The sequence below is a fragment of the Rhodopseudomonas sp. WA056 genome (assembly GCF_010906995.1).
GTDB classification, from domain to species: domain Bacteria; phylum Pseudomonadota; class Alphaproteobacteria; order Rhizobiales; family Xanthobacteraceae; genus Rhodopseudomonas; species Rhodopseudomonas palustris_G.
Genome location: NZ_QPFS01000019.1, coordinates 1 through 52,548, shown reverse-complemented (window position 1 = coordinate 52,548; position 52,548 = coordinate 1). Strand labels below are relative to the sequence as shown.

Annotated in this window: 46 protein-coding genes and 1 tRNA gene; 28 read left to right on the top strand and 19 right to left on the bottom strand. The window is 64.6% G+C overall.

Translation table 11 applies throughout. The features are described from left to right. From DU475_RS06425 to DU475_RS06405, 5 genes are all read left to right on the top strand, one after another. Positions 1–1,486: ATP-dependent DNA ligase (locus DU475_RS06425; protein WP_246700258.1), on the top strand; the 1,486-nt coding region annotated here is incomplete at its 5' end. A 73-nt stretch (positions 1,487–1,559) separates the two neighbouring features. After that, positions 1,560–1,862, top strand: coding sequence for a DUF6460 domain-containing protein (locus tag DU475_RS06420; protein ID WP_013500748.1), 303 nt, complete (start codon positions 1,560–1,562; stop codon positions 1,860–1,862). Positions 1,863–1,941: 79 nt separating this feature from the next. Then, positions 1,942–3,201, top strand: coding sequence for an MATE family efflux transporter (locus DU475_RS06415; RefSeq protein WP_205524250.1), 1,260 nt, complete (start codon positions 1,942–1,944; stop codon positions 3,199–3,201). A 136-nt stretch (positions 3,202–3,337) separates the two neighbouring features. Then, positions 3,338–4,045 carry a carbonic anhydrase gene (locus DU475_RS06410; protein WP_164631350.1) on the top strand — a complete coding sequence of 236 codons (708 nt, stop codon included), beginning with the start codon at positions 3,338–3,340 and terminating at the stop codon, positions 4,043–4,045. Positions 4,046–4,191: 146 nt separating this feature from the next. Beyond that, entirely contained in the window at positions 4,192–4,926 is a 735-nt protein-coding gene (locus tag DU475_RS06405) for an MBL fold metallo-hydrolase (RefSeq protein ID WP_047307698.1), read from the top strand. 326 nt (positions 4,927–5,252) lie between these two features. On the opposite strand, the gene DU475_RS06400 is transcribed toward DU475_RS06405, so the two are convergent. Beyond that, entirely contained in the window at positions 5,253–6,347 is a 1,095-nt protein-coding gene (locus DU475_RS06400) for a quinone-dependent dihydroorotate dehydrogenase (protein WP_164631348.1), read from the bottom strand. After that, entirely contained in the window at positions 6,344–6,688 is a 345-nt protein-coding gene (locus DU475_RS06395; protein ID WP_047309268.1) for a DUF952 domain-containing protein, read from the bottom strand. Before DU475_RS06395 ends, DU475_RS06400 begins: the two co-directional genes overlap by 4 nt. A gap of 326 nt (positions 6,689–7,014) precedes the next feature. Here DU475_RS06395 and DU475_RS06390 point away from each other — a divergent pair, with 326 nt between their 5' ends. Beyond that, positions 7,015–7,647, top strand: a complete 633-nt coding sequence (locus DU475_RS06390; protein WP_234713376.1) for a S24 family peptidase — start codon at positions 7,015–7,017, stop codon at positions 7,645–7,647. 90 nt (positions 7,648–7,737) lie between these two features. Then, the gene (locus tag DU475_RS06385; RefSeq protein WP_142881820.1) at positions 7,738–8,496 is read left to right on the top strand and encodes a carbonic anhydrase; all 759 of its coding nucleotides are present in this window, start codon (positions 7,738–7,740) and stop codon (positions 8,494–8,496) included. Positions 8,497–8,586: 90 nt separating this feature from the next. On the opposite strand, the gene DU475_RS06380 is transcribed toward DU475_RS06385, so the two are convergent. Further along, a complete protein-coding gene (locus DU475_RS06380) occupies positions 8,587–9,453 on the bottom strand; it encodes a caspase family protein (protein WP_164631346.1) in 867 nt (288 codons plus the stop codon). Between the two features lie 442 nt (positions 9,454–9,895). Here DU475_RS06380 and DU475_RS06375 point away from each other — a divergent pair, with 442 nt between their 5' ends. The 4 genes from DU475_RS06375 to DU475_RS06360 all read left to right on the top strand — a co-directional run bounded on the left by DU475_RS06375 (position 9,896) and on the right by DU475_RS06360 (position 14,609). After that, the gene (locus DU475_RS06375; RefSeq protein WP_164631344.1) at positions 9,896–11,635 is read left to right on the top strand and encodes a hypothetical protein; all 1,740 of its coding nucleotides are present in this window, start codon (positions 9,896–9,898) and stop codon (positions 11,633–11,635) included. A 114-nt stretch (positions 11,636–11,749) separates the two neighbouring features. Then, positions 11,750–12,481: a thermonuclease family protein gene (locus tag DU475_RS06370; RefSeq protein ID WP_164631342.1), complete on the top strand. Its 732-nt coding sequence runs from the start codon at positions 11,750–11,752 to the stop codon at positions 12,479–12,481. A gap of 29 nt (positions 12,482–12,510) precedes the next feature. Beyond that, the gene (locus DU475_RS06365; protein ID WP_164631340.1) at positions 12,511–13,365 is read left to right on the top strand and encodes an LssY C-terminal domain-containing protein; all 855 of its coding nucleotides are present in this window, start codon (positions 12,511–12,513) and stop codon (positions 13,363–13,365) included. Between the two features lie 56 nt (positions 13,366–13,421). Then, a complete protein-coding gene (locus tag DU475_RS06360; RefSeq protein WP_164631338.1) occupies positions 13,422–14,609 on the top strand; it encodes a pyridoxal-phosphate-dependent aminotransferase family protein in 1,188 nt (395 codons plus the stop codon). Here the strand turns inward: DU475_RS06360 and DU475_RS06355 are convergent. Beyond that, positions 14,606–16,021, bottom strand: a complete 1,416-nt coding sequence (locus DU475_RS06355) for an MFS transporter (RefSeq protein ID WP_164631336.1) — start codon at positions 16,019–16,021, stop codon at positions 14,606–14,608. The genes DU475_RS06360 and DU475_RS06355 overlap by 4 nt on opposite strands. A gap of 265 nt (positions 16,022–16,286) precedes the next feature. Then, positions 16,287–17,255, bottom strand: a complete 969-nt coding sequence (htpX, locus tag DU475_RS06350; RefSeq protein ID WP_013500734.1) for a zinc metalloprotease HtpX — start codon at positions 17,253–17,255, stop codon at positions 16,287–16,289. A gap of 145 nt (positions 17,256–17,400) precedes the next feature. On the opposite strand from htpX, the gene DU475_RS06345 reads away from it, so the two are divergent. Together DU475_RS06345 and DU475_RS06340 are read left to right on the top strand one after the other, a co-directional pair. Continuing rightward, positions 17,401–18,705 (top strand): adenylate/guanylate cyclase domain-containing protein, encoded by a 1,305-nt coding sequence (locus tag DU475_RS06345; protein ID WP_349644162.1) that lies wholly within the window; start codon positions 17,401–17,403, stop codon positions 18,703–18,705. A 122-nt stretch (positions 18,706–18,827) separates the two neighbouring features. Further along, the gene (locus DU475_RS06340) at positions 18,828–20,207 is read left to right on the top strand and encodes a cytochrome P450 (RefSeq protein ID WP_164631332.1); all 1,380 of its coding nucleotides are present in this window, start codon (positions 18,828–18,830) and stop codon (positions 20,205–20,207) included. A 125-nt stretch (positions 20,208–20,332) separates the two neighbouring features. On the opposite strand, the gene DU475_RS06335 is transcribed toward DU475_RS06340, so the two are convergent. Beyond that, positions 20,333–21,175, bottom strand: a complete 843-nt coding sequence (locus DU475_RS06335) for an SDR family NAD(P)-dependent oxidoreductase (RefSeq protein ID WP_164631330.1) — start codon at positions 21,173–21,175, stop codon at positions 20,333–20,335. A 177-nt stretch (positions 21,176–21,352) separates the two neighbouring features. Here DU475_RS06335 and DU475_RS06330 point away from each other — a divergent pair, with 177 nt between their 5' ends. From DU475_RS06330 to DU475_RS06315, 4 genes are all read left to right on the top strand, one after another. Further along, positions 21,353–23,170 (top strand): putative bifunctional diguanylate cyclase/phosphodiesterase, encoded by a 1,818-nt coding sequence (locus tag DU475_RS06330; RefSeq protein WP_142881810.1) that lies wholly within the window; start codon positions 21,353–21,355, stop codon positions 23,168–23,170. 193 nt (positions 23,171–23,363) lie between these two features. Next, positions 23,364–23,798: a hypothetical protein gene (locus DU475_RS06325; RefSeq protein ID WP_011156349.1), complete on the top strand. Its 435-nt coding sequence runs from the start codon at positions 23,364–23,366 to the stop codon at positions 23,796–23,798. 8 nt (positions 23,799–23,806) lie between these two features. Beyond that, on the top strand, positions 23,807–24,148 hold the full coding sequence (locus tag DU475_RS06320) for a cytochrome c552 (protein WP_013500729.1): 342 nt from the start codon (positions 23,807–23,809) through the stop codon (positions 24,146–24,148). An 81-nt stretch (positions 24,149–24,229) separates the two neighbouring features. Then, positions 24,230–25,495 (top strand): acyl-CoA dehydrogenase family protein, encoded by a 1,266-nt coding sequence (locus DU475_RS06315; RefSeq protein WP_164631328.1) that lies wholly within the window; start codon positions 24,230–24,232, stop codon positions 25,493–25,495. Here DU475_RS06315 and DU475_RS06310 read toward each other — a convergent pair whose 3' ends face one another. Then, entirely contained in the window at positions 25,496–25,690 is a 195-nt protein-coding gene (locus DU475_RS06310; RefSeq protein ID WP_013500727.1) for a hypothetical protein, read from the bottom strand. It abuts the gene before it with no gap. Between the two features lie 432 nt (positions 25,691–26,122). Here DU475_RS06310 and DU475_RS06305 point away from each other — a divergent pair, with 432 nt between their 5' ends. The 3 genes from DU475_RS06305 (at position 26,123) to DU475_RS06295 (ending at position 31,152) form a co-directional block, all read left to right on the top strand. Further along, positions 26,123–26,524, top strand: a complete 402-nt coding sequence (locus tag DU475_RS06305) for a hypothetical protein (protein WP_013500726.1) — start codon at positions 26,123–26,125, stop codon at positions 26,522–26,524. A 218-nt stretch (positions 26,525–26,742) separates the two neighbouring features. Next, positions 26,743–29,454 (top strand): EAL domain-containing protein, encoded by a 2,712-nt coding sequence (locus DU475_RS06300; RefSeq protein ID WP_164631326.1) that lies wholly within the window; start codon positions 26,743–26,745, stop codon positions 29,452–29,454. 105 nt (positions 29,455–29,559) lie between these two features. After that, on the top strand, positions 29,560–31,152 hold the full coding sequence (locus DU475_RS06295) for a gamma-glutamyltransferase (RefSeq protein WP_164631324.1): 1,593 nt from the start codon (positions 29,560–29,562) through the stop codon (positions 31,150–31,152). Positions 31,153–31,184: 32 nt separating this feature from the next. On the opposite strand, the gene DU475_RS06290 is transcribed toward DU475_RS06295, so the two are convergent. After that, the gene (locus DU475_RS06290) at positions 31,185–31,508 is read right to left on the bottom strand and encodes a hypothetical protein (RefSeq protein ID WP_164631322.1); all 324 of its coding nucleotides are present in this window, start codon (positions 31,506–31,508) and stop codon (positions 31,185–31,187) included. Positions 31,509–31,716: 208 nt separating this feature from the next. Here DU475_RS06290 and DU475_RS06285 point away from each other — a divergent pair, with 208 nt between their 5' ends. Beyond that, positions 31,717–32,142, top strand: coding sequence for a YccF domain-containing protein (locus DU475_RS06285; RefSeq protein WP_142881804.1), 426 nt, complete (start codon positions 31,717–31,719; stop codon positions 32,140–32,142). Between the two features lie 480 nt (positions 32,143–32,622). Next, a tRNA-Arg gene (locus tag DU475_RS06280) sits at positions 32,623–32,699 on the top strand. 106 nt (positions 32,700–32,805) lie between these two features. Here the strand turns inward: DU475_RS06280 and DU475_RS06275 are convergent. The 7 genes from DU475_RS06275 to DU475_RS06245 all read right to left on the bottom strand — a co-directional run bounded on the left by DU475_RS06275 (position 32,806) and on the right by DU475_RS06245 (position 42,235). Beyond that, complete coding sequence (locus DU475_RS06275) at positions 32,806–33,969, bottom strand: hypothetical protein (RefSeq protein WP_349644160.1); 1,164 nt, start codon at positions 33,967–33,969, stop codon at positions 32,806–32,808. Positions 33,970–34,188: 219 nt separating this feature from the next. Then, positions 34,189–37,047: an SEC-C metal-binding domain-containing protein gene (locus DU475_RS06270; RefSeq protein WP_164631318.1), complete on the bottom strand. Its 2,859-nt coding sequence runs from the start codon at positions 37,045–37,047 to the stop codon at positions 34,189–34,191. Between the two features lie 11 nt (positions 37,048–37,058). Then, complete coding sequence (locus tag DU475_RS06265; protein ID WP_164631316.1) at positions 37,059–38,369, bottom strand: hypothetical protein; 1,311 nt, start codon at positions 38,367–38,369, stop codon at positions 37,059–37,061. Between the two features lie 50 nt (positions 38,370–38,419). Then, the gene (locus DU475_RS06260; RefSeq protein ID WP_164631314.1) at positions 38,420–39,742 is read right to left on the bottom strand and encodes an AbiJ-related protein; all 1,323 of its coding nucleotides are present in this window, start codon (positions 39,740–39,742) and stop codon (positions 38,420–38,422) included. Continuing rightward, positions 39,732–40,613 carry an AbiJ-NTD4 domain-containing protein gene (locus tag DU475_RS06255; protein ID WP_164631312.1) on the bottom strand — a complete coding sequence of 294 codons (882 nt, stop codon included), beginning with the start codon at positions 40,611–40,613 and terminating at the stop codon, positions 39,732–39,734. Before DU475_RS06255 ends, DU475_RS06260 begins: the two co-directional genes overlap by 11 nt. A gap of 16 nt (positions 40,614–40,629) precedes the next feature. Beyond that, entirely contained in the window at positions 40,630–41,649 is a 1,020-nt protein-coding gene (locus tag DU475_RS06250) for a nucleotidyl transferase AbiEii/AbiGii toxin family protein (RefSeq protein WP_164631310.1), read from the bottom strand. After that, the gene (locus DU475_RS06245) at positions 41,642–42,235 is read right to left on the bottom strand and encodes a DUF6088 family protein (RefSeq protein ID WP_164631308.1); all 594 of its coding nucleotides are present in this window, start codon (positions 42,233–42,235) and stop codon (positions 41,642–41,644) included. Before DU475_RS06245 ends, DU475_RS06250 begins: the two co-directional genes overlap by 8 nt. A gap of 220 nt (positions 42,236–42,455) precedes the next feature. On the opposite strand from DU475_RS06245, the gene DU475_RS06240 reads away from it, so the two are divergent. Genes DU475_RS06240 through DU475_RS06225 form a run of 4 tightly spaced genes read left to right on the top strand, consistent with a single transcriptional unit; the run spans position 42,456 to position 46,207 of the window. Beyond that, positions 42,456–43,028: a hypothetical protein gene (locus DU475_RS06240; protein ID WP_164631305.1), complete on the top strand. Its 573-nt coding sequence runs from the start codon at positions 42,456–42,458 to the stop codon at positions 43,026–43,028. Further along, a complete protein-coding gene (locus DU475_RS06235; protein ID WP_164631303.1) occupies positions 43,025–44,407 on the top strand; it encodes a 7-cyano-7-deazaguanine synthase in 1,383 nt (460 codons plus the stop codon). Before DU475_RS06240 ends, DU475_RS06235 begins: the two co-directional genes overlap by 4 nt. Continuing rightward, entirely contained in the window at positions 44,404–45,579 is a 1,176-nt protein-coding gene (locus tag DU475_RS06230) for a helix-turn-helix domain-containing protein (protein ID WP_164631301.1), read from the top strand. Before DU475_RS06235 ends, DU475_RS06230 begins: the two co-directional genes overlap by 4 nt. After that, complete coding sequence (locus tag DU475_RS06225; RefSeq protein ID WP_164631299.1) at positions 45,554–46,207, top strand: PIN domain-containing protein; 654 nt, start codon at positions 45,554–45,556, stop codon at positions 46,205–46,207. Before DU475_RS06230 ends, DU475_RS06225 begins: the two co-directional genes overlap by 26 nt. A 295-nt stretch (positions 46,208–46,502) precedes the next feature. On the opposite strand, the gene DU475_RS06220 is transcribed toward DU475_RS06225, so the two are convergent. The 4 genes from DU475_RS06220 to DU475_RS06205 all read right to left on the bottom strand — a co-directional run bounded on the left by DU475_RS06220 (position 46,503) and on the right by DU475_RS06205 (position 51,602). Further along, complete coding sequence (locus tag DU475_RS06220; RefSeq protein WP_164631298.1) at positions 46,503–47,861, bottom strand: tyrosine-type recombinase/integrase; 1,359 nt, start codon at positions 47,859–47,861, stop codon at positions 46,503–46,505. A 340-nt stretch (positions 47,862–48,201) separates the two neighbouring features. Continuing rightward, positions 48,202–49,143 carry a sensor domain-containing diguanylate cyclase gene (locus DU475_RS06215; RefSeq protein WP_164631297.1) on the bottom strand — a complete coding sequence of 314 codons (942 nt, stop codon included), beginning with the start codon at positions 49,141–49,143 and terminating at the stop codon, positions 48,202–48,204. A 177-nt stretch (positions 49,144–49,320) separates the two neighbouring features. Then, positions 49,321–50,739 carry a DUF7986 domain-containing protein gene (locus tag DU475_RS06210; RefSeq protein ID WP_142884129.1) on the bottom strand — a complete coding sequence of 473 codons (1,419 nt, stop codon included), beginning with the start codon at positions 50,737–50,739 and terminating at the stop codon, positions 49,321–49,323. A gap of 158 nt (positions 50,740–50,897) precedes the next feature. Continuing rightward, positions 50,898–51,602, bottom strand: a complete 705-nt coding sequence (locus DU475_RS06205) for a Crp/Fnr family transcriptional regulator (RefSeq protein WP_164631295.1) — start codon at positions 51,600–51,602, stop codon at positions 50,898–50,900. Positions 51,603–51,802: 200 nt separating this feature from the next. On the opposite strand from DU475_RS06205, the gene DU475_RS06200 reads away from it, so the two are divergent. Both DU475_RS06200 and DU475_RS06195 read left to right on the top strand, forming a co-directional pair. After that, on the top strand, positions 51,803–52,003 hold the full coding sequence (locus DU475_RS06200; RefSeq protein WP_164631293.1) for a hypothetical protein: 201 nt from the start codon (positions 51,803–51,805) through the stop codon (positions 52,001–52,003). After that, positions 52,000–52,548 (top strand): Plug domain-containing protein (locus DU475_RS06195; protein WP_164631354.1); only part of this gene is annotated, 549 nt, incomplete at its 3' end. The genes DU475_RS06200 and DU475_RS06195, both read left to right, overlap by 4 nt.

The following is a 52,548-nucleotide window of genomic DNA, read 5'->3' as shown; positions in this document are numbered from 1 at the left end:
CCCCAACCCTCTCCCGCAAGCGGGAGAGGGAGCTCGCCGTGCATCGGGAGAGGGTCCTGCTCAATCGTCAAGCGCCACGATGGAGACCGGCCACAACAATCCCCCGCCGCCGACGCTCACCGAGATTGTCACCACGCTGCATAGCCTCGGCAAGGCCGAGCTGCCGGCGCAGTTGGCGCGCTGGCTGGATGAACTCGACGAGACGGGGCGCTGGGCGCTACTGAAGCTGGTGACCGGGAGCTTGCGGATTGGGGTATCGGCGCGGCTCGCCAAGACCGCGGCTGCGGCGCTCGGCAACAAGGATCCGCACGATGTCGAACTGGTGTGGCCCGGCATCGAGCCGCCATACGATGAACTGTTCGCCTGGCTCGAAGGCCGCGGTCCGCAGCCGGAGAGCCGCGATCCGGCGCCGTTCCGCCCGGTGATGCTGGCCCATGCGGTCGACGACACCGACTTCGCCGGAATGGACCCGGCCGACTACATCGCCGAATGGAAATGGGACGGCATCCGCGTCCAGGCCGTCAGCGGCCTCGACGAACATGGCGACTGCGTGGTGCGGCTGTATTCGCGCAGCGGCGAAGACATCACCATGAGTTTCCCAGATCTGTTGCCGTCCTTGCGCCTGCCGGGTGCGATCGATGGCGAACTGCTGGTACTGCGAGACAAGCGCGTGCAGTCGTTCAACGTGCTGCAGCAGCGGCTGAACCGGAAAAGCGTGACGCCGAAGCTGACGAACGACTATCCGATCCATCTGCGCGCCTACGACCTGCTCGGCGACGGCGACGAGGATCTGCGGACGCTGCCGTTCGCCGAACGCCGCATCCGGCTGGAAACCTTCATCGCAAGGCTCGGCGATCCCAAGGTCGATCTGTCGCCGATGGTCGCGTTCGACGACTGGGATGGCCTCCGTGCCGCCCGCCGCGATCCGGCAAGCGCCGGCGCTGGGCTCGATGCCGACGCGGTCGAAGGCGTGATGCTGAAGCGGCGCGATGCGCCGTATCTGCCCGGCCGCCCCAAGGGCCAGTGGTGGAAATGGAAGCACGACCCGCGCATCATCGATGCCGTGCTGATGTATGCGCAACGCGGCCACGGCAAACGCTCGTCGTATTATTCCGACTACACCTTCGGGGTCTGGACCGAGGGCGATGGCGGCGATCAGCTCGTACCGGTCGGCAAGGCGTATTTCGGCTTCACCGACGAGGAGCTGCTGCAAATCGACCGCTTCGTCCGCCGCAACACCACCGAGAAGTTCGGCCCGGTCCGCCACGTCGTGCACGAACCCGACAAGGGGCTGGTGCTGGAAGTGGCGTTCGAAGGGTTGCAGCGCTCGCCGCGCCATAAATCCGGCGTGGCGATGCGGTTTCCACGCATCAGCCGGCTGCGCTGGGACAAGCCGCCGAAGGATGCCGACCGGCTCGAGACACTGGAGCGGATGCTGAAGGCGGAATCCGCGAAACCGCACCCGGCCGGCGCCCGCAGGCATTGACGGCAAACGGCCGGTTCCCCATCTGCCCTGCACCGAATATGATGCGCAAGCCACGCGCGCGAGGACCATGACGATGCGAGACGACATCCGGGATCTGCCGGCCAACGACGACAGGATGACGCGTTTCCTCGGCGGCTCGCCGATGGCGGTGGCATTTCGCCTGATCCTGATGTCGATCCTGGTCGGTGTCGTGCTGGCGGCGATCGGCCTCGATCCGTGGAACATCGTCACCAGCATCCGGCTGCTGTTCGAGCGGATCTGGGAGCTGGGATTCGACGCGATCAGCGGGCTGTGGCGCTACTTCCTGCTCGGCGCCGTGATCGTGATCCCGATCTGGCTGCTCAGCCGCTTGTTCAGCACGCCGCGCGGACGCTGACGGCCGCCTGCGCCTCGCCGTGGAGTCCGCAAATTCGGCCGTGACCACCCGGCAGGTGTTCTCCATCGCCGGGCCGGCGATGGTCGCCAATCTGACCACACCACTGCTCGGCGTCGTCGCCACCACCGCAATCGGCCGGCTCGGCGAGGCCGCGCTGCTCGGCGGCGTGTCGATGGCCTCGGTGCTGTTCGACTGCCTGTTCTGGCTGTTCGGCTTCCTGCGGATGAGCACGCTGGCGTTCACTGCCCAGGCGATCGGCGCCGGCGAGAGCCGCGAAGTGCCGGCGCACCTGCTACGCGGACTGCTGATCGCCGCCGCAATCGGGCTCGGGCTGATTGCCCTGCAGGCGCCGCTCGCGGCGGTGCTGATCGGCGCGATGGGCGGCAGCGACGCGGTGAGCGCAGCAGCCGGCACCTATTTCTCGATCCGGATCTGGTCGGCGCCGCTGGTGCTGGCCAATTTCGCGATCCTCGGCTGGCTGGTCGGACAGGCACGCGCCACGCTGGCGCTGGCGGTGCAGATCGCCGTCAACCTGATCAACATCATTGCCACGGTGCTATTGGTGCTGTGGTTCGATTTCGGCATCGCCGGAGCCGCGATCGCGGCGGTGATCGCCGAAGGCTCCGGTCTGCTGATCGGATTGGCGATCGCGGCGCGACGCCGCGGCCTGTTCCAGGTGCCGCGGGCGATGCTGCTGGACCCGGATCGCCTGAAGCGGATGTTCGCGGTCAATCGCGACATCATGATCCGCACCGCGGCGCTGATCGCGGTGTTCCTGTTCTTCACCGCGAAGGGCGCGCAGGGCGGCGACGTGATACTCGCCACCAACGCGGTGCTCAACAACTTCCTGATGATCAGCGCGTTCTTTCTCGACGGCCTCGCCAATGCGGCCGAGCAGCTTTGCGGCCGTACCCTCGGCGCGCGCGACCGCGCCGGCTTCGTCAAAGCCACACGGCTGGTGATCCTGTGGGGCTTCGGCTTCGCGCTCGTCGTCAGCGCAATCTACGCGCTCGCCGGCCCGATGCTGATCGACTTCATCACCTCGAACGAGGAGCTGCGTCGCACCGCGCGCGATTATCTCTGGCTGGTGACGCTGGCGCCGATGCTCGGCGTGTTCGCGTTCGCCTATGACGGCGTGTTCATCGGCGCCACCTGGGCGCGCGAGATGCGCAATCTGATGCTGCTGTCGCTGGTCCTGTTCCTGGCATCGTGGTTCGCGCTGCGGCCGCTCGGCAACACCGGACTGTGGATCGCGCTGTTGTCGCACTACGTCTGGCGCGGCGGTCTGCAGGCGCTGCGCTATCCGGCGATGGTGCGAAGCTCGTTCACGGCGCACTGAATTTTCATCAAATCCTGCCGCCGCAATTAACACGATATTGATACCCGCATCACGTGCGAAGAAACGTCTCTTCGCATCTCGAAACTCCGCAAATACCATCGCTCCCAGATAACAGATCGAACAAGGGAGAGACGGAATGTGCCAGACGTGTTCGAGCGGCGTGTCGCGACGTAACTTGGTTGCCGGCGGGCTGGGCCTGCTCGCCGCGGCCTCTCTGCCCCTCGCCGCGCAGGCGCAGACCCAAGCGAATGCGCCGAGCGATACGCCGGACGCCGCGCTCGACAAGCTGATGCAGGGCAACGAGCGCTACATCGCCGGCCAGATGCGCGAGCGCGACTTCTCCGCGGGCCGCGCCGCGCGGGCGGAAGGCCAGGCACCGTTCGCCGCGATCCTCGGCTGCGCCGATTCCCGTGTGGCGCCGGAGCTGGCGTTCGACCAGGGTCCGGGCAGCCTGTTCGTCGTCCGCGTCGCCGGCAACTTCGTCACCCAGGACGGCCTCGCCAGCCTCGAATACGGCGCCGCGGTGCTCGGCACCAAGGTGATCATGGTGCTCGGCCACAGCAATTGCGGCGCCGTTAACGCAACCGTCGCGGCGCTGCAGAAGGGCAACGACCTGCCGGGCCATATCGGCGATCTGGTGCGGGCGATGAAGCCCGGCATCGAGCCGGTCCTCCAGAAGAAGGAGGACGATCTGCGGCACCAAGCGGTGATCGCCAATGTGCAGGCCAATGTCCGGCAATTGCAGGAGTCGAAACCGATCCTCGCCGACATGGTGAGCAGCAAGAAACTGCGGGTGGTCGGCGGCGTGTACGATCTGGCCAGCGGCAAGGTCGTATTGATCTGACCGCGCCTGTGAGATGCGCGCCGGGGCGAACAGCATCGTCCCTGCGCGCAACGGTCGCGGCATCCGGCGATGGTACGGGTTACGTTCCGGGCACAGACAGCCTAGGAGTGGGCGATGGCATCTGAGCCAGATCGACGGAACGCGAAATGCAGGTACGATTTGTCGGCTGTGGCGACGCGCTCGGCTCCGGTGGGCGCCTCAACACCTGCTTTCACGTTTCCGGCCAGACCGTCAACTTCCTGATCGACTGCGGCGCCACCTCGATGCCGGCGCTGAAGCGCTACGGCATCCTGCGCGAAGATCTCGACCTGATCCTGATTACGCATTTCCACGGCGATCATTTCGGCGGACTGCCGTTCCTGATGCTCGACGCCAAGTTTCTCAAGCGCAAGCGTCCGCTGGTGATCGCCGGCCCGCAGGGCATCGACATCCGCCTCACGCGGCTGATGGAAGCGATGTTCGAGCATTCCTCCGCCACCAAGCCGAGTTTCGATCTGCAAGTACTGGCACTGGAGCCGGGCGTCGCACGACAATTCGGTGCCGTGACAGTGACGCCGTTCCCGGTCGTCCACGGCGATTCCGGCGGGCCGTTCTTCGCCTATCGGATCGAAGCGGAAGGCCGCATCCTCGCCTATAGCGGCGACACGCAATGGACCGATCAGCTCGTCGCCGCCGCGCACGACGCCGACCTGTTCATCTGCGAGGCCTACACCTACGATCGCACGGTGAAGAACCACATCAGCCTGAAGGCGCTCGAGACGCATCTGCCGGAGATCAACCCGAAGCGCGTCATTCTCACCCACATGGGTGACGAGGTACTGCACAAGCTCGACACCGTCCCCCACATGGCGGCGAGCGACGGACTGATCGTGCCGCTGTAGAACTCTCAACGAGTCATTCCGGGGCGCGCAGCGCGAACCCGGAACCTCTGTGCCAGATAACTACGGGATTCCGGGTTCGCTCACTTCGTGAGCGCCCCGGAATGACACCCGTGACTGGAGCGCTACGCGCGCCCCAGGATGACAGTCGTGTTGTGTGGGGAGTCATTCCGGGACGCTCGCGCCAGCGAGCGGACCCGGAATCTGGAGATTCTGGGCACTACAGCGATTCAGCGGGACAGACTTCTCGGCCAGGTAACTGCGGGATTCCGGGTTCGCTCGCTGCGCGAGCGCTCCGGAATGACGACCTGGTGAGAACAACAAGCCGTTCAGATCGGCCATTCTTCCGCAGTGATCATCGGCGCGTCGGCGCCGACGATTTCGGCCAGCGAATCGCGGCCGGTGCGGAGCAGCGTCGAGGCGAGGTCGGCCTTGATGCTCTCAACCAGGCCGAGGCCCTTATAGACCAGCGCCGAGTACAACTGGACCAGCGTGGCGCCGGCGCGGATCTTGGTCAGCGCGGCGCCGCCGGAATCGATGCCGCCGACGCCGATCAGCGGGAACGCACCCTCGGCGCGCACATAGGTCTCCGCAACCATCCGGGTCGACAATCGGAACAGCGGCCGGCCGGACAACCCGCCCTGCTCGCCGATCCGGGTCCGGTCGCGCAAGGTCGGCGGGCGCGACATTGTGGGGTTGGCGACGATCATGCCGTCGACCCGCCGCGACCTTGCGATGTGCACGACGTCGTCGAGTTCGCCGAGCGACAGATCGGGCGCGATCTTGAGCAGCACCGGGGTATCGCCCGCCGCCGCCCGCACCCGCTCGCGGGCGTCGATCACCCGCGCCAGCAGATCGTCGAGCGCGGCGGCCTGCTGCAGATTGCGCAGGCCCGGCGTGTTCGGCGACGACACGTTGACGGTGAAGTAGCTGGCCAGCGGCGCGAAGGTCTCGATCAGCTTGACGTAGTCCGCCACCCGATCGTCGCTGTCCTTGTTGGCCCCGACATTGACCCCGACGATGCCGCCATATTGGGCGCGCGCCGCGAGCCGGCGCAGCACCACCTCGGCGCCGTCGTTGTTGAAGCCCATGCGGTTGATAACAGCTTCGTCGCGCTCCAGCCGGAACAGCCGCGGCCGCGGATTGCCGGCCTGCGGCTTCGGCGTCACCGTGCCGACCTCGACGAAGCCGAAGCCGAGCCGCAGCAGCGCATCCGGCGCCTCGGCGTTCTTGTCGAAGCCGGCGGCGATTCCGACCGGATTGGGGAAGTTCAGGCCGAAGGCGCGCACCGCGAGCCGGGGATTGTCGGGACGCGGCTTGGCCGGCGGCCACAGTTTAAGGCCCTGGATCGCCAGCCGGTGCGCGTCTTCCGGATCGAGCCAGCGCAGCAGCGGCAGCGAGACGGCATCGAAAGCGCGGATCACGGCGCGAGCTCCGGCACCAGATGGCTGCCATCGGGGCGAGTGGCGAGATCGTGCACGCCGGTCACCGCCGATATCGGCAACTCGCCATAGAGATGCGGAAACAATTCGCCGCCGCGCGACGGCTCCCAGCGCAGCCCGTCTCCGAGCGCCGCGGCGTCGACCGCGATCAATTTCAGATCGGCCTTGCCGGCATAATGCCTGGCGAGCGTCCCGGCGAGCTGCGGCGCAGTCGAAAAATGGATGAAGCCGTCGCGAGCGTCGTCGGCACTGCCCCGGTAGACCGCGGCCCGTTCGGCGTCGCGCCAGGCCGCGGCGTCACAGATCTTGTAAATCGTGCGCAAGGGCGCGAGTTCCCGTCGTTGCGGCTGGTTCCAGGGGCGGCGGCGATCGGTCCCGCAAATTTCTGGGCGACCGAAACATCCGCTGAAACAATAAGTTGCGCACGTCGGAAGCGCAAAATCGAATCCCGCATAGCGGACCCGCGCGCATTCGGTCGCCCGGCCATCGGCCGAACCTCGGCCCGACCGTATCGGCCGCTCCGGGGCTCCGCAAGAGCTTGTGTTTTTGTTGCCGGACAGGATTGCATATCGTCGCCAATTAAGGCAATAATTCCTAGTATAAAGTTCGTTTCGCCTCGCCGAAGCAACGGCGCATTCGGGTGCCTCCGATGCAAATGCTGACGCACGATCAGATCTGGACTGCGCTCGACCGGCTGGCCGAGCGGTCCGGCCTGTCTCCCTCGGGACTCGCCAAGAAGTCCGGCCTCGATCCGACCACCTTCAACAAGTCGAAACGGATCACCAACGACGGCCGCGAACGCTGGCCGTCGACCGAGTCAGTCGCCAAGGCGCTGCAGGCCACCAACACCGCGATCGATACTTTCGTGCAACTGATCCACGACCGTCCCCGGGTGGTGCAGTCGGTGCCGCTGCTCGGCCTCGCCCAGGCCGGCTCCGGCGGTTATTTCGACGACGGCGGCTTTCCGGTCGGCAAGGGCTGGGAGGAGATCGGACTGCCGTCGATCAGCGACGAACACGCCTACGCGCTGCAGATCTCCGGGGATTCGATGAAGCCGGCCTATCGCCACGGTGACATCGTCGTGGTTTCGCCCAGCGCCGCGGTGCACCGCGGCGACCGGGTGGTGGTGAAGACCACCAAGGGCGAAGTGATGGTGAAGGAATTGAAGCGGCGCACCGCCAAGGTCATCGAATTGGCGTCGCTCAATCCCAGCCACCCGGACCGGACGTTTGCGCCGTCGGAGGTCGAATGGATCGGCCGCATCGTCTGGGCCAGTCAGTAAAAAGACACCGTCATCGTTCATTCGTCCCACTTCACTTTTTCTCCCGAGCCGCGCAATGCTGGTTCCGCGCAGCAACCCGGGAGACGTCCGATGGACCGTCGCAATATCCTGAAGGCCTTTGCCGGCCTCGCTTTATGCCCCCTTTGCACCACCGCAGGCGTCGCCGCCGAAGGCGCCCATCATTGGGGCTACGAAGGCGACGGCGCTCCGGCGAAATGGGGCGAGCTAGATCCCGCCAACCAGATCTGCTCGATCGGCGTGCAGCAATCGCCGGTCGACATTCGCTCGACCGTCGGCGCCAACCTGTTTCCGCTGCAGGTGCAGTGGGCCGATACGGCCGACACCATCGTCAACAACGGCCATACCATCCAGCTCAACATGGCAGAGGGCTCGACGCTCAAGCTCGGTGGCGCGACCTTCAAGCTGGTGCAATTCCATTTCCATCGTCCGAGCGAACACCTGATCGACGGCAAGTCGTTCCCGATGGAAGTGCACTTCGTCCACCGTATGGATTCCGGCACGCTCGGCGTGGTCGGTGTGCTGATGCAGGAAGGCGCCAGCAACGCGGCTTTCGCCAAGATCGTCGCGACCATGCCGCACAGCGAGGGACCGGCGGTGAAGGCCGACGCAGCGATCAACCCGAATGCGCTGCTGCCGGCAAAGCTCAGCTACTATCGCTACGAAGGCTCGCTGACCACGCCGCCGTGCTCGGAGATCGTCGACTGGATGGTGCTGACCGATCCGATCACGGTCGCTGCCGAGGACGTCGCGGCGTTCGCCAAGCTGTATCCGATGAACGCCCGTCCGGTGCAGAAGGACAACCGCCGCTTCGTGCTGCAGTCCAACTGAGCCATCACAGCATCTGCTCAAACCAAAGACCTGACGCGGGCGCCGCGTCAGGTCTTTTCGTTTCAGCCAGGATGATGTGCGGAAGGCGGCTCAGCCGCCGGTCTTGGGCGTCGCATCGGCGACCGGCACCAGCGGCACGTCCGCGACCAGCGACGAAGTCATCGACGGCACCTGGGCGCCGTTGGTCGCCTTGATCACCGCCGCCCGCGCCTGGGCGAACGCCGCCTCGGCGCCTGCGGGCGACGCCAGCGAGCTGAGCAATTCCCCGACCAGTACGCTGTGGGCGCCGTCGTTGTCGTCCGCGACCTGACCCGGCGTCGCCGCCGACATCACCAGCGCATTGGCGGGCGTCTCGATCGGCGCCAGTCCGTGCGAATAGGTGCGGAAGCGGCGCTCGAAGGGATTGCGGCGCGAGGCATCGAGCACCGCGAGATTGACGTTTGCGCCGGCGGCCCTGATCTCCGCCAGCACCTGCTCGACGCTGACGCCGCTGCGGCGCACATCCATCTCGGTCCAGATCTTGGCGTCGACCGGGATCATGTAATTGTCGCGGCCGGACTGGATGCCGTAGCCGCCGAAGAACAGCATCACGGTCGCGTCCTTGCGCGCGCGCGTCTTGAGGCGTTGAACCGCGCGCAGAATATCGTCGCGGCGGGCGTCCTCGATCATGTCGACGTCGTAGCCGTCGCCGCGCAGCCTGGCGCTGAGCGCACGGGCATCGTTGATCGGCTGGACTAGCGGCGCTGCGGCATCGGGGTAATGGGCGTTGCCGATCACCAGCGCCAGCCGTGACGAGGTCGCGGTTGCCTGTTCGGTGGCCGGCGCGGCAGCGCCGGCGGATTCGACCGGACGCTTGTTCAACGCCGCATTCGCACCGATCGCCAGCGACACGACGCCCACCAAGGCCGTTGCCGCGGTAAGGGTCCGCCGTGACAAGCGATGCAACCGGATCTTCATCGTCAATCGTCCTTATCGGCGCGCGCAGGCATTCGTCGCATCGCTACCGTTCAGGTTCAGGGGATGAGCGGGTCTTCTGCTTATGAATTGCGCTCAATTTGCGGCGCCGCACAATAACAATTCATTAAACAGTTCAGCTCGCTCCGGCAAGCGATCAGGAACTCCGACCGTCGAACGAGGACAGCCCGCCTGCCCTGCCGTACCGCTGATCTTTGCTATTCAACTGGCGCTCCATCGCGACAACCGCGAGGAACATCACGCAGCGCCGCGAATGCTTCACTGATCTGTACTGCGACAATTTTCATCTTTGGCGGCGGTCTGTTCTGTCCTACGCCTTGACGATCCGGATCAGGGGCGAAGCCGGACGCGGCGGTTTGTATTCCCCGCCGGTCCATGCAATTCCTCAATGACTGGAAGACGTTCAGGCGCGCGGAAGACGATCATGGATGTGCTGAAGATGGCCGGCGCGGCGTACCGCGCGCTGACCGCCCGGAAGGAAGCGCCGACGCTGTACGACCTGTGCGACCCGGTGTTCCGCGGCCACAAGCACGGCGACCCGCACATCTCCAAATTCTACAACACCGCGCTCGGCAACCCGGCGCTCCGACCGCTGCTGCGCAAGGCCGGGCTGCCGGAGCTCAAGGATCCGGTTCGATTCCGCAGCCTTCGCGACGCACTGATCAGCGCCCGCGACGACGCCGAGCCGGATTGGGCTGCGATCGGGGCACCGATCGCAGAGCTGATCGACAGCGTCAGGCTGGAGCACCCGCATCCGCCGGTTTGGGTGGCGCCGCCGCAGACGCCGCGCCTCGCCGATATCGACAGCGCGATCCGCGCCTGCGGCGATCATTTGCTGCAGTCCTGGAGCCGCAACGGCTTCCTGCCGGCCTATGCGGCGTTCAACCTGATCGGCGATCCGGATTTCGACGGCCGCGCGTTCCTGGCGGCGCTGACCGGGCTCAACGCGCGCAGCTACAAGAACTCGACGCTGCTGTTCAATCTGGCGCGGGTATTCATCGCCCGATCGCCCGCAGAAGGCGTGATCAATCCGCGCTGGTGCGGGATCGCCGAGCCGATGTGGTCGCCGGTGCAGATCCGTCATCGTTCGGCCTATTACGACGCGTTCTACATCGAGGCGCTGCTCGGCTTCATCGATACCGGTCTCGGCACGCCCGACGACACCCGGGCGGCGCGGCGGATCATCGCCGACATGGCCGAGTTCTGCCTGAAGACCAGCCGCGAGCGAGTGCGCACGCCGGACGGCGAGCCGTTCGACGTGATCACCGCACTGGCGCCGCCGCCGCATCCGCGGTTCTCGCGGTTCTTCGCCCAGATCAAGCGGAATCTCGGCTTCGGCGTCTACGTGCCGGATTGCGACACCACCGCCTGCTCGATCTCGGCCGCGACCCAGGCGAACTCGTCCGATCCGATCATCGACCAGCCGCTGATCGACTTCTACAGCGCCTATCAGGTGCGCGCGGGCGCCAACGCGCCGATGGTCACGGTGCCGCTCAACCACACGATCGACTACAACGGCGGCATCGTCACCTGGATCGACAGCCTGGCCGGCGAGCGCCCGTTCGGCAACGACCTCGATCCGACGCTCAATCTCGACGTGCTCGAGGTCTGCTTCCGCAATTGCGCGCGCTGGCGGATCGTCGAAACGCCGGCGCGGCTGGAGACGGTGCGCCGCATCGTCGATTTCCAGCGCCGGCTGGTGGCGAGCGGCGCATTCGCCGATCCGAAATCACACGTCTACTATCTGCCCGAACTGTATTGCGCGTATTTCGGCCGCTGCTACGCAGCGTTCCGGGCGCTGGACGAGACCGCCAGGCGAACGATCGATCCGGACGGCGTGTTCGAAGCGATCCGCCAGCGCGTGCTCGGTTACGTGCAGGACGAACTGATCGCCAAGGAGATGAACGTGTTCGACGCCGCGCTGGCGCTGATCGCGCTCGGCCATCTCGGCGGCGACCCTGCGCAATTCGCGCCGGCCCTGCATTGCATCCTGAGCCATCTCGGCGAAGGCGGCGGCCGCGCCCCGTTCAAGGCCTATGAATGGAACAAGATGAAAACGCCGACCCGCATCCTGGTCGGCGGGCCGGAAGTGACTTCTGCATTCGTGCTGATGGGCTTGGCGCTGGCCCGCAAGGCGCTGCTGCAGCCGGTGCAGCAAAGCTGAGCTTCGCGCGAAGTTGAAGCACCGCATGGCCGCGGCGCTGGCCCGGCGGCCCAAGATTCAGCACAATCGGCGAACCTGGTGAGCGGCAAGGATGACTGCCGGGAAGGTCGACGCATGGTCAAGCTGATCAAATGGCTGCTGCCGCTTCTGCTCCTGCATCTGCCGGTGACGGCGCGGGCCGCCGACGTCAGCGGCCTGCCGAAGATCCGAGACGGTGACCATGCGCTGATCGGCAAGACACGCATCCGCCTCGCCGGCATCGACGCACCCGGGCTGGATCAGCTCTGTCTCAATCCGAAGGGCGACCGCTGGACCTGCGGGGTCGCCGCACGCGACGCGCTGGTTCAGCATACCGCCGGAAAGAGCTGGACCTGCCATGTCCAGCGTGTCGACAAGGCCGGCCGCGCGATCGCCAAATGCGACGTCGACGGCGAAGATATCGCCCAATGGATGGTGAAGAGCGGCTGGGCGCTGGCCTATCTGCAGCATTCGCGTGCCTATGAGCCGGATGAGAAGGCGGCGCGCGACGCCAAGGCCGGGCTGTGGCAGGGCTCGTTCATCGCGCCCTGGGCGTGGCGGGTGCGCAGCAGCAAGACTCCGATTCTGGGCGCCACCAAGCCGCCGAAAGATGCCCGGCGGACCTTGCTCGCCTCGGCCTCCGGTCCGGTGGCGCCGTCGCCGGATTGCACAATCAAGGGGAACGTCAACAAATCCGGGTTCTGCATCTACCATAAGCCGACCAGCCGCTGGTACGCAAAGATCCGGATGAAGATCAGCAAGGGCACCCGCTGGTTCTGCTCGGTGGAGGAAGCCGAGGCCGCGGGCTGCCGCGAGACGCGGCGTTAGTCCGCAAGGCCGACCTTCGGGGACGAACGTTGAAGCAGACAGCACACGATCCGTCGCATCCGCAGCGGCCGCGCAGACGCCGGCTGCGGCGGGCTTGGCAGATCTCGGTGGTGCTGATCGGCTGCTACGCGATCCTCGCCTATATGGCGCTGCCGCTGTTCTGGACCCATTACGAACACCAGAGCAAACTCGCCGACCTGCCGATGGTGACGCGCACCGCGCAGGGCATTCCTGGCGATCCGATCAATGTCGGGCTGATCGGCGACCAGCACGAGATCGTCTGCGCGATCCTGGCGGCGAACTGGCATCCGGCCGATCCGATCACGCTGCGCTCATCGATCGCGATCGCCGGCAGCGTGCTGCTGGACCGGCCCTATCCGGACGCGCCGGTGTCCAGCCTGTATTATCTCGATCGCCGCGAGGATCTCGCCTTCGAGAAACCCGACGGACGCAGCGCCGACCGGCGCAATCATGTGCGGTTGTGGAAAGTGCTCGACAGCGGCCAGGAAGGCCGCCCGGTCTGGCTCGGCAGCGCCACCTTCGACCGCGGCGTCGGCGTCAGCCACTATACCGGCGCGGTGACGCATCACATCGCCCCCGATATCGACGCCGAGCGCGACCAATTCGCCGCCGATCTGGAAGCCGCCGCGATGGTCGATGCGAAATATCAGATCACCGGCGTCGGCCCGACCATCGTCGGCCGCAACGGCGAAGGCGATTTGTACTACACCGATGGCGAGGTCTGGATCCTGCGGCTGGCCGAAGGCTGCAAGAAGCGCGGAAGCCCGGCCGAAATTCTGCCGAGCCCGCTGGCGACCGAGATCAAAGATCAGATCTTCCGCACCGTCACGAGCGCAATCGAGCCCGGCACGACCGCGCCTTGAAATCGGCTCCGCGGCCCGGCATGGTCGCAGCACCTCTCACCACAGGGACAAGCATCATGGTCGTCAGCGCCGGACGGGAATTCTTGGCGATTCCCGGCCCCACCACCATGCCCGACGAGGTGCTGCAGGCGATGCACCGCCCGGCGCTCGACATCTATTCGAAAGAAATGGTGACGCTGAGCGAGGGGCTTCTGACGGATCTCAGCCGGCTGTTCGCCACCAAGGGCAGGTCCTACATCTACATCGCCAACGGCCACGGCGCCTGGGAGGCGGTGATCAGTAACGTGCTGTCGCGCGGCGACAAGGTGCTGGTGCTGGAAAGCGGACGATTTGCGGTCGGCTGGGGCAACGCGGCCCGCGCGATGGGCTGCGACGTCGAGTTGCTGCAAGGCGACTGGCGCCGCGCGGTCCGCCCCGATGAGGTGGAAGCGCGGCTGCGCCGCGACACCGAGCACGCCATCAAGGCGATCGTGGTGGTGCAGGTCGACACCGCCTCCAGCGCCCGCAACGATCTCGAAGCGATCGGCCGCGCCATCAAGGCCGCCGGCCACCCGGCGCTGTTCATGGTCGATGCGGTGGCATCGCTCGGCTGCATGCCGTTCGAGATGGATGCCTGGGGCATCGATGTGGCGATGTCGGCGTCGCAGAAGGGGCTGATGTCGCCGCCCGGCCTGTCGTTCGTCGCGGTCGGCGACCGCGCCCGCGCCGCGCACCAGCGCGCCGGCCTGCGCACGCCTTATTGGGATTGGAGCGAGCGCGACGGGCCGGAGCACTACCAGAAATACGCCGGCACCGCGCCGGTGCATCTGTTGTTCGCGCTGCGCAAGGCGCTCGACATTCTGTTCGCCGAAGGCCTCGACAACACCTTCCGGCGTCATCATCTGCTCGCCGGCGCAGTGCGTCGCGCGGTCGACGTCTGGTCCGAAGGCAACGTACTCGGCTTCAACATCGAGCATCCGGACGAACGCGCCGACACCGTCACCACGGTGCGGGCCGCCGGGGGTCACGACATTGCGGCGCTGCATCGCTACTGCAAGGAGAAGTGCGGCGTGGTGCTCGGCGTCGGCATCGGCGAATTGCAGAACAAGGCGTTCCGGATCGCCCATATGGGCCACGTCAACGCCCCGATGGTGCTCGGCACCCTCGGTGTCATCGAGATGGCGCTGACCGCACTCGGCATCCCGCACAGCCGCGGCGGCGTCGATGCTGCAGTGGCGTGCCTCGCCGAGAACGTGCCGGCTTAGGCCGCCACCGCCACGGCGCGGCGCATCCAGCGCAGCAGCCCGATGCAGCCCGCGATCGCGAGCCCGAGCAGCGCCAGCGCGCCAAGCAGCGCCAGACGGCCCGAACCGTTTTGCGCCAGCGTGAAATACACCGAGCCGAGCGCCGCGACACCGGCCGCGCTTGCGATCTGCGTGGTGGTGCCATACAGACCCGAGCCCGAGCCCGCGCTGGTCGCCTGCACGCTCGACAGCACCACGCCCGACAGCGGCGCCATCACCAGCCCCTGGCCGTAGCCGGCGACAAGCAGCGCCAGCGCCAGCTCGAACGGCGTCGGGGTCGCGATCACCGTCACCGTTACGGCGATCAGGCCGAAACCGGCGATCTGCAGCAGGCAGCCCTCGATCAGCACCAGCGTGCCGCGACGGCGGGCCCGCGCGCCGGAATGCCGCGACGCGATTACGAAGGCCAGCGCCAGCGGCAGGAACACCAAGCCGGCCTGCAGCGGCGGCACGTTCAGCTCGAGCTGCATGTACAGCGTCATCACCAGATAGAACGACTGGTTGGCGAAGAAGAAACAGAACACCGCGCCGAGGCCGCGGACGAAGGCGCGGTCGGCGAGCAACGTCAGATCGACCACAGGCATGCCGCCGCGTGCGGCGACGCGGCGCTCGTAGCGGAGGAACAGCGCCAGCATCGCGCCGCCGCCGGCCATCACGGCCCAGACCCAGCCGGCCCAGCCGACATCGCGGCCGAACAGCAATGACCCGATCACGCAGACGAGGCCGGCGAACAGGATCACGGCGCCGCCGAGATCGAGCCGCGTGCCCGGCCGCCGCGGCGTCTGCGGCATCACCCGGGCGGCTGCCGCGATGATGATCAGCCCGACCGGGCCATTGACGTAGAAGATCGACCGCCAGCCGAAGCCGCCGAGATCCAGCGTCACCAACAGGCCGCCGAGCGCGAAGCCGGTGGCGCCGGCGAGCCCGAGCACGGTGCCGTAGATCGCAAACGCCTTGGCGCGCGCAGCATCGGGAAACAGCACATGCAGCGTCGCCAGCACCTGCGGCACCATGAACGCCGCCGTGGTGCCCTGTGCCAGCCGCGCCAGGATCAGTTCGGGACCGGAGCGCGCCAGCCCGCACCACAGCGAGGTGAGCGTGAAGCCGGCAACGCCGAGCAGAAACACCGTCTTGGTGCCGAAGATGTCGCCGAGCCGACCGCCGGTGACGATCAGCGTCGCGTAGCCGATCAGGTAGACCGCGATCACCGCCTCGAGCTGCGACGACGACGCGCCGAGTTCGGTCGAGATCGTCGGCAACGCGACGTTGACGATGAAGGCATCGACCCCGAACATGAACTGCGCGGCGACCACGATCGCCAGCACCCGCCAGCGGCGGGAATTATCGATCGTTGCGGCAACGGTCCGATGCATGGCGGCAGATCCCGGCAAGGCTTGAGCTGCCTCACGGTCGCAGCCCGCCATCATCGGGTCGATTACCAGCCAGGTAAACAGCCGTCGCTCGGCAACAGTCTCTCGGCGTCATTGCGAGCGCAGCGAAGCATTCCAGGAGACCTGCGTGCGGCGTTTATGGTTGCTTCGTCGCCTTCGGCTCCTCACAATGACGGATGAAGGTCACCGATCAGCAAAAAGGCCCCGGCAAACCGGGGCCTTCGAAGCATCGATCACCTGCCGTGGACTAACCCCACGGACCTCGGCCACGCGGCTGGCCGCCCCAGGGGCTGCGACCGGTGCCGCGCGGGGTGCCGCTCCAGGGCGCAGCGCTGCTGCGCGCGAACGCCGGCGCCGAGCGGGCCGAACCGCCGATTTCGGCGGCGAGCCGCTGCAACGCCGCGATCCGGTTGTCGGTGGACGGGTGGGTGGCGAACAGATTGTCCATGCCCTGCCCCGACAGCGGGTTGATGATGAACATGTGAGCTGTCGCCGGCGAGCGTTCGGCGTCGACGTTCGGCACCTGATGCGCGGCGGCTTCGATCCGGCCGAGCGCCGAGGCGAGCCACATCGGCTGACCGCAGATCCGCGCGCCCATCTCGTCGGCGGCATATTCGCGGGTCCGGCTGATCGCCATCTGCACCAGCATGGCGCCGAGCGGGGCGAGGATCATCAGCGCGATCGAGCCTATCAGGCCCGGGCCGCTGTTGTTCTCGCGGTTGCCGCCGAAGAACATGCCGAACTGCGCCACCATCGAGATCGCACCGGCGATCGTCGCGGTGATGGTCATCAGCAGCGTGTCGTGGTTCTTGATGTGCGCGAGCTCGTGCGCCACCACGCCGGCGAGTTCTTCACGGCTAAGCTGGTGCATCAACCCGGTGGTCACGGCGACGGCGGCGTTCTCCGGATTGCGGCCGGTGGCGAACGCGTTCGGCTGCGGGTTGTCCATGATGAATACCCGCGGCATCGGCAGCGAGGCGCGGCCGGCCAGTTCCGCCACCATCCGGTACAGATCCGGCGCGGTGCGCTCGTCGACCTCGTGGGCGCCGTACATCGACAGCACCATCCGGTCGGAATTCCAATATGTGAAGATGTTCATCGCCGCGGCGACGACGAGCGCAATCAGCGCGCCGTTGGCGCCGCCGATCAGATAGCCGACCCCCATGAACAGCGCGGTCAGGCCGGCGAGCAAGAGAGCGGTCTTGAAGTAACTCATGGTCCTCCTCCTGCGTCTCCGCTCCTCTGGGGAGCCCGGATAACGCATCCGTGAGATGGGGAATGCCGCCGGCCGGGGCAAGATCGCCTTGTGCGGCAGGCCGTCGCGGCTCGCTGCCGCCGCAATCCTCAACGAAAGTTCAGGCGTGACCGATCCAACCGCTCCACCCGACGCGATGCGCGTTTATCCGACCGGCGTCAGCATCATCCGGCGCAGCCAGCGCGGCCCTGCTTGCGTGCCCGCCAGCGTCAGCATCCCCGAGCTGGAAGCTTGGCTGCTGCACGAAGCGGCCGCCGAACCCGAAATGCTGCTGACCTTCGAATCGCTGTTGTGGCGGATGTCCGCCGCCGGGCTGCCGGTGCATCGCGCCACGCTGCACATCCGCACGCTGCATCCGCAGTTGCTCGGCTTCGCCTGGAACTGGCGCGCCTCGGACGGGCTGTGCGACGAAGTCCAGGTCAACCAATCGACCGCCGACACCGACGCGTTCCGGCTCAATCCGCTGCACCACCTGTTCGAGGGCGGCAAGGCGACCCGGCGCAATCCGCAGGACGCCGCCGCGCAGGCGGAATTCCCGATCATGCGCGACCTCGCGGCCGGCGGTTACACCGAGTATCTGGCGCTGCCGATGGGCGGCGACCGCTTCCGCCATGCCGTGACCCTGGCGACGACGCAACCCGGCGGGTTCAGCGACGACCATCTGGCGCAGTTCCAGCGTCTGCTGACGCTGTTCGGCCTGCATGTCGGCCGTCACGTCGCGACCCGGATCGCCATCAACGCGCTCGGCGCCTATCTCGGTCCGGTGGCCGGCGCCAAGGTGCTGAGCGGCGATATCAAGCGCGGCGCCGGCGAGCCGATCCGCGCCATCATCTGGATGTCGGACCTGCGCGGCTTCACCGATTTGTCCGACCGGCTGTGCGGCAACGACATGATCGCGCTGCTCAACGCGTACTTCGAGGTGTTCGCCGACGCGGTGCTGCGCAACGGCGGCGACGTCTTGAAGTTCATCGGCGACGGTCTGCTGGCGGTGTTTCCGCTCGGCGACAATCCGCGCGCCGCCGGCAACGCCGCGCTGACGGCGGCGATGGAAGCGCAGGCGGGCCTGTCGCGGCTCAACCTGATCGATCCGGCGGGCGTGAATTGCGACGGCTGGCGGCCGCTGCGCGCCGGCATCGCGCTGCACGAGGGCGAAGTGTTCTTCGGCAATATCGGCGCCGCCGAACGGCTCGACTTCACCGTGATCGGACCGGCCGTGAACGAAGCCAGCCGGGTCGAAGCACTGCAGAAGAGCATCGGCCGCAGCATCCTGGTGACGGCGGCGGCCGCGGCCCATATCGACGCACCGCTGGAGCCGCTCGGCGACTACCCGCTGCGCGGCGTCACCGTCCCGATGACGATCCTGGCGCCGCCCGAACCGCCGCTGCGCCAGCCGCTGGCCGCTGCGTCATAATCCTCGGTGCGTCGGTTTGGCCTTGCCAAGCCGAGCGCACGCCTCCTATTTTCAACTGCAACGCGCCACAGAACGGGGGCACACCTCCGCATGGCCGATACAACATGCCCCAGGGAGGCCCCATGTCGATCCAGGTTGCGGATTCGTCACTCGTCGCACGGCTGTCGCCACCAAAGCCGAGTGCGCTCGCCCACATTCCCGGTGACGAAGGCTGGCCGATCATCGGCCGGACGCTCGCGGTGCTCGCCGATCCGAAGGGCGAGGTCGAGAAGATGGCGCGGACCTATGGTCCGGTCTATCGCAGCCGCGTGCTCGGCGAGACCTCGATCACCCTGCTCGGGCCTGAGGCCAACGAGCTGGTACTGTTCGACAATACCAAGCTGTTTTCCTCGACCCATGGCTGGGGCCCGATCCTCGGCCGGCTGTTTCCGCGCGGCCTGATGATGCTCGATTTCGACGAGCACCGGCTGCACCGGCGCACCCTGTCGGTGGCGTTCAAGGCCGGGCCGATGCAGTCCTATCTGGCCGAACTCAACGCCGGCATCGCGCGTCGCATCGCAGAGTGGCGAAGCCGGCCCGGCGAGATGCTGTGCTATCCGGCGATGAAGCAGCTCACCCTCGATCTTGCCGCGACCTCGTTCCTCGGCACCGCGATCGGCGCCGAGACCGAGGAGGTCAACCGCGCCTTCATCGACATGGTGGCGGCCTCCGTGGCGCCGATCCGCAAACCGTGGCCGGGCACCGCGATGGCCCGCGGCGTCAAGGGCCGGCAGCGCATCGTCGCCTACTTCGCCGAACAGATTCCGATCCGCCGCGCCAAGGGCGGCGACGATCTGTTCTCGCAGCTCTGCCGCGCCACCCACGACGACGGCGCGCTGCTGTCGAACCAGGCGATCATCGATCACATGAGCTTCCTGATGATGGCGGCGCACGACACGCTGACCTCATCGCTGACCTCGTTCGTCGCCGCGCTGGCGGCGCATCCGGAATGGCAGCAGAAACTGCGCGAGGAGATCGCCGGCCTCGGCCTGAAGCCGGGCGAGCCGATCGGCTTCGAACAGCTCGACGCGCTGCCGCTCACCGAAATGGCGTTCAAGGAAGCGATGCGGCTGCGGCCGCCGGTGCCGTCGCTGCCGCGACGGGCGACGCGCGCCTTCAGCTTCAAGGGCTATACGATTCCGGCCGGCACCATGGTGGCGGTCAATCCGCTGTACACCCACCACATGCCGGAGATCTGGCCGAACCCGGACAGGTTCGATCCGCTGCGCTTCACCGACGACGCCTCCCGCGGCCGCCACCGCTTCGCCTGGATTCCCTATGGTGGCGGCGCCCACATGTGCCTCGGGCTCAACTTCGCCTACATGCAGGCGAAGTGCTTCGCCGTACACCTGTTGCAGAACCTCGACCTTTCGCTGCCGCCGAACTACCAGACCGCATGGCAGATGTGGCCGATCCCAAAGCCGAAGGACGGGCTGCGGGTCCAGGTGGCGCCGGCGAAGTAGTTCGCGGAGCAACTTCGACCCTCATTGAGAGCGAAGCAACGCAATCCAGAGCTCAGGGCACCGAGCCCTGGATTGCTTTGTCGGCTTTGCTCCTCGCAATGACGGGCGCGTTCTTCGCCGTTATCTCACCCCTCGCCGTGATCGAACGCCTTGCGCAGCGCGACGTAGCCCTGCTGCTGCGCCGTCCAGTTGCGGCCACCGGTGATGCCGCCGTCGACCACGAGGTCGTGGCCGTTGATGAAGGCCGACTCGTCGCTGGCGAGAAACACCGCTGCGTAGGCGATATCGTCCGGAATCCCCGCACGCTGGATCGGCTGTGCGGTCTTGTAGATCTCGCGCATGACCGCCGCGGTCTTTTCGGCCGCATCGGTGGTCAGCCCGAGCGCCTTGCCGAAGATCCCGGTGGCGATCGCACCGGGCGAGATCGAATTGACGCGGACGCCGGATTCGCCGAGCTCCATCGCCACGCATTTGGTGAAGTGGTTCACCGCCGCCTTGGCGGCGCCGTACACCAGCGACGACGAGAACCCGGCGAGCCGGCCGGCGATGCTGCCGTTGTTGATGATCGAGCCGGAGCCCTGCTTCTTCATCACCGGCGCAGCGTGCTTCATGCCGAGCATCACGCTGCGCACCAGCGTCGCCATCGCCGCATCGAAGCGATCGACCTCGAGACCTTCGATTCCGCCGGTCTGCGCCGGGCCGCCGGCGTTGTTGAACAGGCAGTCGAGCCGCCCGAACCGGTCGAGCGCGGTGCCGATCAGCGCCTGCACCTGGGCCTCGTCGGCGACGTCGGTCTGCTTGAAGACACAGGACGAGCCGAGCTGCGCCGCCAGCGCCTCGCCTTCGGCGACCCGGCGCCCCGCGACCACGATCCTGGCGCCTTCGGCGACGAATACCTCCGCGGTCCGCCAACCGATTCCACTGGTCGCGCCGGTGATCACCGCCACCTTACCGTCGAGCCGTCCCATTTCGCCTCTCCCTGATCCGGCAGGGATCGCCTGCCGCCATTTTCGTTGTGGATGTTGATACTCTGTTAATGACAAATACTCGACTGCGATTCAAATCCCCAAGGGATGCAGCATCGTACCGGCATTGACGGTTGCACTTAACCATTATTACAGCGGACCTCGCCATCCTTCGCGCGCATGACGAGCGCCGAACCAATCTCTCCCTCGAACGCGGCGACCGGCGTCGCCGAGAACGATGAGACGCTTGCCGCGGCTCCTTCCGATGCGGTGGCCGGCCCCGACGCGGCGGAGCTGCGACTGTTCAAGGAGATCGTGCGCGCGCTGCCCTCGGCCGTCACCGTGCAGGACGAGCAAGGCCGGTTCATCTTCGTCAACGATGCCGCCGCGACGCAATACCGGATCGCACCCGCAGAGGCCGCCACCGGCAATCCGCAACTCGATCGCCGCCGCACCGACGGCGCCGCGCTGCTGGCGCAAGGCCGATCCGGCACACGGGAGGAACGCATCGCGTTCGGCGAAACCGCGCGCGCGCTGCTGACCGCGCACAAGCCGTTCGAAATCGCCGGCCGAAAGCTGCTGCTGTCGAGCTCGCTCGACGTCACCGACCAGAAGGCGATCGAGGACGAGCTGTTCCGGCGCGCCTATTACGACGAACTCACCGGCCTGCCCAATCGCTCCGTGATGGAGCGCCACGTCACCGCGCTGCTCGAGGAGCCGCAACCGCAGCATTTCGCGGTGGCGTTTCTCGACGTCGACAATTTCAAGCACATCAACGATTACTACGGCCATTCGGTCGGAGACGCGCTGCTGGTCGGGATCGCCAAGCGGCTGTCGCTGGAACTGCGCGAGACCGACGTGCTGTCGCGGATCAGCGGCGACGAGTTCCTGCTGCTGCTCGATCCCATCACCAGCGAGGCGGAAGTCGCCGAGCACATCGAGTTCCTGTTGCAGCGATTGAAGGCGCCTTTCTACATCGACGGCTCGGAAGTGTTCGCCTCGGCGTCGATCGGCGTCAGCCTGTATCCGGACCATGGCCGCAGTTATGAGGCGCTGCGGCAGAACGCCGACATCGCGATGTACCGGGTCAAGAGCGAGGCGAAGGGAGCCACCGCAATCTTCACCGCCGCGATGGAGCACGAAGCGCTCGAGCGGATGGCGCTGGAGCAGTCGCTGCGCCAGGCCATTCTCGACAAGCGATTCTGCTGCGCGTTCCAGCCCAAGGTCGACATCCGCACCAACGAGATCAAGGGCATCGAGGCCCTGGTCCGGCTACGCAACGACAACGGCGTGATCCAGGCGCCGGGGACGTTCGTCGATCTCGCGGTCGAACTCGGCCTGATCGACGAACTCACCCATCTGGTGCTCGGCGAGATTATGAAGTCGATCGACTTGATCAACGACAGATTCGGCGAGCGCGCCAGCATCAGCGTCAACGTCGCCGCCAGACAGGCCGGCTCGCCGGACTTCATGCGCTCGTTCTGCGCGGCGCTGGCCGCGACCGAATGCCCGACGCGGTTCATGGTCGAAATCACCGAGGACGCGTTCGTCGCAAAGTCGCATTTTCAGAAAGAGATTCTGCCGATGCTGCGCCGGATCGGCGTCGGAATCTCGATCGACGATTTCGGCATCGGCTATTCGTCGCTGTCGGCGCTCGCCGACATCACCGCCGACGAGATCAAGATCGACCGTTCGTTCATCACCGACATCCACAAACGCCCCCGCAGCCAGGGAATCCTGCGGGCGATCGAATCGCTCAGCGAAGCGCTCGGCATGACGGTGATCGCCGAAGGGCTGGAGACGTTCGAGGAGCTCGCTTACTTGCAGGCGATGACCCGCATCCGCTACGCACAGGGCTATTACTACTCGAAACCGATCTTCCTCGAGGAACTACGACCGACGGCAACGTCCTACACCAGCGCCCGCCCCGAGGCTCCCGGCCGCCACCTCGAACAGGCTCGCCACACGCTGAGCCGCGCCACCTACGCGCGGCGCTGAGCGAAGCGATCAGCGACACCGCGCGTAGCGATGCGGGAGCTTATTCCGCACAGCGAACATCCAACTGATTTGTTAGCTCGGCGGCGCTCTCACCTCCGGTGATTTCCGAGGGCGGTTTGCTTGATCTATCGCAATGTGATTCGGGAAGCGTTCGGCGATTGTACCGCCACCGTCAGACATCCTGGAGGGCGAAATGCCTGCCCATAGCCGCCCCTATCCGCTCGTCGACCGGCTTCTCGAAACCTTCGCCGACTGGCTGAAGCACCGGCGTGAAGTCGTCGAAATGTGTCAGTTCGACTCCGCGGAATTCGGCCGTATCGCACACGACCTCGGCGTCACCGCCTCCGACCTCGACGAGCTGGTCCGTCAGGGTCCGCACAAGGTCGAAGAGTTGCCGCAGCTCCTGAAAGTCCTCGGCATCGACGAGGACGCGATCGCCCGCGCCCAGCCGCTGGTGATGCGCGACCTCGAGCGGGTATGCGCGCTGTGCCGTCACAAGGCCGAATGCGATCACGATATCGCCGACGGTTCGCTCGCCGAGCACTATCAGGCGTACTGCGCCAACAAGGTGACGCTCGACGCGCTGGACAAGGACTTCCACGTCGCACCCGGCACCGTTCGCCACTAAGCGCGACGATGTCGCACGGGCGGGCTCGGCTGCTGATCTCCGGCGTTCTGATCGTGGCGGTACTGCTGGTGGCCCGGCAGCACCGGGCGGAGGGCGCGGTGCCGGACGGCAGTTCGGCCGGTCACAGACTGGCCGCCGGATGGTGTGCGGAGTGCCACGCCATCGAAGCCGGCGACATGCGCGACGGCAAGGGCCCTGCGTTCGAGCGGATCGCCAATCTGCCGTCGACCACGGCGCTGTCGCTGAACGTGTTCCTTCGCTCCAACCACACCAACATGCCGAACTTGATCATCGCGCCCGGCGACGCCGCCGAGATCGTGCAGTACATCCTCAGCCTGAAGCGCAATTGATGCGGGCGTCGCGACGCCCCGCCCCGACGCCGCCGGCTTCGGCGGATTGCACCGCCGTCCTTCCCGCCTGAGAGCCCGTAGATGGATTTCGATCACAGCGACAAGGTGCAGCGGCTGCGCGCGCAGCTCTCCGACTTCATGCGCTTCCACGTCGAGCCCGCCAATGTCGCCTGGCATCGCGAAGTGGCGGCCGGGCGCTATCCGCTGGACCTGATCGAGCGACTGAAGTCGAAGGCGTTCTCCGAGGATCTGTGGAATCTGTTTCTGCCGGGCCTGCGCGACGAGGATCCCGGCCAGCGCCTCTGCAATGTCGAATATGCGCCGCTGGCCGAGATCATGGGCCGGGTGCATTGGGCGTCGGAAGTTTTCAACTGCAATGCGCCCGACACCGGCAACATGGAGCTGTTACATCTGGCGGCGACGCCGGAGCAGCGCGCGCGGTGGCTCGACCCGCTGCTGATCGGCGAGATCCGGTCCTGCTTCGCGATGAGCGAACCCGACGCGGCCTCTTCCGACGCACGCAACATCCGCACCACCATCACACGCGACGGCGACGACTACGTGGTGAACGGCCGCAAATGGTTCATCACCGGCCCGGCGCATCCGAACTGCAAGCTGGCGATCGTGATGGGCGTGTCGAACGACAGCCTGCCGCCGACCTCGCACGAGCGACACTCGATGCTGCTGGTGCCGATGGACAAGCCGGGCCTGTCGATCATCCGCAATATTCCGATCATGCACTATCATTCGCCGGAAGGGCATTGCGAGCTGGTGTTCCGCAACGTCCGGGTGCCGGCCGCAAATCTGCTCGGCGAGGAAGGCAAGGGCTTTCGCTTGGCGCAGGATCGGCTCGGACCCGGCCGGGTGCATCATTGCATGCGGACCATTGGACAATGCGAAGTCGCGCTGGAACTGATGGCGGAGCGGGCGCTGGAGCGCGAGGCATTCGGCAGGCACCTCGCCGACTTCGCCAACGTGCAGGACTGGATTGCGGAATCGCGGCTCGAGATCGATCAGGCCCGGCTCTTGGTGATGCAGGCGGCCCACCGCATGGACCGCGACGGCAATGCGGCAGCGCGGATCGACGTCTCGGCCATCAAGGTGGTGGCGGCGCGGCTGCAGACGCGGATCGTCGATCGCGCCATGCAGGTGTTCGGGGCGATGGGGCTGACGCCGGACACGCCGCTGTCTTATCTATGGACCTGGGGACGGGCGATGCGGTTCCTGGATGGGCCGGATGAAGTGCATCTGCGGGTGGTGGCGCGCGCCGAGCTGGCGAGAGCGAAGACGCTGGCGGGCCAGAACGCTCACCACTTCGTTCCGCCGGCGCAATTGCAGTGCGACTGATCAGCGCCGCGGCGGCTGCGACAGAACCGTGACGATCCAGCGCGGCTTCTCGCCGGTTTTGTCTTCCTTGACGGCGCGGACGATGCCAGTCACCGAAGATCCGCCGACCTTCAAGGTCGCCGCCCGACCGCTGAACTGCGCGATTCGCGACCGGCGGGCTTCTTTCAAATCCGTAGTTTCGAGCGTCTGCAGCATGGGTATTCTCCCCCTCGGGCTCGACTATTCGCGGTCGTCGTTACGCAGTCATTAAGTCGACCGCTGGTAAGAATACCGATGCCGCTGCGACGAAAGACGTAGACGCCCCGGAAGGAAGGCCTCACGATACCAACCACGCGTAGCGCCGCACGGCGAGGACCCGGACGCGACTTTTGGTCACCACCGCGGGGCGAGCAGCGCTGTCAGCAATTCGCCTGACTGGCGGGCGTTTCTCATTTGTCTTATTTCAACGGAGTTAGGAATCGGCGCGCGCCGGCCGTTTCGCGCAGGCGATCGTGACGCACATCGAGGACGACGACCTCCGCGGCAGCGTGCGCGTGCCTGACCGTTCTTCCACCCCACCCGCGGCGACGCGCGCGTGGACGAACCTGAAGGGGCACCCGCGAGCGCCGGGTGACAATAGGTAAATCAATGCAATATTGGATCGGTGCTTTCGCAATCGCCCTCGTGGTCGTGATCGGCTATGCGGGCGGCCCACCTGCCGCCGTCGTCACGATCGTCGCCTTCCTGGTCGCGCTGTTCCTGCTGTGGGCGCGCGAACTCGGCTTCAAGGGCGCGTGGGAGAAATTCGGCCTGCAGACCCTGGAGCTGCCGCTGAAGGTCGACAACTGGGATCGCTTCAAGCTGATCTTCGCCGACGAGAACAAGCTGGTGAAGGCCTGCGCCACCGCGGTCGCACTGATCGCGCTGGCGATGATCCTGCCGCGCAATCTGGTGGCGCTGGTGTACATCGCCGCCGCCGCCTGGGGCGTGTTCGAGGTCTATCGTGCCAACAGCGCCTCTGCGCCGCGACCGGGCACTCCGATCAATTGATCGTCGGCGATCGGATCGCCCGATCCGCGCTCGACCGTAGCTGTTGACAGGCCGGCGGAGATCGTACCGCCGGCCCTTTTTTTTCATCGGGACGTCCCGGCGGGCCGACGCGACACCACGCCTGCGAGCAAAATTGATCAAGACAAGCCGCCGGATTCAAGTTTCGCTTACCGTGATTGCTAACCAGCCTCTCATCTGTGTCCGGTAGTTCTTACCGGATGCAGAGCTTCCGGCCCCAGGATCCGGCCTTCCCCCCAGCGGACGTCAGCGAGCGATTGCCCTTCGTCGGGGCGCTCCATCATCGCCCGATTCTGTGGCTGATCCTGAGTGGCGCCATCCTGATCGCGGGGATCGCCATCACCACGGTTCTGACCGTCAACAATTTCAAGGAAAAGGCGCTGCGCAACGGCGAACGCGAACTCGCCAACACCGCGATGTTGCTGGCGCTGCACTACGATCGTGAGATCGACGACTTCATGGCGATGCAGCACGACATCGTCGCGATGGCCAGACAATCACCGGAGCCTTCGGCCGAGGCTTTCAGCGGCGCGATGTCGACGCTGGCGATGCACCAGACGTTGCGGTCCCGCGCCAGGGGCGCGACCGAGATTACGGCGCTGAAGATCTTCGATGCCAAAGGGCACCTGATCAACGCGTCCGACGTGTGGCCGGTCCCCGAGGCTTCGATCGCCGAACGCCCCTACTTCCTCGACCACAAGACCGGCGCCACGCAACGCCCGACGGTCGCACTGGAGCACGATGCGCTGGCGGGCGGCTGGACGATCGTGCTGGCGCAGCGACTGAGCAATGCGGACGGCGAGTTTCTCGGCGTCGTCTCTCGCGCGATCACGCCGGTTCATTTCGACCGATTCCTGTCGCAGGTCTCGCTGATCGGCGACTCCGCCGTTTCGATCCACCACAGCGACGGCACCCTGCTGACGCGCCACCCCTATGCCGAAGGCATGATCGGTCGCAACTTCCGCGACGGGCCGGCGCTGCAACAGGCGATGTTCGACCAAGACACCACCGCCCGGCTGCCGAGTCCGGTCGACGGTCAGGATCGCCTGGTGGCGTCGCATGCGCTCGACCAACTACCTATCGTGATGATCACCACGACGACCATCGAAGACGCGTTGGCGAGCTGGCGCACGCAAACCCGGCTGATGGTTTCGGTTGCCGCTGTCTCGGCGCTGGTGGTGACGGTGATCCTGCTGCTGATCATCAACCAGATCGGCAAGCACCATCGCGCGACCCAGGAACGGCTGAAGCTCGACAAGCAACGTCTCGACACCGCGATCAACAACATGTCCCAGGGCCTGTTGCTGTTCGACGCGCAGGCGCGGCTGGTGGTGTGCAATCGGCGCTATCTGGACATGTACGGGCTGTCGTCGGCCATCGTGAAGCCGGGCTGCTCCCTGCGCGACGTGCTCGAACACCGCAAGGCGACCGGATCCCTCTACGGCAATGTCGACAACATCACCGCAGACCTGATCGACAAGCTGTCCAGCCGAAAGGTCTCCGAGGTCCACAGCATTCTCGACCGTTCGATCGAGTTCTCCAGCGTCCCGGTTCCCGGCGGCGGCTGGGTGATCACCCACGAGGACGTCACCGAGCGCACACGCTACGCCGAGAAGATTTCCTATCTGGCGCATTTCGACAGCCTCACCGATCTGCCGAATCGCAGCATGTTTCGGCAGCGGCTGGAGAATGAACTGCAGCGCGCCAGCCGCGGTGCGCCGTTCGCGCTGCTGTACATCGACATCGACGAATTCAAGAATATCAACGACACCCTCGGCCATCCGGTCGGCGACGAACTGTTGAAGCAGGTCGCGGTCCGACTGCGCGATTGCGTCCGCGAGACCGATTTCGTCGCCCGGCTCGGCGGTGACGAATTCGCCATCATCCAGATCGCGGTGAGCGGCGCCGACGACGTCACCACGCTGATCGAGCGGATCTATGAATCGATCCGCCTGCCGTATCAGTGCCTCGGCCACCATCTGTCCACCGACGCATCGATCGGAATCGCGATCGCGCCGCGCGACGGCGCCGATCTCGACCAACTGGTGAAGAACGCCGACCTCGCGATGTACAGCGCCAAGGCCGAAGGCCGGCGCACCTTCCGGTTCTTCGAGCCGGAAATGGATGCGGTCGCCAAGGCGCGCCGCCAGCTCGAATTCGACCTGCGCGGCGCGGTCGGCAAGCGCGGCTTCGAAATTCACTACCAGCCGCTGGTCGATCTGCGCAGCGGCGCGATCACCGGCTGCGAAGCGCTGCTGCGCTGGCGGCACCCCAGCCGCGGCATGATCTCGCCCGCCGAATTCATCCCGATCGCCGAGGACACCGGCCTGATCAACGAGATCGGCGCCTGGACGCTGGCGACCGCCTGCGCCGAGGCGGCGAAATGGAGCGCCGACATCACGCTGGCGGTGAACATCTCACCGGTCCAGTTCCGCCAACCGTCGCTGGCGCTGCTGGTCGCCTCGGTGCTCGGCGCGTCCGGCTTGCCGGCGAACCGGCTCGAGCTCGAAGTCACCGAGGCGGTGCTGATCCACGACGACGACGCGGCGCTGTCGACGCTGACCCAGCTCCGTGCCCTCGGGGTTCGGATCTCGCTCGACGATTTCGGCACCGGCTATTCGTCGCTGAGCTACCTGCAGCGTTTCCCGTTCGACAAGATCAAGATCGATCGCAGCTTCGTCGATGCCATCGACACCACCGACGGGTCGACCGCGATCGTGCAGGCGGTGGTCAACATCGCGGCGGCGCGCCACATGACCACCACCGCCGAGGGCGTCGAGACCGAGCGGCAGCGCGAGATCCTGAGCGTGCTCGGCTGCACCCAGATGCAGGGCTGGCTGTTCAGCCCGGCGGTGCCTGCCCCTGCGTTCCGCAAGTTGCTCACCTCGCACCTCTCAACCTGCGCCGCTTGACGAGCATGGCTGCTTCTGCGTCGTAGCAGCCGCTCGCAGCAGGCCCTACACTCGCCGGTGCCGGTCCCCTCGCCGCGTGTCGTCCCTCCCAGCGAAAGCCTGCGCATGACCGACCAATTCAGCAATCTGCAGCACATCCGCAAGCCCGTGATCACCGCCACCGGCGGCATCGTCGCGGCGCAGTCGCGCCGGGCGGCCGAGATCGGCGCCGGCGTGCTGGCGGCCGGCGGCGATTGCATCGACGCGGTGATCGCGACGACGTTCGCGCTCGGTGTGGTCGAGCCGTGGATGAGCGGCATCGGCGGCGGCGGCGCGATGGTGCTGTATCGTGCCGAAGAGGACCGCACCGAGGTGATCGACTACGGCATGCGGGCGCCGCAGAGCCTGCGGGTCGAGGACTATCCGCTGACCGGCGCCGGAGCGGCGTCCGATCTGTTTCCGTGGCCGCGGGTGAAGGACGACCGCAACATCCACGGCCCAGCCGCGGTCGCGGTGCCGGGCGTCGTCGCCGGCATGGAGGAGGCGCACCGCCGCTACGCCAGGCTGCCGTGGCGCGATCTGGTGGCGCCCAGCGTCGCGCTCGCCGGCGACGGCCTGACGGTCGACTGGTGGACCACGCTGATGATCGGCAGCGTCGCGGCCGATCTGCGGTGTTACCAGGCCAGCGCCGCGTCGTATCTGGTCGACGGTCTGCCGCCGCACGCCCCCTGGGGCATCAAATCGAATGTCGTGCTGCCGCAGGACCGGCTGCAGGCGACGCTGGCGCAGCTCGCCGAACAGGGGCCGCGCGACTTCTACGAGGGCGATCTGGCGCGCAGCCTCGCCGCCGACATCCAGGCCGACGGCGGGACGCTGTCGATCGAGGATCTGGCCGGCTTCCGCGCCCAAATGCGCGCACCGCTGACGATCCCGTATCGCGGCGGCAAGGTGTTCGCGACACCTGAGCTGACCGCCGGTCCGACTCTCGCCCACACCCTGCGGGTGCTCGGCAACAGCCTGACGCCGGCCGGCAGCGAGCCCGACGCCGCGGCCTATCAGGCCTACGCGCTGGCGCTGCAATCGGCCTATGCAGAGCGGCTGCGCGACATGGGCGACGCCGACGGCCGCCGCGCCCTCGGCGCCGAGCATCTGGCGCCGGCCTGCACCACGCACTTCTCGGTGGTCGACCGCGACGGCAACATGGCGGCGGTGACGCAGACGCTGCTGTCGACCTTCGGCTCGAAATTCGAAACGCCGCACACCGGCATCATGATGAACAACGGCATCATGTGGTTCGATCCCGAGCCGGGCCGGCCGAACTCGCTGGCGCCCGGCAAGCGCTGCCTGACCAACTACACGCCGGTGCTGGCGCAGGCGCCGGACGGCCGCAGGCTGGCGCTCGGCGCCTCCGGCGGCCGCCGCATTCTGCCGGCGGTGGCGCAGATCCTGTCGTTCGTGATCGACTATGGCATGGACCTCGACGCCGCGATCCACCAGCCGCGGATCGACGCCAGCGAAGGCGAGGTGGTGATCGGCGACGTACGCCTGCCGGCTGCGACGCGCGAAGCGCTGCGCCGGCAGTTCGACTACGAAGAGGCGCGGGTGCAGAGCTTCCCGATGAAATTCGCCTGCCCCAGCGTGGTGCTGCGGCAGGGCAGCAGCAACAGCGGCGCGACCGAAATCGCCCAGCCGTGGGGCGACGCCGTGGCGGAAGGCTAAAGCGGCACGAACTTCGTCCGCGCGCAGCAAACTTAGGCAGGCATCGCCTCGGGCGCCGACCGAGCACGCGCAGTCGTCGTGCGCTCGGCGCGCGACCTCTGCGCCGGCACCTTCATCGGCTTCGGCCCGATCAGATCATCGTCGTCGATGCCAAGCTCCGCGCCATCGAGCGACCGATACGCCGCCACATGAGCATCGAGCTGGGCGGTGCCGAACGTGCGGCCGTCTTCGCCGGCGACAACCACGTCCCAGCCCTCGCTCTCCCAAATCCGCGCCTTGGCCAGCGCGATCAGCGCGCTGTCGCGCACGCAGCGCATCTTCTCGTCTTGTCGAATGGCTGTGATGGTGTAGGGCAAGTCGCGATTCCTCGTGAACGAGGATTGCCGATACCCCGCAGCTTTGACCGCAATTCGCCGCCATAATGGCGATTTCGGGCTTAGGGAACCGGCTGTGGACATCTGCCTGCCGGGCCACGATGCTCGGCATGATTCCCGAGCCGACTGCGATCTTGCCGGGGCACGACGCAGACGTTGAAACGAACATCGTTTTCCGGAAGGATTGGCCATGTCTCCCGTCTCGCTTCTGCTGAATATCCTTTGGATCGCGCTCGGCGGCTTCTGGATGGCGGTCGGCTGGGCGGTTGCGGCAGTCATCATGGCAATCACGATCATCGGTCTGCCGTGGGCACGCGCGGCCTTCAGTATCGGCGTCTACACGCTGTTTCCGTTCGGCCAGACCGCTGTGCCCAGGGAAGCCGTCACCGGCCGCGAAGACATCGGCACCGGCCCGCTCGGGGTGATCGGCAACATCATCTGGCTGGTGTTCGCGGGCTGGTGGCTGGCGATCGGGCACGTCGTCACAGCCGTGCTGCTCGCCGTGACGATCATCGGCATCCCGTTCGCCTGGGCCCACCTGAAGCTGGCCGGCATCGCGCTGTGGCCGATCGGCAAGGTCATCGTCCCGATCGACGACTTTGGCACAAGGATGTAGAGCGGCCTGGGCAAGCTACGTCGCGGCACGCCTGGGCCGCTTGGCGCGCCTGAGTTCGGGGCGCCCGACACGATTCGAACATGCGGCCGCCGCCTGAGGGGGCCTTCCCCCTTGAAAGAATTTCACTTTTCTCTCCCGTTGCCGATCCCCCTGCGATCGGCTACAGGAACGGGGCACGCACCCGTAGCTCAGCTGGATAGAGCGTTGCCCTCCGAAGGCTGATGTCAAGGGAATATGGTTTGGAAGGAAGAGGAAAAAGGCAACAAGTTTCAGTAGGTTGACGTTCTCTCGGTTAGGTGCCCCATCTGGAAAATTCTTCGCGTAAGCACCGCGTAAGCAGTTTTCAGAGAAGAGCAGCGAACAAGCGCGTGGCGTAGCGAGTACCAGCACGATGCGTTGGACGCTTGGAACGAGAGGCTCGGTTGAAGGTGTTTGAATCCGTTGACCGCCGGAGGTCGATGGGATTAAGCGAAGTGAAATGCGCCCGTAGCTCAGCTGGATAGAGCGCCACCCTCCGAAGGTGGAGGCCACACGTTCGAATCGTGTCGGGCGCGCCATTTCACCGTCGAAGATTCGAACTTATCCGCCTGCACAAACAGCGCTTCCGTGACAATGTGCGATCAGCTGGCTGCCTGCCGCTCGCGTCGGTATGGCGCTCCTCCCTCATGACCATTGCGAAACCTTTGAAATCGTATCGAAAATCCCAGCTGCGCCCCGACGAAGCGGGTCGAGCGCCTCGGCCCGTTCTTTTGCCCATGCGATCCAATCGCTCAACGGGCTGTCCCCGACGACGATGTCACCTTCGTCGAAGGCGCGCTTCTCCACTTCAGCTAGAAATACAACGAATCTACCGCGCTGTTCCCAATTGGCTGCAAGCTCGCAAAGCTTATTCCAGCGTTTGTCGTCGATTTCCTTGAGGCGTCTGGCCTCGTAGCGTCGCGCTTCTTCCTCCCGATACCGTTTCTCCCGTTCCTCTCGTTCGAGCTTCTGCTGTTCTAGGATCGGTCCCGCTGCCATGATGGTACCGACGATCTCAGGCAGGATGTCGCCAATCTTTGTCTTCTGGCTTTCGATCCATTGAGGCTGCCGGCCGTCCAGGTACGTAGTGATCGACACGCGCAGGAAGCCTGACGAGTCGAGACCGGATTGATGGTGGTCGGGATAGGCTGTCCACTTCCGTGTTTCGTCGCGCTGCTTAAGCGACTTCACTAACTTCTCTACGATCGAGCATTCAACGGCGTGGTTCGCAATCCCGAAGGTCACCCTTCCTGTCATCGGCGACTTATCAATTTTGCCGCCAGCTTTCTCGACACCCGTAAAAATCGCGCTCGTGACCCGGAAACGATATAGATCACGTTCGGTCAGATCGGGGAGCATTCGGGGCGTCCACCAGGTTTCGTGCCTTCGCCGTTTGCTCTCTTGTTCGTGTTCTTTCTGCTGTCTCTTGTGCTCCACAATCCACGCCTTCACGCGTGGATGAAGGTCATCCAGGCCATCCGGCACGGCAATGGCTTCTACCTTCGCAGCCGCAACCGTCGCGGACCTCTCGGCTTCCGGTAACGGCGCGGGCTTGGGGGGCGTAGGGTAAATATCCGTCACCTGCGGGATGCCGTCCCTGCGAGGTGGTAGCTTGAATACAACGACCGGCTTGCCCGCTTCCCTTTTGGCCCAATAGCCGCGTGGTGGATATGGCACGTCCATCCTGTCGCATATCTTGGCAAGTCCATTGCCGCTGATCCCGAACTCTTCCGCGAGACGGCTCATCGGTCTCTGCCAGACCAGCGTGTAGAGTTCTTCGCGGCTCACATGCCGCGCTTTTTGGTGCACTGGTAAGTCCTCCATAGCTATCCCCCCTTCAGCACTTGGTGGCCGCAGGATACGACGGGAAGATGTGAAGGACGATAACTCCGGCGCGCCACTCACTTGAGAGTTGTGCTTAGCGAGTCCGAGCGCTGGCTCGCCGAGGCGAGATCGCCACAATGACCGCTTTCATCAAGGAAATAGCGATTTACGGGAACGTTCAATGCTGGGGGATTCCGTCGCCGATCATCGGCCGTGACAATGCTTGTATTTCCGGCCTGACTGACACGGGCACCGCTCATTTCGACCGATTTTGGTCCGACGCTGCTGGGGTGGCGCCGCTTGCTCGTTGCGGGCCGCGAGAAGCTCCTTCACTGCCGGAGGGATGACGACCTTTCTCTGCGGGGGTGGGCCGGACCGACGCAGGCTCGCAATGAGGCGGCGCTGATCCTGCAACTCGCCCCTGCCGGCGGGACTAAGGCCGGCCTCATAGGGCGCAAGTCGGCGCATTTCATTGTCGGCGGCGTCAAACTGCCCCGAATAGGCAAGGACGACCGCGTATTGGCTGCGGACCGGCACCACCCAGGAAACAAGGTTCAATGCCTGGACGGTCGGCAGCAGCGTCTTCTCGATGACGTCCCGCGCGCCCTCGAAGTCGTTGTGGACGCAAAAGTCATCCACCAGATCCTGGCCCACGCGGATAACCGACTGCGGGGCGTGGGCAAGCTCGTAGAACTTCATCGCGTGTATGCGAGCGAACGGGGATGATCTACCGGATCGCTGCAGCGCCTGTGCATGGAGGTCCAGCGTGTCGGCGAGATGCTTCAGGTCGTCCCTATTGTCCCGACCCTTGGGCAGCAACGGCCGGATAGCCGGCGGATTTCTGCCAATGACCTGCTCCGGCGATAGGCCGAGAAGGTCATAATACTCTTGCCCGAGCCGCTCCGTTTCCTGGAGCGTGAGGTCGTAGGCCCCGAGCTTGAACATTACCAAGGCTCGGTTGTAGCGAAAGATGCGATGGTGCTGGTCACTTTTTGGAAGGCGCTCTTCGACTTCGGAAAGCATGTCCATAACGCCCTGGACATCGTCGTTGCTCGACACGGCCAGCATGCGCTTCATGGCCCAAGCCAACCACTCATCTGACCCGAGCTTGTTGCTGTCCAGCAGCGCGCGCATCGCGTCGATACGCTTCAGCCCGCGCTCGACATCACCTTCGCGCAGATCGTTGAACACCAGCCCGTCGAGAGCCCAAAGGCGCGTCTCCGCATCCTCATCCTTATCCTCGGCGATCGCGATCAGAAAGGGCTCGATCTCTCGCCAGACGCCCATTTCGTGGAACAGCTCGTCGGTCGCGAACTCGACCAGGATTTTCGCCTGACCAAGTTGACCGAACAGCCTCACCAGCAGCGCAACTTTCGCGATGCTCCAATCCTTCTGGATCGACTCGATGATCGTGGCTGAGAGGAGCTTCCGGCTATCGCGTTCATGGTCCGCGCCGCGGCCGGCAATGTACGCGCGGCCGAGTAGCCGCATCGCGTCGTGGACCTTGATACCGGCATTGCTGAAGAGCTCGACCGCTCCGCTATCCGGAAGCTGGCGCAGCAAGTTGATGGCGCTCTGGCGCGAGAGCTTGCAGGCCTTCTGAAGGTACGCGCTGGCTTCGTCTCGCGAGAGGGGAACGTCGGCCAGGCTGAGCGCCGCCACGACCTCTTTCATTGGGTCGGGCATAGTGTCGAAGGCCCGCTTGAGGATCACCTCCTGCGCCGTCGCGACCAGATTCGTCTGTGCCTCAACGTCCGCGCAGATGGCGGCGATCCGTCCATCGTATTCGCGCTTCGCGACGGTCGCCGCATTCAACACATAGTAGGGCAGCCCGCCGGTGAGACGCGACAAGCGCTCGCAATCCGCATAGTCAGCCACGCAGCCGGCCTCGGCGACCACCGCCGCAATAGTGTCCTCGTCCCAACCACCCAACGTTTCGTGCTCGACGCCGAGGAGTGCGGCGATCTCCTGTGTCACGGTGCCCGGCTGACACAGGAGAAGAAAGCGGATGTTCTGCGCCTGATTGACAATCGGTTTCAGGTCCGCCGGCGTCAGGCGATGAGCATTGTCGATCACGACATCGACACTCAGCCCATCTTGACCGAGCTTGATGTTCAACGCACCAAGCGTCTCCATGCCCGACGCACCCGGCAGGAGAATTTCGCCCAAGACACCGTGACTGCGGCCGAAGAGCTTTGCGGCGACTTCCCGCGCAACCGCGGATGCCAGCGCCGGCCCGGGCATCTCGCCAACATCGAGGTAGACGGCTGGTGTTCCTAGATGCGTCGCGGCTTCCGCGACCCACGCAGTCTTTCCCGCGCCCGACAGCCCAGAAAGCACCCTGACCCGTCCTCCGGTCGACAGCGGTGGCTCGTTGATCTGCGCCCTGTAGATGGCCGGCGGCGCAGGAAAGTCCTGCATCTGGACGATCAACTGCTCAAATAGAGTCGGCAGTTCATCGCGATGGAACGCATGATCTCGGCGCGGGGGCGTGCCCGATGCCGCGAGCATCGCGGCGCCCGCGAGCTTCCAGGTCAGCGTATCGGGCCGCAACATCGCAAATGGCAGCTTCGCCGCGAACGTGCTGCATGCCGACGCAGCGGCGTTCACATCGATGGGCGGTTGGGGGAGCGCCGGGTCAGCGGCTACTGGGCCGCCTGGCCAATGAACCTCCACATCCTTCGGCCAATCCGCCGATGCGAGCATCTCAGCGAGCTTCGGCGCGGGGGCTGCATTCGATGCGATAACGAAGCGCGCCGTCCCCATTCGGGCGCCGGCGGCGTGCTCCGCCCGGATCAAAGCAAATCGTTCAAGCGCGCCCTTGATGTCGCCAGCTTCCAGGAGTCCCTGGCGCGTCTTCACCTGCACATAGAAGCAGTCGGCCGCCCGATGCAGTTCTACGTCCTCGTCTCCTTCGACGACGATTTTGTCGACGCCGGCCGATGCGGCGCGCAGCAGGCAATTCGCCAGATAGAGGTGCTGATACAGGAAGCCACGATGCATGGCCTCGATGCGCATCAACTGGCGCGGATCGAGTACGTTTGGCCTTGCCTCCCCGCTCATCATCCCGCCGCCTATTTCGAGAGCGGCGCTATCGCAGCAGCTTGCTCGAACTCTGTAATGGAGCGTGCAGGTGGCCGACCGTAGGCGTCCATCAGAGCGTTCCAGAATCGGAACAGCAGCGCGCGACGCTCCTCCGGCGTCCATGTCTCCCGCTCTTCGTCCACGTCCACCCATGCACTGACAGCCGGGAACCGTTGCGATCGATATTCTCCAGGCAAGACAGTGTCGGTCAGATCACCGGCACCAAGCTTAATTCCGATCGGGCCCTTGCCACCCATCGCTCTGATGGCGGCGACGCCTTTGCCGAGGAACTCATCGAGCGGTGTGAACGGCAGCGCCGATGCGAAAACCTGGCCGCCGCTGTTCTCGGCGAAACAGTTGTTGTTGACCGCCCAAAGCTCACCGTTTGACTGAAACCATTGCGTCGCGTTGGTGACGATCATGTCGTTGCGCGCGCCTGAGATGTGGCCCGAGACCGACAATGCGCCGTCGCCATTGAGACCCCAGTCGCCATCTCGTCCGCGAATGTTCAACCCTACGTCTGAAATCCGCTGTTCGAGCTCGACCCTGGCAGGCACCGACCATTCGCGCGGAGCGATGCGTGCAAAGATTCGGGTCCCGTCCCGCAGCTCAACACTGCGCTGCGGCTCCCCCATCGCATTGTTGCGAAACTCAAGCTTCTTCGCCGCCGCCGGCCAGATGGCCGGATCGCTATCGCTCGGTGCCTGCCATGAGATGGGCAGCATGGGCGTCTTTGCCGGCGCTTGCTCGGCCAGGATGGGCACAATGCAGCTCTTCAGAACCTCGGCGAAACGCTTCCTCTCGGCCTTGATCTCTTCCTTCGTGGCGCCGTCCTTCAGGTGATAGACTTTGGCGCCGCTACGGTGACGCCAGTCAAAGGGGAGCGCCACAGGACCGGGATAGTGCGCGCCGTTCGCCACCAGAATGATGCGGCCCTGCGAGAGCGCATGTTCCGCATAGCCAAGCTCGGACATTACGTTCGGGTTTTGCAGATGCTTCGGCTCTGAACGCTTGTCTGCGGCCGTGTGCGGCTGAAGCGCCGCAGGATCGGTTACCCCGACCGGGGTCATATCGGCGACGAACACATTGGCCTTGGCTATTTTGTCCAGGATCGTCTTCGTGATGTCAGGGGTTCCTGCGACATTCTTGGTATCGTGATCGACCTCGGGTCGCACCGCCTCCTCATAGTCAGGGTCAATGGCAATGAGCTTACAGGCATCCTTCAGCGCGTCGCGGACAAAATAGTGGTGCAACTTCGGGTCGCGATCACTTTGCCAGGACCAGAATATCGTCGTCGTCAATTGCTACCCCCTACAGATCGCCGTGCGTCGTGGTGCATCAGCGAGCAAGTTCACTGCCGAATACGATGCAGACGAAAAAGTTTGTCGAAGAAATCGGTGATCCTCGCATCGGCGCCGTCGCCGACCAGCTCATTTGCGCCAAACCGATAGACCTCGTATCCGGCAAGGCGCAGCTCGCGGTCGGCCGACACCATGTCGGCGTAGACCTTCAATGAAGGAAGGTCGTTTTCCGAGAAGTGATGCTTGCCGTCGACCTCGATCACGATGCGCTGCCGGTTGGGAAGCAGCATCAAGAAGTCCATGCGCTGCCGCGGTAGCGGAAGCCGGTGGCGCAGGGTTTTCACGATGGCAGGATCATAGTGAAGGTAGACCTGTGGCAGGAGCGCGGGCAGCGCCTCGCCGAGGGCGGACCGATAGGCCTTGAAGTAGGTCGCAAAAAGCTTGCGTTCCGCGTCCGAGGCCAGGGATTCCTGGAGGCGAGCTCCGAGTTTCGCGGCATCAGCCCGCGTCGTAAGCTCGCCCCACCAGGAAACGAGTTCCGACCACAGAAGGCCGCTCGCGCCGATCGGCCGGTCGTAGACCAGGCAACTCTCTTCGCCAGACAGAATGACGATGTCGTTGTTGATCGCATCGGCGAAACCAATCTCCGGCTTCGGTCCTCGCGAGGCAAAGATCAAATTTTTGGGTCGGCCGGCGACACCACGCAGGATAGGATGGAAGCCGAAGATAGGGTGACCGGAGAGTTCGCCTTCCTGCACGAGCTCGTATCCGTCGCGCGCGAGAATCTTGTTGAGGGCGATGACCATCCCCGTCTGATCGTCTCCAGACCGGGAAAGCGGATGAACGGCTTCTTCGAGCAGTGCGCCGAACCTGGCCCTAGAGCAGTCGAATGCGCCGATTTCGCTAAATAAATCTTCGACCGACCAGTCGCCCGGATTCCGATCCATATATCGGTCGATTTGGTCACGCAGGCTTTGCCCGCGGCTTCCGAGGAAATCCTCAATCGGTGTGGAAAGGACGAAATAGCGTCCAACGACTTCCACCGTGCCGCGCTCGCCGGCGAGATCGTCTCCGAGGGCGCGTGCGACGTCTCGTCGTGTGATGTGAGTTAGAGGCGGGTCGTTTGCCTCGAGTACCTTGCGGCCCGCTTCATCGAGAGGGATGCCGCAACGATCCGCGCCAAATTTCAGCGCAAGGTGCGCCAATTGCTCCTGTGTCAGGTTCGCCAGCGCTTTTTCGACACGCTGCCGCTTTGACAAGCCCTCCTCATAAGGCACGACCAGCCCTGCGACCCGCTGCGGCTCCTCGCTGAGCTGAGCGTGGGTCATCCCCTGAAGGAGGCCAGCGACGAGCCCATAGAGGTCACCCGCCACGGCTTGTTCCCTTCAGGATCACGCGCACGAATGCGAACATGCGGGTGAAAAGGTAGTCGACTTGATCGAGAGAGGTCAGCGCTTCCTGCGTCGTCTCAGAGTGACGAATGCGAAAGCTATTACCGATTTTGGTCAGTTCGGCGGCTTCGCGCCCGAGCGCTTGGCGAAAACCGGTGCCCGACGCGGCGACACGATCGAGCAGTGCATCGGCCTGCTCGCGCTTGTCGGCCCCCGGCTCCAGCGTCTTCAGTCGCTCGAACGCATCCCACAGTTTTTCGAGCGCATCGCGGCGATCGTCGGGCTTTGGTGAGAGGATCCGCTGTCGTGCGGCTTCAAGTAGCCTGTCGGTCTCCGCGTCGCCGGTGTGAAACAAGGCCCAGCCAATCGTATTGGCGATCGCCTGCGGAAGAAGGCGGCGAGCCTGTCCGGTCGCCGTCAGCTCATAGGCGACAGCGTTCCGGCGAAACAAGAGGTTCACGTCCGCCACAAATCGCGCAAGGCCGGCGTCTCGATCCCAACTTAAGTGATGGTGCCGGTAATAAGAATGATAAGCGCCCTGAATCGGCTCACCCACGGCGCTGGCGCAGAACTCGAGCAGATCGAGGATCACCGGCGTGTCGGGAACGTTGCTCGGGGAGAGCGGCCATTCGATCCACGGCACCTCGGCGCCCAACACTTGGCGGAAGGCCCGCTCGTCACACCCGCACGGACCATTCCCGTCAGGGCATTGTTCCGGAAAGCGCAGGCCAAATGAGCCGTTGCCAATTCCCGTCTGGATCAAGCTGTAGAGGCCGGCCCACAAGCGCTCATCGATGACATCGATTGTTTGGGGCCGTGTTCCGTATTCACGATCCGTAAAATAGGTAGACACCCGTTTCCCCCAAATATCATCCCTTTGCCGCGCGGTTTACCCGCTTTGCTATGTCTGCACATCGTTCAATCAACGCCTCGAACGGCTCGGCATCTTCGAGCAGCAACCCGTCTTCGACCATGCGCGCATAGTCTGTAGCCAAGGCCGCGCGCGCTTCACCGCTTGGAGCGAGCTGTAGTTTCCGGCCGACGGCGGCTTCGTAGTCGATGACCTCGCCATCGGCCGCCTTCTCCACGAAGAACATGCTCTTGTGGCGAGCAACCGTACCGGCGAGGTCGCGGTCGGACATTGCGGCAGTGGCGATTCCCGCATCATCCAGTCGAACAACGTCATGCCAATGGCGGGCGAAGCGTTCGCCGCGAAGCCGTTCCTGAAGGCAGAAGACGTGTATCGCCGTCGCCTTCTCCCAGAAGGTCCGCTCGGCATGCATCACCCGCGGCTGCGCTGTCGGAAATTCGATGCCCTCGATCAGTCCGGCCGCGTCGCACACAACATCGCGCGGGCTGGCCGGCTCGCCGGTCGAGCGGGCGCCGAACTCCAGCATCACGCTCGGAGCCACATAGCCCGATCCCGCAGCGGCCGCCTCATAGTCGACGAACAGCTTGTCGGCTTCGACCCTGAGCGTCGCGGGCAGCGATTGCGCGTCGATGGCGCCGGCAAGAAGAGGCTGGACCGTTCCACTGACCCACTCGGGCAGGCGGTGCCGGACGGCCTTCGACCATCGCTTCTCCTCGCTGCGGTTTTTCGGCAGGGCCTCGCCGTTCTCGCCCACCAGGTCGGGGGCGATGGCGCGGATGTCGTAGGTGAGATCCACGTCTTCGGAAAACCGCCGGATGACGTGATATGCCTTCGACAGCGACGTGCCGCCCTTGAACACGAGATGCTCGCCAAGGTCGGACCCGAACAGCGTTGCGAGGGTCCAGACGACCCACACATCTTTCTCCAGCAGATGGAGCGGGCGGCCGGATCGATCGGCGGCGACGGCCAGAGCCTCGCGCCGATCGTCCGTCGACAATGTGAGGAACGCCTCAGCCATGCGCGACCTTGCCCACCGTCCTGGCGAGCCAGCTCGGTAGCTGGGGCGCGGCCGCGACGAGTTCGCCGAACGTGGAAGACGGCAACTTGCGCTTCAACGTCTTCAAGGCGGCTTCTGCCTTTTCCGGCCCCAGCCAGGCGAGCGCACGCACGGCCTGTCCGGCGGGCCGATCGGCCAGCGCCAACTGCCAGCGCGGCGCATGCCGCAGCTCGACGACCTGCTGGCCCAGATTCATCGTCCGGCTACGGCCCGATGTCAGATAGACCGACCGGACTGGCACCTGTGTCGTGAGGCCGAGCGTGTTTGCGGCGGCAGCCCCGTTCGACACGATGGTTTCGCCGCGCTGGAGCGCGAGCGCCTCGACAGCCTTCTCGACGGAGGGCGCGCGGACGCCGAACCGGCTCGAAACCGGGCGCAAATAGACGCCGCGCCCGGCACGCATCAGCCGGCCACGCTCAGCCAGTCGCGACAAGGCCTGGTCCACCGCGGCGCGATTGCCGAGATGGAGGAGGCCTTTGGCTGCGATCGGCGCGCCCTCGGGCAGGCTTTCCGTATGCGCCAGAATCTGTTCGGTCAGTCGCTGCACTACAATTCTCCTGTCAGAAATATACGCAGTTTTCTGACAGTTTTCAACCTCAGCTGCGGCGTGGACCGAACCGGCTCTCCCAGAAGGGGAAGGTCCTCCTCTACGGCCGAGCCGTTCATCTCGGCGGCACGAAACCCGCGGGGCTCGACGTTTGAGAGGCGTTCGCTCGATTTGACATTGTCGGATTTTTAAATCATATATCTGACATCGGAGGTCGGCAATGAGCGACGGACCGCATAGAAGCCTGCCAATGCGAAGAGCCTGGAAGGAGCTGGCCAAACGCGGCGACCAGCTCACGTACGACTCCGAGCAGGTAGCGGACGCCGCTACGCACGCGCTCGCCAGCGACTTCAAGAACGAGGTCTCTGGGCGGTTGCTCAGCGCTTTGAAGGACATTTTCACCCGGCGCGACAATTCCCTGGGCATTCCCGAGCTTGCTCTTCAGCAGCTTGAAGAGGCGAGGGCGTTGGCTGCGGGATCGGTGTTTGGCACGAATGCTGTCGCCTGGAGCATCCAGCTCGTGCATGAAGGTCGATTAGATAAACAGGCGCTCTACGACGCCGTCGGCCTTGCCGCAAAAGAAAGAGGTTTCGCAAATACGAGGTCGGTGGAAGAGCACTATTTGCGCGAGTCGAACCAGAGGCGCGCAGACAGCGTGAGCGCAAGACTGAATAGTGCGATCTCCGGACTGTCTGAGGGCAAGCTCGGTTCGATATTGGTCGACCCGCAGCCTGCTGTTTCGCGTGCCCCCCGCAAAAGAACCGAAATCAACGATGGGGTCCCGCTGCCATGAGCGCTGCCGCACGATTTCTCGAACTCAAGGAACTGGCCGTCGATGTTATCGAACGCGGCGGACGCCCACGCAGGGGCGCTATCGCTTGCGTACTCGAACGGCACATCGATTTCGATACTGAAATTCTAGAGTCGTTCTCATCGACCAACTGGCAAGCCGTTGTTTACGACGCTCTCGTTGTTGCGGCTGCAGTTGAATTCTGCGACCGCAGTCTTGGCCGCAGCGCAATGAACTGGGGCCGTTGTTTCCGTTTGCGTGTGCCGGTCCACGATCCGACCCGCTGGTCGGACCGGACGGTCACGCGAACGCTCATTGAGGCTTTGAATCTTCTCACGGGCGATGATTGGCATTTCGAGTTCGGCCCTCGCAGATCGCCCGCGGAAACGCCTGGCCAGAGCCGCATGGAATTTCCTCAGGACGCCGAGGCTGTCATCGCCTACAGCGAAGGAATGGATTCGCGCGCGGTCGACGGGATCGAGCGTAAGCGTCTCGGCCATCGGCTGGTGCGAGTGAGAGTAGGCACTAAACGCCATGACAGACCGAGGAAGGCGCGGCCTTATGTTCCATTCGCAGCACTGCCGTACGAGGTCGCCTTGGACGGCAATAATGCGGAGACCAGCGCGCGAAGCCGGGGGTTCAAGTTCAGCGTGGTGGCCGCCATTGCCGCCTACCTGATCAATGCGCCGTCTGTGATCGTACCTGAAAGCGGACAAGGCGCTCTTGCGCCGGCGATGCTTCCCGTTGGACAGGGCTATGCAGATTACCGCAATCACCCGGCTTTCACTGTCTTGATGGAGAAGTTCGTCGATGCCCTGTTTGGACATCGCCTCCGCTACAAATTCCCCCGGCTCTGGATGACGAAGGGCGAGACGCTTCGGGAATTCGTCGACAGTTGCGGGGTTGAAGCGGCGAAATGGGCCGAGACCCGGTCCTGCTGGCAGCAGTCGCGGCAGGCCTCTGTAGGAGGGACGCGGCGGCAATGCGGCATCTGCGCGGCATGCATGCTGCGCCGCTTGAGCGTTCATGCCGCCGGCTTGAGAGAACCCAACGAAAATTATGTATGGGAGACGCTGAAGGCTCCGACGTTTGAGGAAGGGGCTGCACGAGAATTCAATCACATCACGCAGGCCCTGCGTGAGTATGCGCTGGCGGGGGTGCTCCATTTCGAGCACTTCGCCTCAATCCGAGATTCCGTGCAGTACGACTTGCTTAAGCGCCGCGCGACGAATGAACTCGCCCGCGCACTGGCGCAGCCACCAGACGTGGTTGCCGATGGCCTCGACCGGCTTCTGCAACAGCATGCCACGGAATGGTCGGCGTTCACGAATGATCTGGGAGCAGGATCGTTCGTAAGGAAATGGATAGATACCGCATCATGACCACGCTAACTGACAAGCTGAGTCCGGCGGAGCTGGGAGCGAGACTTAAGGTCGCGCGGGAGACCGCGAATGTGACTCAGGATGCCGGTGCAAAGGCTGCCGGCATCGCTCGCACGACGCTTGTCGCCATTGAGAAGGGGCAACGCAGTGCACGCATAGACGAGCTGCAAGCGCTCAGCCGCTGTTATGGCGTGTCGGTGAATTCGCTGCTGCGGCGCGAGTCTGTCCATGTAGACCTTGTTCCGCGCTTCCGCTCGCTTCCGGAGACTGGCGACGCCGATATCGATCAGGCTGCGCGGGTCCTGAATGATCTCGTCAGGGCCGAGGTTGAGCTCGAGAACATTCTGGGCGTCCAACGGACGCACAATTATCCGACGGAGAAGACGATCCTACCCGGTGACGTGCGCACGCAGGCGGAGCACGACGCGCAGAATTTACGGAATTGGCTCGGACTCGGGGAAGGCCCGGTACAAAATCTATTCGCGATCATGGAACTCCAGCTCGGAGTGAGGCTCTATAGCCGCAAGCTCGCTCCCAAAGTTTCGGGACTGTTTGCGTACGACGACGCTGTCGGCGCCTGCATCCTCATCAACTCGGGTCATAGGAAAGACCGGCGGACCCAGACGGGCGCACACGAACTCGGACACTTCACGGCGACGCGCAGACAGCCGGAGGTTTATCAGGACGAGAAGCATGACAATTCGCGGGATGAGCGTTACGCCAATGCGTTCGGGCGAGCTTTCCTAACGCCGGCGCGCGCCGTGATGGAAAAATTCAAGGAGCTAACGACCGGATCCGCCCATCTCACCCGCCGTCACGTCATCCTCCTCGCCAACTTCTTTGGTGTCTCGCGTCAGGCCATGGTCATGCGGCTGGAAGAACTTGGCTTAACGAAAAAAGGTACGTGGGATTGGTTCAAGGACAATGGGAATATCACCGACGAGCAGGTCCGGCAGGTCCTTGGCCCAGCGGCATATGAAGCCTCCATCGTCGACAGCGCGCAATCGTCGCGGCTTTTCCTGCTCGCAATCGATGCATGGAAAAAGGGCCTTATCAGTGAAGGGCAGATGTCAGAGATGCTGAGGCTTGGGCGGACTCAAGTTCGCGAACTCCTCGACGAAGCGGCGGCGGAAGAGGATGAGGCGGATGACCTTTTCAAGCTGCCTCACTGATGACGACAGCGCGCTCGTGCTTGATGCGAGTGTCGTGATCAACCTACTAGCGACGGGCCAGCCAATTCCAATTCTAAAGGCATTGGCTAGGCCGATAGTCGTTGCCGACAACGTCATCCGCGAGATCGAGCGTGGAGCTGTGAACGGTCGTCATGAATTTGATCTGCTGACGCACATGATAGACGGCCGGGTTGTCGGCGTTGCTGAGCTTGAAGGCGATGCTCTAGAAATTTTCTTCGAACTCGTGTCAGGCAGTTCGTCGGAATCGCTTGGTGACGGCGAGGCCGCAACGCTTGCCTTCGCGCATAGGATGGGGTGTTTGGCAGCAATCGACGAGAAGAAGGCAACGCGCCTTGCAGCAGAGCGCTTCGAATCTCTCAAAATCGTCACTACGGTCGATATTCTCGCACACGATACCGTCCAGACATCACTTGGGGATGCTCGATTAGCCAATGCAACGCTCCGGGCGCTTCAGCTCACCAGAATGCAAGTTCGAGAACATCAGTTCGATTGGATTGCTCGGGTCATCGGAGCGGAGAATGTCGAGGCGTGTTCGAGCTTAAGACGGATTGCAAAACGTCTCGCAGGTGCGCCCAATGAACTGACCCGTGCCGTGGCCGAGTATTGATATAGCGAGACGTTCCCTTCGATCTCGGCGTCAAGATCGACTTCCATGCTCTGCATCAGCATCGCCGATTGATCCAATAAGGCAGCGGGCACGACGACGATGGACTGTTCGGAACGCTTAGCAGAGCCATCAATGCGCGCGAGAATCTACAAGAAGTGGAGTTCGACGGGCCTCCTGTCGCGGGTCTGCTCACACGCATCGACGTCCTCATCCGTCAGACCGACGCGGCGGATATAATCGGCCAGCATGCTGCCAAGGCCTAGACGCGCTTCGGGGCGGGAATGTCGATTCTGAGTTATGCCGCCAAATGCTCAACTGGAATCAGCTCATCATCTGACGCATTGCTCATCTTCTTCAGGAAACGAGCCAAAGTCGCCTTCCTGGCCCCACGGTCGAGCGCATAGGACGTCTGCTTGAACTCCACGCCGTCAAGGAGGCCTTCGATGTAGCCGGAGATCGTATCGGCCGCCATGATCAGCGCCGCGTCCAGCGTATGGATATATTTGCTGGTGACGGAGCCTCGTGAGTGGCCGATCAATGTTGCGATGGTGGCCTCGGTAAACCCCAGGTCATTGGCTACACTCGCAAAGCTATGCCGAAGGACATGCGGTGTGACATCCGCCAAGGCCGTGTTCAGGAAAATTTTCTCCCAGTGATTGGGAAAGCTGCCGAACGAGTTGCCATCCTCGCTTCCTGGGAAGACGTAGGTCTTTGAAATTTTCGCGCCGCGCTCCTCGAGGTATTCCACGACAGGCAAGCCGATCGGTCGGACAGACGCTCCCTCCTTACTGTCGGCGAGCCGCAAACAGCTTGCTTCGAGATCGACTTCCTCCCAGCGGAGCGCCAGCATCTCCGACCGGCGACAGCCGGTCAGCGCGAGTTGTCGGATGATCTCCACCGTCATCCTATATCTGTTGTTCTTGCCCGCCGCACGGAGGATGGAGCCGAGGGTTCGATACTCGGCGTCGCTAAGACGACGGCTGCGAATGTTATCCTTTGGCCGTCGAACCCCGTGCGCGGGGTTGGCATCTATGATTCCGGCTTCGACCGCGTAAGTCAGTATACCGCTGAGAAGCCCGACGGTACGCGAGGCTGCTCCTATGCCGCCTCGGACGATGGATTTGCCCCGTAATTTTCCTGTCTTGAAACTGCCATTGGTTTTACCGGCTATGACATCCTTCAAGACCTTATTTATATCCGCCTTGGTAAGTTCCTTCACCCGCCGCGTCCCGACCAGCGGAATGATGTGACGGCGGATTCGGCCGAGGTCGCTGACGATGGTTGTCCGCTTCTTCGGCCGTCCACCTTTGCCCATGATCAAGCCGGCGTTCAGGTCCTCGAGATAGAACCCGCACAGTTCCTTGACCGTTATGGCCTTATGGTTGAGTTGCCGCTGTTCCGATGGGTCTTCGCCACACGCGATCTTGCCGAAGAGGACTCTTGCCTCCTGCCGCGCAAGCTCGGGCGTCCAGAATCCATGTAGCCCGATGGTGAACCGGCGAGAGCGGCCGGCAAACCTGTAATGAATGACATAGCTGCGCTTGCCCGAGGTATACACCCGGAGCCCCAGGCCAGGCAGTTCGTCGTCCCAAATGAAGTAATCCTTCTCCCGCGGCTTGGCGGAATCCGCAGTACGTTTGGTAAGTTTTGGCATGTGTGGCGAGTGGCTTTCTCCGGGCGAACGCGCCAAGGAAGCGCCGGGAACGAGGAGCGACGAAGTGCCGCTTCCCCAGTCTGACTCGTTGGCGAGATTCGTCTTTCGTCTTAGCGCTTTAGGCAGGGCAGAGCGGCCGCGCTAACCCACGCGCTTGACTACATCCCTCCGAAGGCAAAGGTCACACGTTCGAATCGTGTCGGGTGCGCCAGCCTGGCTCTGCGCAGCCACATTTGGCGACCTCCCAATCCCATCTCTGAAAACCGAGGCTGCGTGCGCCTGCGGATGCAAAGCGGCTCGTAGGCAAAGCGGCGCGTGTGGGCCCGGCCGACGGCCGCCCCTAGGCCGCCCTGCTCCGCGCCTGATCCCCGATCAGGTGCACGCGATTCCGGCCCGCAGCTTTGGCCTGATACAGCGCGAGGTCGGCTTCTTCGAACAGGTCGGCGATCCGCCTGCGATGCGGGCGGCCGATCAGGGCGGCGCCGATTGAGGCGCTGACCGCGATCCGATGACCGTTCCAGAACAGCGGGCGGCTGAGCATCACGATGGTCCGCTGCAGCACCTCTGCGATCCGCGCCGGATCGGTCGGCGCCCGCAGGATAATGGAGAATTCGTCGCCGCCGAGACGGCTGATCAGACCGGCGTTGTGGAACGCCCGCCGCAGGCGCTGCGCGACCTCGCACAGACATGCGTCGCCGGCCAGATGACCGAGCGTGTCGTTGAGCTCCTTGAAGCCGTCGAGGTCGATCAGCACCAGCGCCGAGGCGAAGCCGTGATTGAGGCTGTCGTCCACCACCTCGCGATAGCGCGCCTGAAACATCGCGCGATTGGCGAGCCCGGTGAGCGGATCGGTTTCGGCCTGCCGCCGGAGCTGTTCGATCGACAGCCGGTCGGCGGTGACGTCCTGCTTGCAGCCGAACACCCGAACCGTCCGGCCGTTCTCTCGTGCCGCGTTGATCGACAACCGCATCCAGCGCGCTTCGCCGCGCCACGTCCTGATCTCGGTATCGAGCGTGATCGGGCAGCCGGTCCTGATCGCCTCGGCGCGGGCGAGCTCCATGTGGCGCCGGGATTCGTCGACATACAGATCGACGATGCTGGCGCGCCGCAGCGGATTGCCGACCGGATAGCCGAACAAGGCATAGACGCCCGACGTCCAGCTCAGGCGCTCGGTGTCGAGGTCGCACTCCCAGGCGCCGATCCGAGCGGCGTTCAGAGCCTCGTCATAGAGCCTTACGCGTGCTTCGTCTGGGAAAAGCGAGGCAGCAGGGTCTTTCCTCATCGGCGATCCGGCAGCATCTCACGACTTCATCTACCAACTTTAGGACTAGGACGGCGGTGTTAATGAACTCTATATGCCGGCCGGCATCGGTCCGAAACGGCGGCGGTCGAACGTTGGCGCGGCGCTGCCGGACGATCCGCGGCGTCGCCGATTTGGGCCGAGCAGGCGGAGCCCCGTTCATCGCCGCAGGTTTGCGACGCCCAATTCGGCCCAGAGCCAGCCGAAATCGTAATCCGCCATCGGACCATCGGATTTCGCCGTCCGATTTTCGATCAGCTTCAGCCAATCGACGACTTTCGCCCGCCCGCTTTCATCTTCGACAGCCTGTCTCGGCGTCTGTCCGTCGAGCATGGCGACGGGTTGATCGAGCACCTCGCGATAGTGCCGCTCCAGATGCTGGTGGACGACGGCGCGCCGCTCGTGTTCGGGGATCTCGTCGGGGGTCGGCATTGCGGCGCGGCTCGACTCCAGCATTTCCTCGACCGCCTCCGTCCTGATCAGAGGCAGGCCGACGCGGGGGCCGAGGATCTCGGTCAGCAGCGCGCAGCCACGGTTGCAACGCTGCTGCGAGTTGACGCAGAGCACCAGCGTGTCGTCCTCCAGCAGAAGTTCGCCGAGCTGAAGCATGCCGTCCTCCTGCAGGGTTTCGAACATCAGCGTTTCTTCAGGCGAGTCGTCGTCCGGGGCCGTACCGCCCCGCTCGCGCTGACCGACCCACGACCAGGAGGTCGCGCTGGTCGGACGAAACTCCGGGCGCGCCTGCAGGCATCGACCGATCTCGTCGCCGGTGATGCCGGTACCGAGCCGAAACGACACCTCGCACAGCAGCAGCTCGTCGCCTTCGGCGTTGCGCAGCTCGGGAAGCCGGGCCGACTCGATCCGATCGATCGCGTCGATCAGCCAGAACGACGAGAACATCGGAGCGACCAGCCGCAGTCGTTCCGCAGGAGCCAGTGCCGCCAGTGCGGCCTCGCCGTCGAAGTCGTCGTCGAACTCCTCTCCGGCCTCCTCCGCCAGTTCCCTCTGCTCCTCGATGCTGAGAGTGCCTAACTGATTGAAGGCCGTGATCAAGGCCTCCGCGACCTCGCGTTCGAACGGCAGGACGCCGCCGCTGATCTGCATCTTCGACCCGACCTGAACGATGCGGGCGGCGATCCGATCCCAGCACTTCAGAGTTTGGGTCGCGCTCCGCTCGCTGACCAGAACCGGCTCGCCGCCGCGGATCAGATCGCGCGCGCGGAACGAAGTGTCACGGACGACGTCGCTCACCTCGTAGAGACTCATCGTCGAATCGCGCAGCGCCGCGATATAGGCGCGGACCGACGCCGTTTCCTTCCAGCCGCGGCGCTTGAGATAGTCGTCGACAACGTTGCCGCCGTCTTCGAAATCCCGGGTGAGGAAATCTTCGAACGCGCACGCCCATATGGTGCTCGCGAACAGATCCTGGCCGATGATCGACACCGCGTCGTCCAGATCGACACCGGCTTCCTCGCAGGCGGGCATGGTGTGGCTGGCGAGGACGACTTCGAACCGATCGACCCACGGATCGCGCAACGCATGCTTGATCAGTCCCCTGAGCATATGCTTGTCGGCCATGTTTCGACCCGCATCACGCAAGTTGCATCCAGGCGCGTTTCCACGCGTCGCACGCCAGTCTAGCAAGCGCGCGCCGCCGCCTCGACCCCGAACGTCGGCAGTCCTGGCGCAATCCTCGGAATATCAACGGTGTTCGAAGGCGAGGCCCTGCGTCCGGCTCACCCCCGGGCAGCCCGCGGCTCGGCGATCTCCGAAATCCGGGCCATGTCCAGGATCGTCAGGCGGTGGCGGCCGCTTCTGACCAGGCCCTGTTTCTGCCAGGCGCTCAGGGTGCGGCTCACGGTGAAATAAGTGACCCCGGCCATCGAGGCGAGATCGACCCGGGTCACCGGAGATTCGATATGAATGCCATCTGCGGTCGCGGTGCCGGCCTGGACCGACAGCCGCAGCAGCGAGGCGGCGATCCGCTGTGCGATGCACTTGCCGGTCATCTCGGTCGCCCGCTGCAGCATCTCGCGGGTGCGATCGCCGGCGATGCAGACGACGTTGTCGGCGATCGCCGGGCTCTGCTGGGTGAGCGCCACGAACGAACCGACGCGCCACGCCAGCACCGTGGTGTCCTTGATCGCGGTCGCGGTCGCCGGATAGCTCGGCTGGCGGAACGCCGCCACGCAGCACAGATCGCCAGGCCGCATGATCCGCAGCGTGATCTGCTCGCCTTCGCTGTTGATCTGGGTGATGCGGACCAGGCCGGCGACGATCTGATACAGATATTCCGGCGTGTCGCCCTGATGAAACAACACCTGGCCAGGCTGAAACTGACGCGGCATCGACGCCGCCAGCAGCCGCGACGTCTCGGTCGCCGGCAATTGCGAGAACAGCGCACTCCGCATCGCAGCTGCGCTTAGGACACCCTTTTCCATCGTCGACCCGTGAATGTGCGGCGTTTGTCGTCGGGCGTTTCCTACGCCGCCATTCCTATCAGCACGCGGACCGGCTGTGTTTTGAAGGCCTCTAATCAGCGCGTGAATAAATGTCACAGTTGCGAGGATTTCCAGCTTCGCCGCGTGCGACGTCGCGCGTTGTTTGCTCGAAAGCAAACAGCGCCGCGGACGTGCTCGATATGGTCGAGGCCGATCGAGAAAGCCGGGTTGCCATCGAGATCACATCCGAAAGATCGCTCGTCATCGCCCCCCCTGTGCTGTTGCCGGCACCGGGGGTCGGCTGGGACGGCCGGTCTTTCGTTCGCGAGGAGGGCGAGCACATCGCCGCTGCGCGCGTCGACACGACGGGCGATCATCGAATGGACGGGGCATGGGAATGAAAGCGGATGCACATCCGGAATTGCGCGGCTTGACCGAGGGGGTCGAGACGGGGGCACGACGGCGATCGGTGTCGACCATCGCGGTCGCGGCGCTGTTGACGTCGAGCAGCCAGCTTTGCTTTGCGCAATCGGCTACGCCCGGCGCCACCATCACGCTCGACACCATCGTGGTCGAGCAGCGCCGTGAAGTCGTCCGCAGCCCGGCACGTCCGCAATCGGTAGTGCGCCGCGCCGCGCCGGCCGCGACGCCCAGCACCGCGCCGGCGGCTTCCGCAACCCGGACCGTGGACCTGGTGCGCGAGCGCTTCAACGTGCTGGCGGGCGGCGTCGCGCTGGTGTCGCAGAAGGACATGCCGAACGCCGGCAACCCGACGCTGGCCAATACGCTGTCCGGCGTTCCCGGGCTGATCATCCAGAATTTCCTCGGCGCCAACGACCAGCCGCGGATCCAGATGCGCGGCTCGGCGCAGCAGAACCCTGCCGAGCGCGGCGTGCTGGTGCTGTACAACGGCCTGCCGATCAATCGCGCCGACGGCTCCTACATC

Bases quoted from the DNA above. Each gene is read 5' to 3' on its own strand.
- DU475_RS06420 (WP_013500748.1), top strand. From the start codon at position 1,560: ATGCGAGACGACATCCGGGATCTGCCGGCCAACGACGACAGGATGACG.
- DU475_RS06415 (WP_205524250.1), top strand. From the start codon at position 1,942: ATGGTCGCCAATCTGACCACACCACTGCTCGGCGTCGTCGCCACCACC.
- DU475_RS06410 (WP_164631350.1), top strand. From the start codon at position 3,338: ATGTGCCAGACGTGTTCGAGCGGCGTGTCGCGACGTAACTTGGTTGCC.
- DU475_RS06405 (WP_047307698.1), top strand. From the start codon at position 4,192: ATGCAGGTACGATTTGTCGGCTGTGGCGACGCGCTCGGCTCCGGTGGG.
- DU475_RS06390 (WP_234713376.1), top strand. From the start codon at position 7,015: ATGCAAATGCTGACGCACGATCAGATCTGGACTGCGCTCGACCGGCTG.
- DU475_RS06385 (WP_142881820.1), top strand. From the start codon at position 7,738: ATGGACCGTCGCAATATCCTGAAGGCCTTTGCCGGCCTCGCTTTATGC.
- DU475_RS06380 (WP_164631346.1), bottom strand. From the start codon at position 9,453: ATGAAGATCCGGTTGCATCGCTTGTCACGGCGGACCCTTACCGCGGCA.
- DU475_RS06375 (WP_164631344.1), top strand. From the start codon at position 9,896: ATGGATGTGCTGAAGATGGCCGGCGCGGCGTACCGCGCGCTGACCGCC.
- DU475_RS06370 (WP_164631342.1), top strand. From the start codon at position 11,750: ATGGTCAAGCTGATCAAATGGCTGCTGCCGCTTCTGCTCCTGCATCTG.
- DU475_RS06360 (WP_164631338.1), top strand. From the start codon at position 13,422: ATGGTCGTCAGCGCCGGACGGGAATTCTTGGCGATTCCCGGCCCCACC.
- DU475_RS06355 (WP_164631336.1), bottom strand. From the start codon at position 16,021: ATGCATCGGACCGTTGCCGCAACGATCGATAATTCCCGCCGCTGGCGG.
- htpX (WP_013500734.1), bottom strand. From the start codon at position 17,255: ATGAGTTACTTCAAGACCGCTCTCTTGCTCGCCGGCCTGACCGCGCTG.
- DU475_RS06340 (WP_164631332.1), top strand. From the start codon at position 18,828: ATGTCGATCCAGGTTGCGGATTCGTCACTCGTCGCACGGCTGTCGCCA.
- DU475_RS06335 (WP_164631330.1), bottom strand. From the start codon at position 21,175: ATGGGACGGCTCGACGGTAAGGTGGCGGTGATCACCGGCGCGACCAGT.
- DU475_RS06330 (WP_142881810.1), top strand. From the start codon at position 21,353: ATGACGAGCGCCGAACCAATCTCTCCCTCGAACGCGGCGACCGGCGTC.
- DU475_RS06325 (WP_011156349.1), top strand. From the start codon at position 23,364: ATGCCTGCCCATAGCCGCCCCTATCCGCTCGTCGACCGGCTTCTCGAA.
- DU475_RS06320 (WP_013500729.1), top strand. From the start codon at position 23,807: ATGTCGCACGGGCGGGCTCGGCTGCTGATCTCCGGCGTTCTGATCGTG.
- DU475_RS06315 (WP_164631328.1), top strand. From the start codon at position 24,230: ATGGATTTCGATCACAGCGACAAGGTGCAGCGGCTGCGCGCGCAGCTC.
- DU475_RS06310 (WP_013500727.1), bottom strand. From the start codon at position 25,690: ATGCTGCAGACGCTCGAAACTACGGATTTGAAAGAAGCCCGCCGGTCG.
- DU475_RS06305 (WP_013500726.1), top strand. From the start codon at position 26,123: ATGCAATATTGGATCGGTGCTTTCGCAATCGCCCTCGTGGTCGTGATC.
- DU475_RS06300 (WP_164631326.1), top strand. From the start codon at position 26,743: ATGCAGAGCTTCCGGCCCCAGGATCCGGCCTTCCCCCCAGCGGACGTC.
- DU475_RS06295 (WP_164631324.1), top strand. From the start codon at position 29,560: ATGACCGACCAATTCAGCAATCTGCAGCACATCCGCAAGCCCGTGATC.
- DU475_RS06285 (WP_142881804.1), top strand. From the start codon at position 31,717: ATGTCTCCCGTCTCGCTTCTGCTGAATATCCTTTGGATCGCGCTCGGC.
- DU475_RS06270 (WP_164631318.1), bottom strand. From the start codon at position 37,047: ATGAGCGGGGAGGCAAGGCCAAACGTACTCGATCCGCGCCAGTTGATG.
- DU475_RS06250 (WP_164631310.1), bottom strand. From the start codon at position 41,649: ATGGCTGAGGCGTTCCTCACATTGTCGACGGACGATCGGCGCGAGGCT.
- DU475_RS06240 (WP_164631305.1), top strand. From the start codon at position 42,456: ATGAGCGACGGACCGCATAGAAGCCTGCCAATGCGAAGAGCCTGGAAG.
- DU475_RS06235 (WP_164631303.1), top strand. From the start codon at position 43,025: ATGAGCGCTGCCGCACGATTTCTCGAACTCAAGGAACTGGCCGTCGAT.
- DU475_RS06230 (WP_164631301.1), top strand. From the start codon at position 44,404: ATGACCACGCTAACTGACAAGCTGAGTCCGGCGGAGCTGGGAGCGAGA.
- DU475_RS06225 (WP_164631299.1), top strand. From the start codon at position 45,554: ATGACCTTTTCAAGCTGCCTCACTGATGACGACAGCGCGCTCGTGCTT.
- DU475_RS06220 (WP_164631298.1), bottom strand. From the start codon at position 47,861: ATGCCAAAACTTACCAAACGTACTGCGGATTCCGCCAAGCCGCGGGAG.
- DU475_RS06215 (WP_164631297.1), bottom strand. From the start codon at position 49,143: ATGAGGAAAGACCCTGCTGCCTCGCTTTTCCCAGACGAAGCACGCGTA.
- DU475_RS06210 (WP_142884129.1), bottom strand. From the start codon at position 50,739: ATGGCCGACAAGCATATGCTCAGGGGACTGATCAAGCATGCGTTGCGC.
- DU475_RS06205 (WP_164631295.1), bottom strand. From the start codon at position 51,602: ATGGAAAAGGGTGTCCTAAGCGCAGCTGCGATGCGGAGTGCGCTGTTC.
- DU475_RS06200 (WP_164631293.1), top strand. From the start codon at position 51,803: ATGGTCGAGGCCGATCGAGAAAGCCGGGTTGCCATCGAGATCACATCC.